Source organism: Gilliamella sp. B3482, assembly GCF_026536805.1.
In the GTDB taxonomy this organism is placed as follows: Bacteria; Pseudomonadota; Gammaproteobacteria; order Enterobacterales; family Orbaceae; genus Gilliamella; species Gilliamella apicola_E.
The window spans coordinates 57672-114157 of the sequence record NZ_JAFNNL010000007.1; the positions used below are offsets into that span (position 1 = coordinate 57672).

The window sequence follows — 56486 nt, forward strand, 5'->3', positions numbered from 1 at the left end:
TATTGAGGCGCTCTATAAAATTATCATGTCAATTGCCATGACGATTATTAAATATATGCCTTATGCGGTGATTGCTTTACTTGCTCGTACAATTATTTCAAACGGTATCCCAGCAATTATTGATGTATCAAGCTTTGTATTAGCGATTTACCTTGCAACCATAATAATGCTTGTTGTGCATATTGTGATTGTCATGCTTCATGGAATTTCACCTATCGTATTTATCAAAAAAGCACTTGGCACATGGTTACTTGCTTTCACTAGCCGCTCATCTGTTGGTACATTACCGATGACTATCTCAACATTGACCGTCAGAATGGGCGTAAATACAGGTACAGCGAATCTAGTTGGCTCACTCGGAAGTACAATGGGAATGAATGGCTGCGCTGGCTTTTTCCCAGCCTTACTTGCGGTTATGGTTGCTCATATGGTGGGTATTAATACTGATATTCAATTCTATATAATGCTAGTCATTGTGGTAGTTATCGGATCAATTGGTATCGCTGGTATTCCAGGCACTGCAACAGTTGCAGCGACTGTCGTACTTTCAGGCATGGGTATGGCTGAATACTTCCCATTAATTGGTATGGTGTTAGCCGTCGATCCAATCATTGATATGGCCAGAACGTTAGCTAATGTATCTGGATCAATGACCGCTGCAATAGCAACCGATCATGAAGTTGGATTAATGAATATGGATATTTATAATGATCCTAATGTGACTTTGGATAATGAACAGTCTGAAGTTTAACAATAAAGATAATTTTCAGTTTAATTTAATTAACAAAAAGACGCCAATTGGCGTCTTTTTATATCAGCGGAAAAACAAAATTAAATGGTTTTTAACCATGCTTTAACATCATCACCCAAACTTTTGTGACGCATTGCGTATTGTACAAAAGTTTGTACATAACCCAATTTATTTCCACAGTCGTGGCTTCGGCCTTTAATACAGTATGCATCCACTCGATCTTCATCAAGTAACATCGCAATTGCATCAGTCAATTGAATTTCACCACCAGCACCTAAAGGCGTTTTAGCTAAAAGTGGCCAAATTTTTTCAGATAAAACGTAACGTCCAACAACTGATTGGTTAGATGGAGCTTCTTCTATTGACGGTTTTTCAACTACACTATACATTTGCGCTATATTACCAGCTGATAACTCTTCACCACGGCAGTCAACAATACCATAAGATGAAACAAGATCTTTTGGTACAGGTTCGACCATGATTTGGCTATGTTTAGTGTTATGATAATTATTAATCATCGCCGCTAAATTATCTTGAGCAAGATCACTATCATACTCATCAATAATCACATCCGGTAATACTACAGCAAAAGGCTCATCACCAACTAAAGGATAAGCACAAAGTACAGCATGACCAAGTCCTTTTGCTAATCCTTGGCGAACACTAGTAATCGTCACGTTTTTTGGCAGAATCCCTTGTACTTCTTGCAAAAGTTGACGTTTAACTCGGGCCTCAAGCATAGCTTCAAGCTCAAAACTGGTGTCAAAGTGATTTTCTATAGAATTTTTAGACGAGTGCGTTACAAAAATAATTTCAGTTATCCCTGCCGCAATACACTCTTTGACAACATACTGAATAAGTGGTTTATCAACCACAGGTAACATCTCTTTAGGAATCGCTTTGGTTGCAGGTAACATTCTTGTGCCAAGACCAGCAACAGGAATAACTGCTTTTTTAACTTTTCCTTTAGCAGATGATTCAAAATTTAATGGCATTTTAATTCCTTAAAATAATAAAATGATAAATTAATTAATTATATTGTTATGACTTTTACATTGTCCTTCAACAAAGGTATTTGCAACTCGCTCTGATCTTAATATATAAGCAGCCCAAATACCGCTCCAAATGAGTTGTTTTACTGTTTTAGCTATCTCTCTTGATTCGATCGGAAGTTTAGTATAATGATAACAAAGATATTGGTCCAAAAGAAGAAATGAACATGAAGTGACTAGATAACCTAGCATATAATAAGGAAATTTATAGTTTTTAGTAAAAAAAAGATAAAGCAAATAAATAGCAAAAAGAATTAAAATTGCGTTTAGACCTATTTCTACAGATAAAATCCAACTAATATTAGGAATATATTGGTCAGAAACTTGATTAATAAAACCACTCCCATGGAACTTCAAAGTCATTACAATAAAGCCAATAGTGAATAGATTTAGTACAAGCGTAAATACGATGAATATTGCAACAACTATAAGCCAGCCACCTAATCCTTTAAGTTTTGGATTATCCGTCATATAAAGATCCTTAATTAATAATAGATAAATCATTAAATTTAATTAATGACGAATTATCACTGTCTTTAGCTAAAGAATCAATGGAAATATAAACAATTTGACACGTTTCTAACACAGCTTCTTTAACAACAAACTTTGCTTTACGATCGCGTTCTTCTTTCTGTTTGGCGCTAATGTAAAGATCATCATAACCATCATCATACATTGATGCTCTTTCAAATATATTAGTACTACGCCAAAAAGTCTCTTTTGGATAATCTCGCTCAAAAGTTTGACCTGTTAATTTGCCTTTTAAGCCAGCATAACTCATGGGTAAGTGTCGACTAGCTCGACTTTGTGAAAGATAAATATGGGGATATTGTGTAAGATTGGATTCAAGTTGGTTTAACTTAAATTCAACACCAGAACGATTTTGATACTGGCAATTATCCATGATTAAAGGTGCAGTTCGAAAGTTCAACGAACCACACCCTACAAGTAAAAATGCTAAAATAAATAGTCGATACATATGGTTTTGTTTGCTTTTAAGAAGCTATAAGCAAACCCATTTATTATTTACAATTTTTCACTAACATCTTCGGCAGTATTGGTAATAGCTTTACCGCCTGATTGCACGTCTTTACCTACACCTTTAACCGTGTTACAACCTACTACAAGTGTTGTCATCGCGATACTTACCAATAAAATAAATACTTTACGTAACATGTGATTCTCCTCTAGTTAGTCACATTATGATTTGATTGTGGCAAATGCTTCTGCTACACGATGTATATTATGGTGATTTAAACCCGCCACACACATTCTCCCGCTGCCCACCAAATAAACAGCGAAATCATCTTTTAGTTGTGCGACTTGCTCTTTAGAAAAACCGGTGTAACTAAACATACCTCTTTGTTTAAGTAGGTAGTCAAAATTCTGTTTAGGTGCTGCTGTTTTTAATAAATCGACTAATGTTGAGCGCATGATAACAATACGATTACGCATTGATTCGACTTCTTTAAACCATAAAGCTTTAAGTTCAGCATTATTTAATACGTATGATACAAGTTGTGCACCGTAAGCGGCAGGACTAGAATAATTTCGACGAACCGTTGCTTGTAATTGACCAAACACTCGATTAGCCACTTGGTTATTATCACATAAAACGGATAAACCGCCCACTCGCTCACCATAAAGTGAAAAAGTTTTAGAAAACGAATTGCTGATAAACCCACACAATCCTCGCTCAGCCACTTTTTTTATTGCATAACTATCACTTTCGATACTTTCGCCAAAACCTTGGTAAGCGATATCCATAAATGGAATGAGATCTCGGTTTTGTAAAACATCAATCACTTTGTCCCATTGTTGGTTTGTTAATTCTGCACCAGTTGGGTTATGGCAGCAAGGATGCAATAACACAATACTTTTAGCGGGTAAAGTATTAAGTGTTTCAAGCATCGCATCAAAATTCACGCCACAAGTCTGAGGATCAAAATAAGGGTATTTATTTACCTTAAATCCTGCGCCATTAAAAATGGCAATATGATTCTCCCAAGTTGGATCACTAACCCAAACTTGAGAATCAGGAAAATAACGATATAAAAAGTCAGCACCGACTTTCAGCGCACCTGATCCCCCTAATGTTTGAACAGTGGCTATCCGCTTTGTTTGAAAAGCAGGATTATCTTCACCAAAAAGCAATGATTGGATTGCCTGACAATAACTCGGTAAGCCACTCATCGGCAAATAAAGTTGTGCGCCTTGTTGATGATGATAAATATAGTCACAAGCCGTTTTAATACACGATAATTGAGGAACCACACTATTTTCATCATAATAATAACCAATACTCAAATTGGTCTTGTTTTCGCGCTTATCATTATTGAATTCAGCGACTAATGATAATATTGGATCCCCTGCGTACGACTCTACTTTTTCAAACATTTTCCCAACCTAATTAAATCAGTAAATATCAATAGATAATTGTAGATTATTGCACCAACTTAATTGGCAATCAATCACTAAATAATAGTTTAAATATAAATAATTTTAGGATACTAAAATAGACCGTTTAAAAGACTGATTTGGATATAAAACGTTAGAATAGATGGTCAAAAAAGAGATTTTAAATAAAAAAAACCTCAAAAACCCCGTTCCTCAACTTTTTTTACTTCATTAGCACCTTTCGGTGCTAACAATTATAAGTCGATTATTTAACCGCAATAACTTCTATTTCAACTTTCGCATCTTTAGGAATGCGAGCAACTTGCACACAAGAACGAGCAGGGAATGTTGCCTGATTCTCTGTAAAAAATGCCTCATAGACACTATTCACATCCGCAAAATCATTCATATCGGCTAAAAAAATCGTCGTTTTAACGATATTTTTAACTTGATATCCTGCCTCAGTAACAATTGCTTTTACATTCGCTAAACTTTGTTTAGCTTGCTCTTTGACACAACTTGGCATCTCACCTGTAGCTGGATTAATTGGAATTTGACCTGATGCAAATAACATGTTGCCCAAATCAACACCTTGAACATAAGGACCTATTGCTGCTGGTGCTTTGTTGGTATTAACAACTTTTACCATATATGATTTCTCCTTTCATCTTGTTATGCATCTCATTTCAACAGGAACCAAATTTGGTGTCAAGTCATGGTAAATTTATGATCATGGGACTTCTGCCAATTTTCTGATATGATAGTTGAAAATTTTTTCATTTGTTGAGAGTTAGCATGTTTGAGAATTTAACTGACCGTTTATCACAGACATTTCGCAATATTAGTGGGCGTGGACGCTTATCTGAAGATAATATCAAAGATGCCCTACGTGATGTCCGTATGGCATTACTTGAGGCTGATGTTGCCCTACCTGTGGTACGAGAATTTATTAACCAAGTTAAACAAAAAGCTGTTGGTTTAGATGTTAATAAAAGCCTAACACCAGGCCAAGAATTCATCAAAATCGTTCAAGCAGAACTTACTATAGCTATGGGTGAAGTTAATAGTTCACTTAACTTAGCCACCCAGCCTCCAGCCGTCATTCTCATGGCAGGTTTGCAAGGTGCGGGTAAAACTACCAGCGTCGCAAAACTAGCAAAATTTTTAAAAGAAAAACAGAAAAAGAAAGTGTTAGTTGTCTCTGCCGACGTTTATCGCCCTGCGGCAATAAAACAGTTAGAAACACTAGCTAAAGCTATTGATGTGGAGTTCTTCCCGTCAGATATCAATCAAAAACCTATTGATATTGTTAACAAAGCAATTTCACATGCTAAATTACAATTTTTTGATGTCCTTATTGTCGATACCGCTGGTCGATTACATGTCGATAGCGAGATGATGGATGAAATCAAAGCACTGCATGATGCAATCAATCCAATTGAAACGTTATTTGTGGTCGATGCCATGACCGGGCAAGATGCTGCTAATACGGCAAAAGCATTTAATGACGCATTACCTTTGACCGGGGTTATTTTAACTAAGGTGGATGGTGATGCTCGTGGCGGTGCGGCGTTATCGATTCGTCATATCACCGGTAAACCAATCAAATTCTTAGGGATGGGTGAAAAGACGGATGCATTAGAACCTTTTTATCCTGACCGTATCGCTTCACGTATTTTAGGGATGGGTGATGTACTCTCTTTAATTGAAGAGTTACAGAGTAATGTTGATCGTGAAAAGGCAGAGAAAATCGCCAAAAAACTCAAAAAAGGTGATAAGTTTGATTTTAATGACTTCCAAGATCAACTTCGACAAATGCGTAATATGGGTGGAATGGGCGCTATGCTGGCTAAACTACCTGGCGTTGGTCAACTTCCTGATCATATCAAAGCACAGATGGATGATAAAATCACCATCAAGATGGAAGCCATAATTGGTTCGATGACATTAAAAGAACGAGCCAATCCCGAAATCATCAAAGGCTCACGCAAACGCCGTATTGCTAATGGTTCTGGAACCCAAGTGCAAGATGTTAACAAGCTGCTTAAGCAGTTTGAAGATATGCAAAAAATGATGAAAAAGATGAAAGGTGGTGGCATGATGAAGATGATGCGCCAAATGAAAGGTCTAATGGGTGGAGGCATGGGCTTCCCACCTAGATAACATTTTACTTCGCTTTTCTTTCAATAAAATACTATCGTGCAAAGTTACACGATAGTATTTCAATAAACTCAATTTTCTCGATTTAGCGCTTTAATTTTAGTTGGACGCTGCATAGTTAATACAGTACCAATCGATGAAACTATAATAAATAGAATAGCAATCCATTGATAATGAGTTAACTGTTCGTGTAAAACAATTAATCCAGAAAACGCAGCAAATACAGGTGACAAGCTCATCAAAGTACTAAAAGTTTGTGCGGGTAATCGTGGCAAAGCGATCATATCCAGGCCATATGGAATAGCAGACGCCAATAATGAAACGACAAAAACGAGAGGCAACAGATCCATCGAAAACATGGTGCTACCACTGTGCCATACACCAATAGGAAAGAGTAATATTGAGGCAATAATCGAACCTACCGCAACACTTGAGGCACCATAAATTTCACCCGCTTTTCGCCCAAAAACAATATAACCAGCCCAACAGCTTCCTGCACATAAAGCTAGTAATATACCAATAGGATCCAAATCGTTAGAAGCCTGATGAATAGGAAGCAACATCACCAATCCAATGATCGCAATAGCTAACCAAACAAAATCAGTTAATCGGCGTCCAGAAAACATCGCAACCATAATTGGTCCAGTTAACTCTATTGCCACAGCAATTCCTATTGGGATTCGAGATATGGCATTATAAAAAGCCAAATTCATACATCCCATAGCGACACCATACAGAATAATATATTTAATGGCTGACTTAGTAATAGTTTTACGCCAAGGTTTAAAGATTATTACCAATAAAATCGCTGAGAAAAACAACCGCCATGCTGTCATCGCCTCAGGCCCTAGTACAGGAAACAAGTATTTAGCAAATGAAGCACTTGCTTGCACAGATATCATCGAAATAAAAATTAAAAAAACAGGCCAAGATCTTTTGAGCATAATGACTACCTAGATTAAAGTAATTGCATATTAAGGGAAGCAATTTGTTTACAAAGCAACGTAAAATCAATTTAAGATTATTACGATATTTCGCTAAAAGCTTTATTATTAAACGAATCGTATAAATAATATTTTTTCAATATCACATCACGTTTAGTTATCCCTTTTTACTGATAGTAAAGCCAGATCTTGTAGCGCTTTTTTATAAGGGGAATCAGGTAAGATTGAAATAACATTGTATGCTTTATTGGCCTCTTGTTGAGCCGTTTTTAAAGTAAATTCAAGAGATCCACACGACTGCATAACTTTTAAAATATGATCTAATAAATGCCTGCCATTACCTTGCTCGATAGCTTGACGGATTAACGTCGCATCTTCTGAATTAGCATGATGCATTGCATGCAATAATGGTAAGGTTGGTTTACCTTCATTGAGATCATCACCCAAATTTTTACCTAATTTTTGATTACTATCCGCACTATAATCTAATAAGTCATCAATAATTTGAAAGGCGGTACCCAAGTATTTTCCATACTCTTGCAGTGCAAATTCTTGCTCTGGTGTTGCTCCTGCTAATACTGCTGCTGAATGCGATGTTGCTTCAAACAGTCTTGCTGTTTTGCGATAAATAACTTGTAGGTATTGCTCTTTAGTAATATCAGGATCATTGCAATTTATCAGCTGTTGAACTTCACCTTCAGCAATAATATTTGTTGCTTCTGACATTATCTTCAATACTTTGAATGATTCTGTGCGTACCATCATTTGGAAAGATCTTGTGTAAATATAATCGCCAACTAAGACACTTGCCGCATTACCAAATAGCGCATTAGCGGTTGATTTACCTCGCCGTAAATCAGATTCATCAACAACATCATCATGCAATAAAGTTGCAGTGTGAATAAATTCGATAAAAGCTGCGGTAATAATATGTTTATCACCCTGATAATTAAGCGCTTTAGCTATTAACAAGGCAATAACTGGGCGAATCCATTTTCCACCACTACTAATGATGTAATTCCCTAATTGATTAATTAGTACAACATCAGAACTAAGTTCTGCTTGTATTGCTTCATTAACTTTAACTAAATCATCTTGCACTAGATCGAGTATTTGTTTTATCGATGGATTATTCATCAGTCTAACCACTACAAATGGGAGATATTTATTTACTATTATCTGATAAATATTTTTAAGCAACAAGTATTGCTAAATCATATTTAAAAAAATACTACAAATGATAAGCATTTTCATTTAGAATACACACCTTAAATGAACATTAATTACTGTTATGAAGATCAACTTTGATATAGATATCAACAACGAAAAAGAGCCGCAATCACCTGCTTCTAATAAGCAAAAGGATGCCTATATATATACATCGATCTCTGTAATATCACATTTATTTTTATTTGGATTATTGTTCAGCTCTGCACTGTTTGCAAATAATATCGTTGTTGATGAAGGTGATAATTCAATTAAAGCTGTTATGATTGACCTTACTCAGTTAGCAGCTCCGGAACAATCATTGGTTGAAGAAACACCTGAAATCAAAGGTGCTGAAAACAGTGAAATCATTGACAATAAACCAATTGAAGAACCAGTCGTAGAGCCAGAAGTCGTTGAAGAAAAGATTCCGGAACCTACACCTGAAATAGAACAAAAAAAACCAGCAACAGAGCCAGATAAACCAGTTATTGTTAAACCTAAACCAAATAAGAAAAAACCACCGACACAAAAATCATCTCGTCAACAAGTTAGACAAGATGTGGTAAGTGATAATATAGCAAATACTTCAGTAGCTCCTAAAGTATCTGATAATCGACAATATTCTGGTAATCCCTCTCCAATTAGTCGTAATCGACCAGAATATCCTCGAAGAGCACTAGATATGCGCTTAGAAGGTTATGTTGTTGCTATGTTTGATGTAACTAGTGAAGGTCGCGTTGAAAATATTAGGATTATTGAAGCCCAACCTAATAATATTTTTAATCGCTCGGTTATCTCTGCAATGAAAATGTGGAAATATAAGCCGATTGCTGGAAAAGATCTCAAAATAAAAATTGTTTTCAATCGTGATAGTTCAATTAGCTTAGGAAGCAATTAATCACTCATTCCTCAATCAATAACTATTATTAAATAAAAAACTGTAAAAGCACTAATTTTATAATTCAATTAGTGCTTAGTTGATAAATAGTTTATCTATTCTTTTGCATTAAAAGTTCAATTTCCTGCGGTTGTTTAGGTACCGTTGAGGTTAAAATTTCGTTGCCAGCTTCGGTAACCAAAATATTATCTTCGATACGAATCCCAATACCTTTATAACATTCTGGCACATCAGCATCTTTATTAATATAAAGTCCAGGCTCAACGGTTAAGACCATACCCGGAGCGAGTATGCGATCACGATCACTGCCAACATCATGCACATCAATACCTAACCAGTGACCTAATCCATGCATATAGAATGCTAAATAAGCTTTGTTTGTAATCAATGTTTCAACATCACCTTGCATAATTCCAAGCTTAACTAATCCTTCAACCATAATCCGAATAATTTTTTGATTAACTAATGATATTGAGGTGCCTGGTTTCAATAATTTGATAGCTGTACATTGCGCAGTTAACACAATGTTATATATTTCGAGTTGTGCTTGACTAAATTTACCATTAATCGGAAATGTTCGAGTAATATCACCTGCATAATAATGATATTCACAACCTGCATCAATTAAGACTAAATCGCCATCTTTGAGCGTGTCGCTATTATTTTCATAATGCAATATACAACCATTATTACCTCCGCCAACAATAGTATTATATGACGGCCATCGAGCGCCATGCCATGCAAACTCATGTAATATTTCAGCTTCTAATTGATATTCATACCAATTAGCCTGGCATTTTTGCATTGCCCGAATATGTGCTTGAGCACTGATTTCGCACGCTTTACGTAAAAGAGCCATTTCATATTCAGACTTAAACATTCGCATTTCATGAACAATTGGTCGCCAATCAATAACTGTACTCGGCGCAGAAAGTTTGAATCGAGCACCTTGCCGTAATGTATTGATTGCTTTCTTAATTATCTCGTCAGCATAATCATATAGTTGGTCTGCATAATAAATTGCTTTTTTTCCATTTATTAAATTTGGTAAAACACTCTCTATATCATCGAAAAGATAAGCCTCATCGACTAAAATCTTTGTTAATGCCTCTTGCTGGCCTAAGCGGTAGCCAGTCCATGTTTCGGCTAAAGGATCTTTCTTGCGATTAAATAAAATATATCGTCCTTGACCGTCTTGTTGTTTAATTATTGCCAAAAGCGCTTCTGGCTCTGCAAAAAAAGTAAAATACCAAAAGTCACTATCTTGTCTATAAGGGTAGTGGGTATCATTACTTCGTTTAACTTCTGGCGAAGCAAAAAATAAGGCAATGCTATTTGGCTCCATCTGAGCCAATAATTTATTTCGCCGATCTAGCAGTTCTGTCTTGGTCTGAATATCTATCATAGCGTTTACCTTGATAATCAGTAATATTGAATATTAGTGAATTGTTGGTGTGATATCGGGTTCATTAAATTCATCAAAACATAACATCGCCGTAATGCGAACGTATTCTTTGATCTCTTCAAATGCAAAGCCCAGTTCTTGCTGATCTTCATCTTCATCATAACCGAGTTTAGCTATTTGTCTTAGATCATATATTGCTTCACCCACATCACCTTTAACTCGATTAAGTTTTGGTTGAACTAAACCAATACCCAATAAAAAATGATTTACCCATCCCACTAAATCGTCAATTTGCGTAAACAAATCTTGCTCACCAAGTAGAAGTTGGAACTCAAAATCTTCATCAATAAATTGTTGTTTAGTTATATGATATAATTCTTCCACTTCCTTATTTAAAGGTTCAGCTATTTTTTGCCCATCATTCAACATGTCTTGAACTAACACTCTCCAACTTTCGTCATGATTTCCTCCAGCTAATAAGCCAGATAAGAATCCATGTAATTCAGCTGCAGTTATGCCAACTTTATTTTGGATAAGTTGACGATTAAGCTCGTCATAAATCTTGGTATTAGTCATTAACTCCACCTTATTAGTTTATAATAATAGTGAAAATACATCCCTCTGCACTTTCACTCATTATTAGTATATAATTTGTGCCTAGCTGTAAATAATAAACAGGTTATTGTGCTTTATAAAGGAATTATTTTGAACATTTTTAGATTAATTTTAACATCACTATATATAGTTATATCGTTAACTGCTTGTAGTTCATGGCTGAAAAATAAAGGTGTGATTGTTCTTGATGTACAGAATAATACCTATATAACCAGCCAAGACTTACCTAAAGATTATCAGTTAGGCAATGGAGAACAAGAACTTGATAAGTTTGAAGCTTTCTGCCGAGACGAGATCCGTGCCTCACAACTAGATGGTAGCGAAGAGATGGTATTTGAAAATATCAAACGAGGAATTCACGGTCAGGTTGAATTTAAAAAATGTAGTGATAGAGTCACTCGAATTTACCGATATTAATAAATATTTCAGCTTACTTTGTAAAGTATCGCTAATAAGATTGACTAATTGTCACATATCCGTGAAATCTTACTAGCCTTTCAAGCTGTTTTTATTTATATTGTCGCATGAACAAATATATTTTTGGGAGTAAAATAATTATGTACAAGCAAGATGTAACCATTACTGCATCGAACGGTCTTCATACCCGCCCTGCTGCACAATTTGTAAAGGAAGCTAAAAACTTCAATTCTGAAATTACTGTCACATCAAATGGAAAAAGTGCAAGTGCTAAAAGCTTATTTAAATTACAAACATTAGGCTTAACTCAAGGTACAACTATTACTATTTCAGCCGAAGGTGAAGATGAAAAAGAAGCAGTAACTCATTTAGTAAAATTAATTCCTGAATTGGAATAATACTCCCATGTTAGCGTTGAACGGTTTTAATATTAGATAAGGATTAAATGTTATGGTATCAGGTATACTTGTTTCCCCAGGTATCGCTTTTGCAAAAGCGCTATTATTAAAAGAAGAACCTATTGTTATTAATAATAGGCAAATTCTTGATAACAAAATTGACGCTGAAATTGATCGGTTTAAAGAAGCACGTGAAAAATCAAGCGAACAATTACATGCGATCATGGAACGAGCTAAAACCACTTTAGGTGAAGATAAAGCTGCTATTTTTGAAGGTCATATCATGCTTCTTGAAGATGAAGATCTTGAACAAGAAGTTATTTCACGCATCAAAAGTAAACACTCAAGTGCTGATGCAGCTGTCCAATCTGTATTTGAAACCCAAGCAAAAGAGTTAGAAAATTTAGATGATGAATATCTAAAAGAACGTGCTGCCGATATCCGTGATATTGGTAAACGATTGCTAAAAAATATTTTAGGCATCGAAATTGTTGATCTAAGTGCTATTAGCCAACCTTGTATTTTAGTTGCAACTGATTTAACACCATCTGAAACTGCTCAATTAAATTTAGATATGGTGTTAGGTTTCATCACTGATGCGGGTGGTCGTACTTCACATACTTCAATCATGGCTCGTTCATTAGAAATTCCAGCAATCGTAGGAACATCTAATGCAACACAAGAAATCAAACAAGGTGATTTTGTTATTTTAGATGCAATCAACAATGCTATCTATATTAATCCAGATCACGCAACTCAAGAAAAACTAAAACAAGTACAAACAAAATATCTTGCTGATAAAGAAGAGTTAGCAAAATTAAAAGATCTACCAGCTGTTACACTTGATGGTCATCAAGTAGAAATTTGTGCAAATATTGGTACTGTTCGTGATATTGCTGGAGCAGATCGTAATGGTTATGAAGGTGTTGGGCTTTATCGTACAGAATTCTTATTCATGGATCGTGAAGCTTATCCTAATGAAGATGAACAATTCAAAGCATATAAAGAAGTTGCTGAATCAACTAATGGCCTATCAGTTATTGTTCGTACAATGGATATCGGTGGTGACAAAGATGTACCATATATGCATTTACCAAAAGAAGAAAATCCATTCTTAGGTTGGCGAGCAATTCGTATCTGTTTAGATCGTAAAGAAATACTACATACACAGTTACGAGCAATCTTACGTGCTTCTGCATTTGGTAAATTGCGTATTATGTTCCCAATGATTATTTCGGTAGAAGAAATTCGTATTCTAAAATCTGAAATTAATATCCTTAAAGAACAATTAACATCTGAAGGTAAAGCATTTGATAAAAGCATTGAAATTGGTGTGATGATCGAAACACCAGCCGCTGCGGTTATTGCTAGACATTTAGCTAAAGAAGTTGATTTCTTTAGTATTGGAACTAACGACTTAACCCAATATACACTTGCTGTTGACCGTGGTAATGAGCTTATTTCACATCTTTATAATCCACTTTCACCATCAGTATTAACATTGATTAAAAATGTAATCGATGCTTCTCACAAAGAAGGTAAATGGACAGGAATGTGTGGAGAGCTTGCTGGTGATGAAAGAGCAACAATTTTATTACTAGGTATGGGACTTGATGAGTTCAGTATGAGTGCGGTATCAATTCCTAAAATCAAAAAATTAATTCGTAATACTAATTATGAAGAAGCGAAGAAATTTGCTGATACTGTTCTTGAAAAAGCAACAGCCAAAGAAATAACCGATTTAATTGAAAAATATACTGCTGAAAAGCAAATTTGTTAGGAGGCAATGATGGGTTTATTCGATAAAATAAAGCAATTTGTATCTGATGATAACAAAAATAGCATCGAAATTATTGCACCTCTTAGTGGTGAAATCGTTAAGATCGAAGATGTGCCAGATGTAGTTTTTGCAGAAAAAATCGTTGGTGATGGTGTTGCTATAAAACCTTCTGGTAATAAAATTGTAGCACCATTAAATGGTAAAATTGGTAAAATTTTTGAAACCAATCATGCATTTGCTATTGAATCAGATGAAGGTATCGAACTTTTTGTTCATTTCGGTATAGATACGGTGGAATTAAAAGGTGAAGGTTTTACACGAGTTGCCGAAGAAGGACAACAAGTTAAAATTGGAGATACTATCATCGAAATCGATCTGCCTTTACTTGAAAGTAAAGCCAAATCAGTGTTAACACCAGTTGTAATATCTAATATGGAAACTGTTGTTGAATTAACTAAGTTATCCGGCTCAGTTGAGGCAGGTAAAACACCAATTATGCGTGTTAAAAAATAACATCGCGCAAAGTTACTACTCATAAAAAAACCTTCAGTTTTCACTGAAGGTTTTTTATTGAGAATAATCAAACATAGAGTTCAAATAATTCGTTTAACGCCATTTTTTGTATTGATTAATCAAGCTGTTGGTTGATTCATCATGCGAGCTGACTGGTTTATCATCAGCAAGTTCAGGTAAAATGCGACCAGCTAACTGTTTACCCAATTCAACCCCCCACTGATCGAAGCTAAAGATATTTAAAATAACGCCTTGCGTGAAGATTTTGTGCTCATACATCGCCACCAATGCGCCTAAAGTGTACGGTGTGATTTTTTTCACTAAAATAGAGTTAGTCGGTTTATTGCCTTCAAAAACTTTAAATGGAACAATAGATTTAACTTCATCAAGCTTTTTACCAGCAGCAAGAAACTCTTGTTCTACTTGTTGTGCAGTCTTACCAAAGGCTAAAGCTTCTGTTTGAGCAAAAAAGTTAGAAAGCAATTTAGGATGATGATCGCCAACTGGATTATGACTAATTGCCGGTGCAATAAAATCACAAGGAATAAGTTTAGTACCTTGGTGAATTAATTGATAAAACGCATGTTGACCATTTGTCCCTGGTTCACCCCAAATAATAGGACCTGTTGTATAAGTAGTTTTATTGCCATTACGATCAACACTTTTACCATTTGATTCCATATTTCCTTGCTGAAAATAAGCAGCAAAGCGATGCATATATTGATCATAAGGTAAAATTGCCTCGGTTTCTGCACCATAGAAGTTATTGTACCAAATCCCAATTAAAGCAAGTAATGTTGGGATATTTTTTTCAATTGGTGTGCTTTGGAAATGTTTATCCATCGCATGTCCACCAGCTAAAAACTGTTTAAAGTTTTCAAAACCAATTGAAAGTACAATTGATAAACCGATTGCAGACCAAGAAGAATAACGACCACCAACCCAATCCCAAAACTCAAACATATTGGCAGTATCAATACCAAATTTTTCTACTTCTTTGGCATTGGTTGATAAAGCTACAAAGTGAAGCGCAACAGCTTTATCATCTTTTGCAGCATCAAGTAACCATTGACGAGCGGTTTGTGCATTAGTCATGGTTTCTTGAGTTGTAAAGGTCTTTGATGCAACTAAAAATAGTGTTGTTTCTGGATTTAAACCTTTTAAAGCTTCAACAATGTGAGTACCATCGACATTAGAAACAAAATGCATAGTTAGATGGTTTTTATAAGGCCGTAATGCTTCGGTAATCATCACTGGTCCTAAATCTGAACCTCCAATTCCGATATTAACTACATCGGTAATCGCTTTACCAGTATAGCCTTTCCATTCACCACTAATAATTTTTTTACTAAAGGATTCCATCTTAGCCAGCACAGCATTGACGTCATCCATAACATTTTTACCATCAACATAAATTGGTGAATTTGATACATTACGAAGCGCAATATGTAAAACGGCTCTATTTTCGGTACGATTAATTTTTTCACCGCTATACATTGCCTTAATAGCACCATTCAAATCACATTCATCGGCAAGTTTATAAAGTACTTCTAATGTTTCTTGCGTTAAACGATTTTTTGAAAGATCAACCAAAAAGTCATCTTCAAAATGAATACTTAACTTTTCAACTCTGTTAGGCTCATCTTTTAGAATTTGAGCAATCGTTTTATTATGATGCTTTTGATAACTAGCTTGAAGGGCCTTCCAAGCGGAAGTGGTAGTTGGATCAATTGACTTTAACATAACTTATTCCTTAATTAATATAGCACTATTAACCATGATATAACTATGGATAACATGATGCAAGATAAGGATTTATTCTTTCAAATTAAGTTAGTTGAAAAATTCTATCTACTGGTAATTAAGCAAACTTTCTTACCAGTAGGTATCTAGTTTATAAATTTATTCACTTTCCCATTTAATCAATTGTCAAATTGCGAGTTGTTAAATCAAATGGTGTTAATTGATAAACATAATAATTGAGCCAGTTACTAAATAATAAATATGCATGGCTTCGCCATGTGGCTTTTGGCGTTAAATTTGGGTTATTTTCAGGGAAATAGTTGTAAGGAATTTCCGGATTTATTCCTGCTTTCAAATCTCGATTATATTCATTAGCTAAGGTGAAGGAGTCATATTCTGGATGCCCTGTTACAAAAGCCATACGTTTATCCGCAGTTGCCATCAAATATGGACCGGTTAAATCTGATTCAGCTAAAATCGTCAAATCAGTATAACTTTTAATTTTATCTATTGGAAAATCAGCATTACGTGAATGTGGCGCTAAAAAAGTATCGTCAAAACCTCGAGTTAAAAGTGCATTAGGTTGTATGATTTGATGTTGATAGACGCCTGACAATTTTTGTGAGCGAGTAAATTTTGGCATATCATAGAGTACATTTAATGCAGCTTGTACAGCCCAGCAAACAAACATTGTTGAAGTAACATGATCTTTAGCCCAAGTAATTATTTCAGCTAATTTTGGCCAATACACTACATCTGAAAATGCGACTTTACCTAATGGTGCGCCAGTTATGATAAGACCATCAAAATTCTGCTCACGAATATCTTCAAAATCACAATAAAAGCTATTTAAATGCTCTACAGGGGTATTTTTGGATTCACGTTGATCAATACGCAAGAGTTGAATATTGACTTGTAAAGATGAATTGGAAAGCAAACGTAAAAACTGATTTTCAGTTTCGATCTTTTTAGGCATTAAATTTAAGAAGAGAAGCTTTAGTGGACGAATTTCTTGAGTATTAGCACGAGTTGAAGTCATCACAAATACATTTTCATTACGTAACACATCTACTGCCGGTAATGAATCTGGAATACATATAGGCATATTAAAAGCTCCTATTAATTACTTTTTATAACATTTCAAATAGACGTCTAGAAATCCATATAGCTAAATATAGTGTTTTTTAGTAAGATTGTCGAGCGTTTTGTTAGAAAAAATAGATATAATATTTTAAACAAAATCAGAACAATAGCAGATTATATGAATTAACAAATAAGTGTGATGATAGTAATATAAATAGTAAAAATAAAATTTAAATGATTCGAGTATCGGTCCGCCAAGTATCTGCGGTTAAAGCCTCACCAAAATAGCTATTAATCAGTTTTTGTGTGATTTCGCTTAATGGCGAAGCTAAGACTTCAGCAGTATTACCATATTCAACTAAATCACCATTATGCATAACTAAAATTTGGTCACTGATATGTTTCATCATACCAATATCTTGTGTTACATAGACATAAGAAATATTCTGTTCTTCTTGTAAAGACAACATCAAATTAACAATCTGTGAACGCATTGAAATATCTAACGCAGCTAAAGCTTCATCGAGAATAATAACTTTGGGTTTCAGAATTAAGGCCCTAGCCAATGCGACGCGTTGTTTTTGCCCCGCAGCCATCACTGATGGATAATAAGAAGCATGTTCAGGCAGTAAGCCTACTTGTTTTAAAACATCACTAATCAATTTTTCTCGTTCAAGAGCGCTATAATTGCTATTGCGTTTAAGTGGAATTTCAAGTAATTGACCAATACGAAGTCTTGGGTCAAAAGAGCTTTCAACATGTTGAAATATCATTCTAATAAGTTGTGACCGATGGACAAAATCACCATATTCAACTTTATTACCGTCAATCCAAATATCCCCACTATCTGGTTTTATCATACCCACCAGCATTTTGGCTAGTGTCGATTTTCCTGAACCATTTTGTCCTATAATGGCGAGTGTTTTACCTTCGTTGAGCGAGAACGACAATGGTTTAACTGCATCAATTTGTAAATGACCAAAGAGCCCTTTAGGAATTTTAAATCGTTTTGATAAATTTCGGACTTTTAATATTGGGTTCATTAACTATTCCTATATTTACTCATCAGTATTTAATGGAAAATGGCAAGCCACAGAATGATCCTTTATCAGAGTAAGTTCAGGTGCTTGGATACATTTTTTTTGAGCATAAGGACAACGTGGCCCTAATCGACAACCAATAGGTAAATGCTCCAATGATGGGATAACCCCTGGTAACGTGTTCAATGGACTTTTATGTGGCATGGCTTTACCAAAATCAGGTATGGCATAAATTAATGCCTGAGTATAAGGATGATAAGGCGATTTTATTAAATCTTCACTATCCGCAACCTCAACGGTTTGTCCACAATAAAGGACATTGATACGATCTGTCCAGCGAGTAACCATTTGTAAATCATGACTAATAAGTAAAATAGTCGTCCCCATATTCTGATTCATACTCGCTAATAACCTGAAGATTTGCGCTTCAGTTGTTGCTTCCATAGCATTAGTTGGTTCATCTGCAATAAGTAATTTAGGTTGGTTTGCTAATGCAATTGCAATCATCACTTTTTGACATTCACCTTCCGTTAATTCAAAAGGATATGATTTAAGGATTTCTTTATGATCTTTAATTCCAACACGATGTAATAATTCAACAGCTCGATGTTTACGCCAAAATAGACGCTGCCACCAATGTCCTTTAAAGGTTCTTCGTGGGATAGCCTCGATTAACTGTTGCCCTATTTTCATTGAGGGATCCAAGCAGGACTGCGGTTCTTGGAAAATCATCGAAATATGGTCACTGATGACTTTTCGACGTTGTTTTGGTGTCAATTTAAGTAAATCGATATCATTAAAATGAAAACGATCAGCAGATATTTTCCAATTATGATTTGTCACACCTAATATAGCTTTAGCAATAAGGCTTTTACCAGAACCAGACTCGCCAACTAGACCTCGAATTTCGCCTTCAGACAGCTTCAAATTCACGCGATCAATTGCGCGTAAAAGGCCATCAGCAGTAATAAACTCAATAGTTAAATTACGAATGTCTAATAATGCCATAATTAATGTCCTACTCGCTGGCCAAATAATCCAAAATTGAATAAATAAACCAAAGTAATTGTAGTAGACACAGCAATACCCGGAGCTAAAAAAGCAAGCAAATTAACATCCATCATATCTTTCATCTTAAACATCATCATGCCTAAATCTGGCCGAGAAAAATCATTAGCAAAACCCAAAAAGGTAATTGTTGTTATCGCTAAAATAACTGAACCAAATAATGAAACAATTTCAGCCAAATAAACGGGTAAAATATTAGGGATAATATAATGATTTAAGATAGAAAATGAGGATAATCCATCGAGTCGATACGCAGTAATATAGGTTTTATTCCATTCCTTAATAACACGTTGATGGATATTATAAATGAAGCGCGGTGAATAGGATAAACCAATCACAATTAAAATATTGGTAATATCATCTTCCAATAACAAGCTAATAACAATTACACCAAGTAATGGCGGAACGACCATAAAAAATCTAAAAATAAATAAAATAAAAGGCCTAATAAATGAAACAAAAAACATTAAATAGTTAATCACTCCACCGATTATGATGACATAAAAAACCGCTTTTAAAGTCATTGAAATGGTTGACCGATAACCAATTAATAAGTAATCAAAAATATCTTGCCCTTGATCAGTTGTTCCTAATATGTGATTAATATCTCCATTAGGCCACCAAGCAGGAGGCAATGAAGTTGCATAGATAGGGTTCAAGTGAGCATGGAAAAGCCATTTGGTTGATAATGCAATAAAAGCAATTGCTAAAACCCCATAAAAACTTATGATCAGGTATAAATTGCTATGAAGTCTTTGGAAACATGAATTTATTCGCTTACCTAACAAAATTATCCTAGACATAATGTTCCTTATGACGTAATGGATAAATAGCGATAGCTGTTATCTCACCTAATAAAGTCAATAAACTAATTACTGTTCCACACGCAAGAATTGCTATCGCAATAATAAAATAATTATGGTTACGATAAGCCATCATCACCCATTGGCCTAAACCAACTCGATTGAATAAAATTTCAATAACCATAGTTAAAAATAATAAAGTCGTGGTGTTATATGTCAATTGTGGAATTGTTGCCGGAATTGAATTTGGTAATAAATGTCGACGTAACACTTTAAACGGTGAACGTTCCCGGATAATTGCCATTTTAATATAATTTTGTCTTGAAGTATTTTTGACATTTTCACTAACTAGTTGAATGGTCATAATACTTGGTTGAATAGCTAAAATAATTGTTGGCAAAAATAAATAGTGAAGCTGATCTAACAATGCAGTGAATTTATCTGGCCTTGATGAAATTAAAATATCTAGCAAAGAACTACCGGTTACTGATGGTGCGATATCAAAGTTCATTGAAATCGGCATTGTCGAGGAAAGATAAAACATTACAATTGTTGCGAGCATAACAATCGGGCAAGAATAAAAGATTAAACAGCCTAAACGAATGGTAGTATTCAACCAATTTATATTACTTAAACCTAGAAAAATACCCAAAGGTAATCCAATAAGTAAAGCTACAAGCAATGCTAAAATACAAAGTTCAAACGTTGTTAATAAGGTATCTAAAAACGGTAAAGTTTCACCTGATGCTAATCTAAATTGACCTTCTAGTAATTGTTTAAAAAAAGCATTATAGGCATCAACAAAAGTTAAATCACTAAAAATAGATTGAGGATCAAAATAGACCAGACAAAAGCTGATCTGAGCAAGTACGCAGATAATAAATGAAAACGTCACTATTTTTTTTAAAATATAGATAATCATTGTTTATCTTTATTATGAGTAAAAACAACAGTGATATCCATCACTGTTGTTTTAGTTATCTGCTATTCAGGTATGACCGGTTTACTTGCTGCGGCATAAGCATGATCTTGAGCACTTAATCCACCAGCATTACCTTTACCGTCATAACGATAATCCAACTCTTCTCGTGTTTTTATTCCACTATCAGATTCCACATAGTCCGGAGCTGGAGCCTTAGTCATTATTGATGATGAATAACCCGCTGCAGAATCAGCTGTAGATTCTGTTGTTACCTGAGTTGTAGGTGATTTTTCAATATTGGCTTGAGTTGTGATATTTGATTGAGATCCACTAGCAACTACGTTTTTTGTGATGTCTACATCATCTTTAATTACGATTGGTAATAAAAGTGAAGGGATCACTGGAACAGGACCACACGATTCATCATGACTAACTTGACTATAATCAACCGATACACGACCTAATGCAAGCTCTAATGACGCAGCAGCAAATTGCAATGGCATTGCAGACTGTTTTAGTTCGCTATTTTTACCGCGTCGTTTAGTCCGTGGTGTATTCATACGCAAATGACGAGATGCTCTTCGTTGACGCTTCGGTTGTGAATCGCTAGTTGCAGCATTATCGCCTGTTTCAGGAACAATAACCGGCAATAATAAAGTAGGAATACACACTTTTTCAGCTTGAGCAGGTACATCACTATTTTTAACACGAACACTCTTCGTTAATGCACGCTGTTGACGTCTTGGTTTCGCTTCTTTTTGTTTAGGTGGTTGTGCAACCTCATTATCGACTTTATCAGCTTTAATATTATTCGCGGCATTAGATGAATTATTATTTTGTTTTGTACGACGATTAGAACGTGTAGTCTCTTTAACTTCATCAGTTGCAACATTATTATTTGCAGCTGAATTGTTACGATTATTACGCTGACGTCGATTGTTTGAGCGTTGATTATCTCGTTTTTTATTTGATTGAGGCTTAACTTCCGGTTTAGGTTCTACCTTTTCGGAAACAAATAACTGACGGATTTTCTTAAATAAACCACCAAATAAGCCACTAGATTTTTCAACTTTTTTCGGTTCACTTTTCGCTTTAGATGCTTTACTCGCTTCTACTTTAGGACCAGATAATACAGCTTGCTCTACCACTAGTTCAGCGACTTGATCTTCTTCTTCCTCTTCAAGCTCACGGATTAGTTTAGGTAAATTGTAGCTTAATACATCTGTCTCTTCACCAGTACGTTTACGAATCACTTTATAAAGTGGTGTTTCCATTTCTTCATCGCCAGCAATGACGATTTTAACATCCGGATGCATTCTTTCGATATTATTAATCGCACGACGCTTTTCGTTAAGCAAATAACTAGCAATTGGTACTGGCACAATCACATCAATTTGAACAGTATTATCTTTCATCGCCTCTTCTTGAATTAAGCGAAGAATTGAAAGCGATAATGAATTATTATCACGAACTGTACCAGTTCCTTGACAACGAGGGCATATATGATGAGTTGCTTCACGTAGAGATGGGCTTAAACGTTGACGAGACATTTCAAGCAAACCAAAACGGGAAATACGGGTGGTTTGAATTCTTGCTCGATCTGTTTTCATCGCTTCTTTTAAGCGATTTTCCACTTCGCGTTGATTACGAATTGGCGTCATATCAATAAAGTCGATAACAATCAAGCCACCTAAATCACGTAATCGTAATTGGCGAGCAATCTCTTCTGCCGCTTCAAGATTAGTATTAAATGCAGTCTCTTCAATATCGCTACCACGAATAGATTTAGCAGAGTTAATATCGATCGCAGTTAATGCTTCTGTTGCATCAATAACAATCGAACCACCAGATGGTAAGCGAACTTCCCGTTGGAATGCCGATTCAATCTGACCTTCGATCTGGAAATGATTAAATAATGGTACATCACCTTCATAAAGTTTAAGACGACTAACATATTCAACTCGGCCTAAATCAGCTAATCGTTTTTTGGCAATTTCCAGTACTTTTGGATTATCAATAAGAATATCACCCACATCATCACGTAAATAATCACGAAATGCTCGAGTAATAATATCACTTTCTTTATGAATTAAGCTTGGTGCTGGATGATTTTTTGACTCATTTTGAATCGCTGTCCAATAATTAACTAACGCATTTAAATCCTGTTGTAACTCTTCTTGGCTTTTACCAACACCCGCTGTTCTAGCTATTACACCCATGCCCTTTGGTTTTTCTAGTGCATCGATAACTCTTTTTAGATCTGCACGCTCTTCTCCCTCAATACGGCGCGAAACCCCACCTGCTCTTGGGTCATTTGGCATTAATACTAAATAGCTACCGGCTAAACTGATATAAGTCGTTAAAGCAGCACCTTTTTTACCACGAATCTCTTTTTCAATTTGGATAAGGACTTCTTGGCCTTCTTGCAGATGTTTAATACTACGCCGACCAGAAATATTTGAAGGGAAATAGCTTTCTGCGATCTCTTTTAATGGTAAAAAACCATCTCGCTCACCACCATATGAAACAAAAGCGGCTTCTAAACTAGGGTTGATTTTAGTGATTTTGCCTTTATATATATTGGCTTTTTTTTGTTCGTGACCAAGGCTTTCGATATCTAAATCATACAAGCGTTGGCCATCAACAAGGGCAACTCGCAGCTCTTCTTGCTGGGTTGCATTGATTAGCATTCTTTTCATTATTCTACACTCTTCATTAATCTAAATTAACTGTAGGTAGAATCTTATTATTAATAAATGCTTATTTTAACAATGATAAACAATAGTACTTAACTTAATATTTTGTATACAGTATTTCATTATTTTATTTATGTTATTTTTGTTATTATTTTATGTGAAATCCGTATATACAACATCAATACATTTTTAGAGGTAATATTACATTCAAAACACTTATATACTTTTTGAACACCACTAAACATACAATTATTGATATTATTTCAATGATGAGTTTGCAAATTTCTACAATTTAACAAACCACTAAATCTTTATATGATTGTTTAAAATAAACATATTAATTAATTATAATAATTCTACTTACGCTATTTTATTTTGACAAACTGTAATGTCTAACGCCATTGCTGCATTACAAGGATAAATTATCCTTGTCTATTATTCACGTTTCAGCAGAGGATAGCAAGTAAATTAAAGTGATTATTTTATAAACAATTAAGTATTAATTTTAAACGCTCAATAAAATAGGCTAAAAGTATAATAAAATGCAGCATTAGTCGCTAGTTTTCTAAATTTGATTTTGTCTAAATTTTCTACATCATTACTGATAGTTTTATGACCTATTTTAGTAATTTACAAACCTAACATTAACACAGGTGCATATCCCAATTTTATCCGTATAATATAATTTAGATTTGCTTACAAAATGAACGAATATTTATCTATGGAATTACCTGAAAAAATTGCCTTAATTGATTTTACCCATCGTTGGATTGCTCAATTTGATGGTGCACCCAAAAGTGAAGAGTTACATTCATTACCTTCTCCTTGTATTACAAAAACCGAAAATCTTATTGTTTATTGGCAGCCTTATTTACTTATTCCACCAAGAAATTTAACCATCGTTGAACAAGTAATTAATATAAAAATACATCAAAGCACTCATATTTATTATGGCACACAATATGCGGCTAATATGGCTGCAAAGTTTGCCGATATTGATGTAATTTTACTTCAACCATGGAGTGATGACGACTTCTCTAATTTAGAGCAGAATTTAATTGCGCATTTATCACAGCAAAAAAAATTAAAACGCCATCCGACTCTTTTTATTGGCTCAACTAATAAGGACACTGAAATTATTGCAATAAATAATTTAACTGCTGAAATTGTTAAAGAAAATTTAATAACAGGACAATTAATCACATTGGCACCTGATTTAAAATCATTTCTTGAAAAACTTAAAATTGAAAGTTAACAATTTGTATTTGAAAACACCAATAGTGGTAAAATTATTGCTTCGAAGCCTGATTGTTAACGAAATTGTAACTTGCCAAACAATGTGTATATAATGCATTGAAGCTCAAAAAAAGAAATAGGTATATTATGTTTGAATATTTATTAGCAGCGCCTGCAGATCCCATTTTAGGTTTAGCGGATCTTTATAACAAGGACGAACGCACTAACAAAATCAATTTAAGTGTTGGTGTTTATAAAGACGAGACGACCAAAACACCTATTTTAGAAAGTGTAAAAAAAGCTGAGCATCTGATTTTAAATGATGAAATCACAAAAAGTTATTTACCAATTGATGGTCTTAACTCATTTAATGATGCTACCCAAATTCTACTATTTGGTACTGAAAATCAACGAGCTAGAACAGCTCAAGCACCTGGAGGCACTGGTGCATTACGAATTATGGCTGATTTTTTATCTCGACGTACCAAAGTAAAACGAGTATGGATAAGTAATCCATCTTGGCCTAATCATCGTAGCGTATTTCAAACCGCAGGCTTAGAAGTTCGTGAATATCGTTACTACAATCCATTAACGCGAGACCTAGATTTTGATGGTTTAATGACTGATTTAAGTCAAGTTGTCGCTGGTGATGCGGTACTATTTCATGGCTGCTGCCACAACCCAACTGGTATCGATCCAACGCCTGAACAATGGCAAGCTATTTCGGAATTAGCGTTAAAAAACGGTTGGTTACCACTATTCGACTTAGCTTATCAAGGATTTGGACAAGGAATAGAAGAAGATGTATATGGACTTAGACTATTTGCCAATAACCAACCAGAACTCCTAATTGCTAGTTCTTACTCAAAAAACTTTGGACTTTATAATGAACGTGTTGGGGCATTTACTTTAATTGCTGCTGATAGCGAAATTGCCGATCGAGCATTTAGTCAAGTAAAAACTATTATTAGAGCCAATTACTCTAATCCACCAGCACATGGCGCAAAAATTGTCTCTTATATTTTAAATAATGATGAGCTAAAAGAAGAGTGGATTGACGAATTAACCAGTATGCGACAACGCATTCATCGTATGCGACAGTTATTTGTAAAAACACTACAAGATAAAAGTGCTAACCAAGACTTCAGCTTTATTGCTAAACAAAATGGTATGTTCTCATTTAGTGGTTTAAGTGAAGAACAGGTAATAAAATTGCGTGATGAGTATGGTATCTATATGGTTAATTCAGGTCGCATCAATGTTGCGGGAATGACTATCGATAATATGTCTAGACTTTGTGAATCAATTGTCGAAGTATTATAAACCTCAAGTTTAATAAAATATTTCTAGTAATAGTCGAATACATTAGCAATTAATTTAAATTTTAATCACCAATGTATTCGATATATTAACAATAAGAATTTTTTTATAAGCTCTATCTAAATTATGTTTTGTCCTGAATTGATATCCCCATCAACCATTTGAATATTATTAAATAATTTATATTATCAATCTAAAAAAGCCTCTCCTCAAAATTTTTTGCTAAATAACACTCTTTTTAAACTCGATAAAGAGTCGTGTCATTCATTCCATTATTCCTTTTAGTTATATATTTAGGAAAACTAGCTATTAGACGTTAAATCAATAATTAATAATAATTGCTATCAATTTATTTAATTTTCATTGAGGACGGTTTTGTGGCATCACATATTTTAGATTTTTTAATTTTAGGCAATAATTTTGGCACTAGCGAAATGCGCCAAATATGGTCTGAACAAAATCGCTTAGAAAAGCAAGTAAAAGTAGAAGTAGCTTTAGCAAAAGCTCAAGGTGAATTAGGTGTAATTCCTGCTGACGTTGCTGATGCAATTATTGCCAAAGCTGATGCATCAAAATTATCACTTGAACAACTTGCTCAAGAAGCAGCCAAAGCGAAACATTCACTGATGTCAACAATCAACGCATTACAAAAACAAGTAGGTGATGCTGGTCAATACATTCATTATGGAGCAACCACCCAAGATATTGTCGATACCGCAACTGTTCTCCAGATACAACAGTCATTTGATATAATTGAACGGGATACCAAATTAATTGCGCATCAATTAAAACGGTTGGCTAAACAATATCAATATTTACCCATGGTAGGTCGCACCCATGGTATGCAAGCATTACCGACAACATTTGGTTTTAAATTAGCGGTTTGGTTAGACGAGTTTGTTCGTCATTTACAACGTTTATCTGAAATAAAACAAAGAGTTTTAGTCGGTAATATTAGCGGAGCTATTTGCACTTATGCATCAATGGGTGAATTAGGTCCACAAGTGGAAAATCGTGCATTAACTTCACTTGGACTAAATACACCCAATATTGGTTGGCAATCTGCACGAGATCGTTTTTCTGAATACGCATCAGTTATTGCTCTTATTAGCGGTTCGCTTGGCAAAATTGGTAACGAATTTTACAACCTTATGCGAACGGAAATTAATGAAGTGGAAGAGCCATTTTCTGATGGTAAAATTGGTTCGACTACCATGCCTCATAAGCGTAATCCAGCCGCCTTAGAAGGTTTAGCGAGTCTTACCGCGCCTTTATTAAAAAGTGTGGCACTTATTCATGAATCAATGAAAGTTGAACATGAACGTGATGCCATGAGCTGGCGGGCAGAATGGATTGCCCTGCCAGAAATTAATCTTTATATTTCAGCACAACTTCAAACCGCTTTAGCTGTTTTAAAAGGATTAAAAGTCAATGCTGATCAAATGTTAGCTAATTTAAAAAAACAAAATGGCTTACTGTTATCAGAAAAAATAATGTTCGAAATTGGCAAGCGATTAGGAAAACAAACTGCTCACCATTTAATTTATGAAAATGCTATGCAAGCATTTGAACAAAACCGACCATTTAAATCCCTCCTATTGGATGATCCACGTTTAAGTGAACAATTTACCGAGTCTGAACTTGATAATTGGTTAAATCCAATTAATTATCTGGGTTCTGCACCACAAAAAGTCGACCAAGTAATCAAATATGCGGAACAAAGCGGAGTATTATTATGAATTTTCGCTTAATCAGCTGTTCCGATATTCCAGCATATCAACAATTATTGCACCGAGCATATCAAGCTACGTCACAGTTAGGCATTCATTTTGCAGCAGCTACTGTCGAACCTGAAGAAATAATTCATCATATTGATTCGAATGCAGTTTATATAATAGAAAAGGACAATAAATTAATATCAACCTTAAGCATACGTTTTCCATGGGGAAATAACCCAGGACCTTATGGATTACCACATTTAGGCTGGTTTGCAACAGATCCAATTTATAAAGGACAAGGCTATGGTAATGCTTTATGGGATTGGGTTGAAAAAGAAGTTTTAATTAACCAACTTAAGGTTCCCGCCGTAACTTTAGGTACAGCAGCCAATCATCCATGGCTAGCCAATATATATCGCAAAAGAGGATATCAACAAATAGGGCAAGTAAATTTAACCAGTGATCACACTACCCTTTATTTTAAAAAAATATTAAATCACAAAAACTATTCCGAATGGAAAAAGAGGAGTCATCAATAATGAAAAAAATAATAACATGGTTTTCTGCTATTTTATTAATTACCCTGAGTGGTTGTGATAATCAATCAAACAATCAGGCGGCGGAACAAAACATTATAAAAGTAGGCTCAACCGGTCAAAGTTACCCGAATGGTTATAAACAAGATGGAAAGTTAGTTGGATTTGATGTCGAAGTCACAGAAGCAATTGCCAATGAGTTAGGTTTTAAAGTTGAATGGGTAATTGCTGAATTTGGTGGATTAATGGGCCAATTTGACTCAGGTCGTTTAGATACGGTAGCAAATGCGGTGGCAGTTACACCAACTCGTCAAGCTAAATATGATTTTTCTCAGCCGTATAGTTTTTATGGTAGTCAAATTGTTACACACAAAGATAATAACAATATTAATCAGTTAACTGATTTTAATGGTAAAACTATTGCAGGGGTACTTGGTTCAAACCATATTAATAATCTTAAAAAAGCATTTCCTAATAACGAAATTACGATCAAAACCTATGAAACTCGAGATGGTGCAATGCATGATACAGAATTTCAAAGAGTCGATGGTTATGTCAATTCAAAACCAATTTTATTGGCAGAAATTAAACGAAAAAATCTACCATTCAAATTAGTGGGCGAACCAATTACTATTGAACAAGTTGCCTTCCCATTTAGTAAGGATGAAAAAGGTAAAGCTTTACGAGAAAAATTTAACCAAGCCATCGAAAAATTACGTGTTAATGGAACATTAAAAAAACTTTCAATTAAATATTTTGGTGAAGATATTACCTCATGAATTTTAATATAAACTATTTCTTTAGTGTATTCCCGCAGATATTACCTTATCTACCAGTTACACTTTTTATTGCCATTATATCATTTGTGTTTGCCACTATATTAGGGCTTGCTATTGCTTTGATTAGAAACAATAAAATTATTGTAATTGATTCTTTTTTGGCGCTGTTTATTTCTTTATTTCGTGGAATTCCATCTGTCGTTTTACTGTTTATTATTTACTATGGCCTACCACAAATATTTCCAATTATGAAACAGGTAGGCGCAACCACGGCGGCTATTATCTGTTTTAGTTTAAAATATTCAGCTTATTTAGCCGAGATATTTCGTGCTGGCTTAACTTCGGTTGATCTTGGACAAAAAGAAGCAGGATTAACCTCAGGATTAAGTACAATTCAGGTTTATCGAGGAATTATATTACCTCAAGCGATGATTAATGCTTTACCGAATGCGGGGAATATGTTTATTTCACTACTCAAAGACTCTTCTGTAGCATTTTTTGTCGGGGTACAAGAATTATTAGCAGCAGGAAAAATGTTAACTGCTAATTCTTTTCTCTATTTTGAAACTTACTTAGCCGTCGGTATTGTTTACTGGCTAACTGTTGTCGCCTATTCATGGTTACAAAAGCAGTTAGAACGTAAACTAACTAAACCATATCATCGTTAAGGAGAGCATGATGATTAGTGTATCTCATTTATCAAAACGATTTGGAAATAATGAAGTTTTAAAAGAAATAAATCTTAATATCAAAGAAGGTGAAGTCGTTGCCATTATTGGACCATCCGGATCGGGAAAATCAACCTTATTGCGTTGTCTTAATTTACTTGAAAAACCCAATACAGGAACGATTCGTATTGATAAAGTAATACTCAATAGTGAACATTACAACCATAAGCAAGAGACCAATTTACGCAAACAATCAGCAATGGTTTTTCAACACTACAATTTATTTAGAAATAAAACAGCTTTAGAAAACATTACTTATCCATTAATTGTTGCACAGAAAATGAAGAAAAGTGAGGCACAACAGTACGGAATATCATTGTTAGAGCGAGTTGGAATGTTAGCTTATGCTGATCAATATCCTGTAACATTATCGGGAGGGCAACAACAACGTGTTGCAATTGCTAGGGCATTAGCTGTAAGACCAAAAGTATTATTATTTGATGAACCAACTTCTGCGTTAGATCCCGAGAGAGTTCATGAAGTTTTACAAGTGATGCTGAAACTAGCCAAAGAAAAGATAACTATGCTAATCGTAACCCATGAAATGGAGTTTGCAAAGTATGTGGCCGACCGCATCATCTTTATGGCTAATGGTATTATTGTTGAGGAAGGGCCAGCAAAATCATTAATTGATAACCCACAACACGAGTTAACTCAACGCTTTTTACGGCAACTCAATGATGATATTGATTTTGAAATTTAAGCTTATATTTATAAAATAATTAACTGTTTATAGTAGATATCAAAGCATTTTCCAATGCGATATGAGTAATTGTTTAATATCCATACCATTGGCTAGAGCATAGATATCAGACAATAATTGTTGTGCTTTAATTTCATTTTGCAATGCTCCAAATAACTTAGTGGCCAATTCTTGTTGGCTATAAGGATTTTTAGGTGATCCTTTAGGAATATCCACTCGTTGGCTAATTTTTTGTCCATCATTTAATACTATTTCAATAACGACATAGCGCTTATTATATGCATCAGGATGAGGGGTTAATTGTATATCATAACTACGCTGCATTTTTTGGATTAATTGTAGGATATTGTCAGCTATTGGCTTTGAAGCAAATTGTTCAAAATCGATAGGTATACCAAGTAAAATCAATGCCAAAATATATTCTGCTGAAAAACGTCCTTGCTCAGCTAATAATGGCTTTTTATAGATCAGTGCTGCATCACTATTAATTGGTGCAAAGAAAAGAGTGATATAATCAATATTATCTACATTAAACTTAGGATGCTTATAAATTAACTTACCCGCATCAGCAATATATGAAGCGGCAGAACAATATGAATAAGTCTTAAACCATAACCCTGGTTCAACAATCTTCCATGGCTTAGCCCAGATAGTTAAATCTAAATTATCATTGCCTTGACCATATATTGATAAAAAACCGAGGTTATCATCAAGAAAATCCTTATCTGCTGAAATCCCAGCTCTTAACCATTCAACCGATTGTATAGCATGTTGTGCAGCCAATCCCGCATGCAAAAATTTTATTGGTGTCCCCATCATTAATCGCAGACCTGACGCTTGCGTCGCAGCTAAAGTTAATGCTTGAGCAAGAAATGGTTCATCATATAAATAACAAATAGCAGCTGTTGCGGCAATACCACCTAAAGTGATTGTTGTATGCCAACCTTTTTCATAATGTTCAGGATTGACACATCGTCCCAATAAGGCCATAACTTCAATACCTATTACATAGGCAGTTAAAAAACGACGACCATCTAAACGCGTTAATGAATCATCTAAGCGGATACTAGAAAATAAGGCTGATAAGATAACCGCTGATGGATGACCACGTACATCAATATGCACATCATCATAATCTAAACAATGAGCTTGAAAAGCATTAAATAATGCTGCTTGCCGGCTGGTTGCTAACTTTTTTTGACCAATTAGCCAAGCTCGATTGTTGCCACCTTCATCATTTATCCAGGCCAGTAATTGCTGAACATTAGTTTCATTAGATGCCTGTAAGCTACTCGCAAAATAATCAATAACACCATTAATTGCACATTCAAGGACTGATTGTTGCTCAATAATTGGCGTATTTTTTATTAACAAACTCAATTGTTGACCTAGATGCATTATAAACTCTCATACAAATCTCAATAAATATTGAGCAAATAGTGGATGCTACATATGTGCGTTTAAAAGATTATATCGCTATATCTTAATAACTAGAAATAATCATTATTTAGCAATCTAGCTTGATAACACTTTATATGTGCTAAAATATCTCTACGCTTAAACATCACGAAAAAATACATCCAATTATGTCAATATGTTATATTGCCTTAGGCAGTAATCTTAACGATCCATTAGCTCAAGCTAATCAAGCTATTGCAGCCCTAAAACAATTACCCAATACCGTAGTTACTGACATTTCACCATTTTATCGCAGTAAACCGCTCGGTCCACAAGATCAAAATGATTACCTAAATGCAGTTATAAAGTTAACCACCTCACTTAAACCTATAGCTTTATTAGATGAACTACAAGCAATAGAAAAATCACAAGGTCGGGTACGCAAAGATAATCGATGGGGAGCAAGGACATTAGACTTAGATATATTATTATACGATGACTTAATAATAGACAACGATAGACTAACAATTCCTCATTATCATATGAAAAATAGAGAATTTGTACTCTATCCTTTATTTGATATTTCACCAGAACTCATCTTACCTGATAACGATAAGCTGTTTGATTTAATTAAAAAATGTCCTTTGAATAATTTAAAAAAATGGGATGAATAATTAATCTTATTAATAACATATAGTTGTAATATTCTGCACTTTTAGCACAAAAAAAATAGTAAAAAAAATTTGCCAAAGGCTAATTTATTGCTATAGTTTAGCGCTTGAAAATAATGTGTATTTAAGGGGATTGCTGTGAAAAAGGAACAAAAAGTAAATACATCTTCTCTTAGTCTGCTATCAATTGCTGGACTTGAGCCTTATAAAGAGGCGAAAGGTGAGGAGTACATGAATCCTAAGCAATTGAAACATTTTAAACTAATCTTAGAAGCATGGCTTTCACAATTACAAGGTGAAATGGGTAAAACTGTCTCTCATATGCAAGATGAGGCTGCTAATTTCCCAGATCCAGCTGACCGCGCAACTCAAGAAGAAGAGTTCAGTTTAGAACTAAGAGCGCGTGATAGAGAACGCAAACTTATCAAAAAAATTGAAAAAACATTAAAGAAAATTGAAACCGATGATTTTGGCTATTGTGAATCATGTGGTGTTGAAATTGGTATCCGTCGTTTAGAAGCAAGACCTACCGCTGATTTATGTATCGATTGTAAAACATTAGCTGAACTTCGTGAAAAACAAATGGGTATGTGATTCTCATTTAACTATTTTTTCTATCCTATACGCCCATGCAATATATTGGTCGTTTTGCTCCGTCACCTTCTGGACCATTACATTTTGGTTCGTTGGTGACAGCTCTCGGTAGCTACTTACAAGCCAAGGCCAGCAATGGTAAATGGCTTGTTCGTATTGAAGATATTGATCCCCCAAGGGAAGTCAAAGGCGCATCATCTTTAATATTAAAAACATTAGAAGCTTTTAATCTCTATTGGGATGATCAAGTTTTATATCAGTCTAACTGTAGTGAACGTTATCGATCAGTGTTAGCATCATTAATTTCTGAGCAAAAAGCTTACTATTGTGATTGTACCAGACAACGGATCCATAGCCTTAAAAACAATATTTATGATGGATTTTGTCGTGAGCGACATTTAGCATTAAATAACGTTGCTATTCGTTTAAAGCAAAATCATCCGATTTTCTCTTTTGATGATAAAATTAGAGGTCAACAAAGCATTGATCATATCAATGCACTAGAAGATTTTATTATTCATCGAAAAGATGGATTATTTGCTTATAATCTAGTTGTTGTATTAGATGATAATTATCAAGGAATAACCGAAATTGTTCGTGGTGCAGATCTATTACCTGTGACCGCTAAACAGATTTCACTTTATCAATTATTTAATTTTACAATCCCAAATTACTGCCACTTACCATTAGCTTTAGATAGTCATGGTCATAAACTCTCGAAGCAAAATCATGCCTCTCCAATTGATATAAAAAAAACCAAATTATTAACGGTGCAAGCATTACAATTTTTAGATCAACAAATACCCGAAAATTGGCAAGATGCCACACAGAAAGCGTTATTAGATTGGGCGATATCACACTGGGACATTAATCATATTCCCAAACAAGACTGTATGTTAACCACCAATATAAGATAAATTAGGTGTGATACCTAAATGGTGGGTATGTAATAAATGTTTTTCAGGTTTTATTAATAGTGAAGATAAAATTCTAGCTTTAAGTTGCGCTTTTTGCTCAGAGCTTTGTAGTAAATCCCGTAAATCAACCGCTGCATCACCAAACAAGCAATAATGTAATTTACCGATAGACGAGACACGTAATCGATTGCAACTTTTACAAAAATCCTTTGAATACGGCATAATCAGACCAATCTTACCTCGATAATCACTATGCGCGTAAACTTTAGCAGGTCCAGAGAACGCCTCTTTTGACTGTAATTGCCAACCTTGTTCAATAAGTTGTGATTCCATCACATGACCAGCTAAATGATAACGATTAAATAATTCACGGCTTTCTGTTGTTTCCATCAATTCTATAAAACGTAACTCAACTGAACGATCTTTAATCCAAGTTAAATAATCAGCCAGATGGTCGTTCATATTTTTCATCAAAACGGTATTAATTTTAACTTTCCTAATACCTACTTCTAATGATTTTTCAACGCCTTGAATCAGCTCACGTAATTTATCTTGGCCTGTTATTTGTTTAAAAATGTAAGGAGAAAAACTGTCAATACTAATATTAATAGCATTAAGTCCTGCTTGTTGCCAATAATGCACATTTTTTAATAACCGTGAACCATTGGTTGTGATAGCGAGTTGTTTGATGCTGGGATAAGCAGAAATTATTGACAAAATATCAATAAAGTCTCGACGCAAAGTCGGTTCACCGCCCGTTAGCCGAATTTTATGTACACCAAGTTCAGTAAACGTTGACACAACATTGTCAATTTCATTTAACGATAAAAATTGATGATCTTTATTAGGTCGATAACCATTAGGCAAACAGTATTGGCACTGAAAATTACACTGCTCGGTAATCGACAAGCGTAGATATTGAAATCGACGCTGATAATTATCCATTAATTGCATATCACAAACACCTTATCCAAATCGGGAAGCATAGCCATTTCTGCGCTATACCGCGGCTAGTCCACCATATGAATTCACTTAGGTGAAAAAGCTTCAGAGTTTGTTTAAGTCTAGCATAGACACTATTTATTGACTACGGACAATTATCACTATTCGATAATTGATTAGATGATTCAATTTCATCATTTTTCTTTTAAGTATAAATAACCGTGATGTAATTAAGTAAGTTGCCCTTCGACAAGATTAATAAAAGCGTTCGGTCGCCCTTTTCTCTCTTCTTTAACTTACTGACAACCCCTATAAACAAATAAATTCCTTTTTCATTGATAACTCACTAACCTGACAAACACCTTGAAGGTTGAATAATATTCTAATTTTTTTATTTTTTCTTATTATGAGGTATTTATTTCATAACTAGAAAAAATTTTTTAATTCACCCTATTGCCTCATATTTTTAGCTTATTTACAGCTTTGCTTAGTATTCATTATATTTCGGTATATAATGATTTCCTTGTCGATAAAACCGTCAAATGGAGGTTGTGATGATTACCCATATAAGTCCGTTAGGATCAATGGATTTACTTGCGCAGGCTGAAGTTGATATTTTAAAAAAATCAGCAAATAGCGAACTTTATCAATTGTTTAGAAATTGCTCATTAGCTACTCTTAATGCGGGTAGTAAAACGGATAACACTAAAGAATTACTAGATAGATTTAAATCGTTCGAAATTAACGTTATCAGTAAAGAGCGTGGAGTTAAATTAGAGCTTATTGATGCACCTGAAAGTGCTTTTGTCGACAAACGCATTATTCGCTCCATACAAGCTAATCTGTTTGCGGTTTTACGTGATATTCTTTTTTTAAATGGCCAAATTACGGCAATTAAACACTTGGTACCTAACGAGAAGCTTGAAAAAGAGCACTCCTATTACATCACCAATCTTGTTTTTTCTATTCTGCGTAATGCCAATGCCCTACACGTTGGCGAAGAGCCTAATCTAATTGTTTGTTGGGGTGGACACTCAATTAACGAAAGTGAATATTATTATGCTCGTCAAGTTGGTATGCAACTTGGATTACGAGAACTTAATATCTGTACAGGCTGCGGTCCGGGAATAATGGAAGCACCAATGAAAGGCGCCGCTGTTGGTCATGCACAACAACGTATAAAAGATAGTCGCTTTATTGGTATGACTGAGCCATCGATAATTGCAGCCGAACCACCAAATGCATTAGTTAATGAACTCATCATTATGCCAGATATCGAAAAACGACTTGAAGCGTTTGTTCGAATGGCGCATGGTATAGTTATCTTTCCTGGCGGACCTGGTACTGCTGAAGAACTACTTTATATTTTGGGGATTATGCTCAATCCTGCTAATAAAAATCAGACTTTACCAATTATTCTAACGGGTCCAAAAGAGTGTGAAGATTATTTTGACGCGATTGATCAATTTATTCGTAATACTTTAGGCGAAGAAGCGACTAAATTGTATGAAATTATCATTGATTCACCTGAACAAGTTGCACGCATAATGAAACATGGGGTAAAACAGGTTAAATCATCACGGTTAGCAACTGGTGATGCTTATGGGTTTAACTGGTTACTCAAAATTGATGAAGCATTACAGCACCCATTTGAACCAACCCATGCAAACATGGCATCACTTAATCTACATAAAGATCAGCCAGTTGAATTATTAGCTGCTGATTTACGCCGTGCTTTTTCTGGAATTGTTGCAGGTAATGTTAAAGAGTTTGGTATGAAGCAAATTGCTGAACATGGTCGCTATAAATTGCAAGGTGATCCTGAAATCATGAAGCAATTAGATAATTTACTGCTTAGCTATGTAAAACAAGATCGCATGAAGCTTCCTGGCGGTAGTGCCTATCAACCTTGTTATGAAATTTGTTATTAATTAACCTTAATATTAGCCAGTTATACTTCGCCGATACAAAAATCGGCGGAGTATTTAGCAATATTTGAACACTCTAAAGATCACTTAAAATATCTAACGCTTCCGACACTTTCTTAACAGCAAAGATCTGCATATTTTCTGGCTTTTTCTTTGGCATATTAGCTATAGGCACTATTGCCTTTTTGAAACCATGTTTAGCGGCTTCAGAAATACGCTCTTGACCACTTGGTACTGGTCGTATTTCTCCTCCCAGACCTATTTCACCAAAAATAACCACATCTTGTGGTAAAGGGCGATTTCGAAAACTGGATACCAATGCAGCAATCAATGCTAAATCGGCACTAGTTTCGGTCACTTTTACCCCGCCAACAACGTTAACAAAAATATCCTGATCAGCCATTTGTAAACCACCATGGCGATGCAAAACCGCGAGTAAAAGTGCCAGCCGATTTTGATCAAGCCCGACAGTCACTCGCCTTGGATTGCCATATACAGAATGATCAACTAACGCTTGAATTTCAACCAGCAATGGACGAGTACCTTCCCATAACACCATTACCGAACTGCCCGATAACATCTCTTCACCACGACTTAAAAAGATTGCAGATGGATTACTGACTTCTTTCAATCCTTGTTCAGTCATAGCAAACACACCTAACTCATTGACTGCGCCAAAACGATTTTTATGGCTACGTAAAGTTCGAAATCGAGAGTCAGCATCACCATCAAGTAAAATTGAGCAATCAATACAGTGTTCAAGTACTTTAGGGCCTGCTAGTGAGCCATCTTTAGTCACATGGCCAACCATAATAATAGCTATGCCTTTGGTTTTCGCAAAACGCGTTAAATAAGCTGCAGTTTCACGAACTTGAGCCACACTACCTGGCGAAGATTGAATATCAGCAAGATGCATAACTTGAATTGAGTCAATAACCATTAACTTTGGCTGTGACTGTTCAGCAAGTAAACAGATCTGCTCAATACTGGTTTCAGACAACATATTAATATTATCTGTCGGTAAACCTAAACGATGTGCACGCATCGCTACTTGTTGTAATGATTCCTCACCAGTTACATAAAGGGTATTCATTTGTGCTGACAGTTTACTCATGGTTTGCAGTAGCAAAGTACTTTTACCGGCACCGGGGTTACCACCAATTAAGATAGCACTACCTGGTACTACACCACCACCAAGTACACGGTCAAATTCAGAAAATCCAGTTGAAAATCTGGGTAAGGCTTCCAGACTAATTTCAGATAATTTTTGGATTTTAGTTTGCCCTGCACCACCGGCATAGCCGGTTAATCGGTCATTGCGTGATGAACTACTAGCTAACCTAACTTCAGTAATGGTATTCCATGCATGACAAGCGCTACATTGACCTTGCCAACGAGGATAGTCAGCACCACAATCATTACAGACATAAGCGCGCTTTACTGTTTTTGCCAAATTCTTCTCCTAGCCTTCACTTAATAAACTGGTAGATAAGATGCACCATAAACCGGTTAAATCAGCATAATTGATGCTGATTCTTGCTTTTTCAACGACTTTAGGCTTTCCATGATAAGCAACACCAAGCCCTGCAATTCTAATCATCATTAAATCATTTGCCCCATCACCAATCGCAACAGTTTGCTCAATAGGAATATCTAAAGAGGTGGCTAATTGTTGTAACATCCGCGCTTTATATTTAGCATCAACAATTTGCCCATTAACTTTACCTGTCAGCTTACCGTTTTTAATTTCTAATTCATTAGCGTGAGCGTCAATTAGTTTTAACTTCTGTTTTAAATGATTTGCAAAATAGGTAAATCCACCCGAAACAATGGCAACATGCCAATTTTTTTTATGCAACTCTTTAACTAAATAAGTTAATCCTGGTGTTAATGGTAGACTCTCTTTTACTTGTTCTAAAATATCTTGATGTGCGCCTTTTAATGTAGCAACTCGTTTACGTAAGCTGGTAGCAAAATCAAGTTCACCACGCATAGCAAGCTCAGTCACTGCAGCAACTTGTTCACCGACACCGTGTAATTTTGCTAGTTCATCAATACACTCAATACCAATTGCGGTCGAGTCCATATCCATGACTAATAAACCTGGAGAATGCAATGTGGGTAAATTATCAATTGGTGAAACATCAATACCTAATGTTAGCGAAATCGATTTGGCTTTTTTTGGCATTACGCCAGCAATACGTACTATTTGATAGGTTTTAATTTTCCAAGATGAAACTACAACCATTGGCATTGCAAGTTGTCTTTGAAATTTTGAAAGCAGTGTTTTATTTAACTTTTTCCCATAAATAATCCAACCCGTTTTACCCGCATTGTAATCCAATGGAACAACTTCACAACCATTTAAAGACAAAGGTAAACCTTGCCAGTATTGAATATTTTCTGGGAGATCATTATAGGTTAATGTATAAGCCATATATCGAAAGTCTTAAAAATGTAAAACAGATTCGGAATTTACCATATCTACTAAAGATTGTCCAAGTAAGGATTATAAGAAGTTATTTCTTAAATTTTACGGCTCAAAAACCCTGTTCCTCAACTTTTTTTGCAAGAAATTTCATTGTTAATCAATATTAATTAGCTTCAGTTTAGAAATGAAGAAAGAATACTAAACAGATAGTCCCCACATACAAAGCTGTTCAAGTGCTGGGCCAATTTTTTCACCCAAAGGGGGTAATTTGTATAACACTTTAAGTGGTGTTTTTTCACCATATACACTACGAGTGATAAGTTCATCTTCCTCCAACTTTTTAAGCTGGATGCTCAGCGTTAATACATTAATCATTTTTAAACAGAGCTGGCATTGTAAAAATGTATTAACTACTTTTTTTTAAAACAGCATAGAAAAAGCCATCGCCGCCGTGTATAGTTGGTAAAAATTGTTTCGTATCACCCACAAGTTGGGCATTGCTGTTTTCTTTTAAAAAACGCTCAATTTGCAATCTGTTTTCATCAGGTAGGATTGAACAGGTAGCATAGACTAAAGTGCCACCTGTTTTTAAATAAGACCAAATATTGGTTAAGATCCCATGTTGCAATTCAGTGAGTTGCGCAATATCACTATCTCGCCGTAACCACTTGATATCAGGATGGCGACGAATTACGCCTGTTGCCGAGCATGGTGCGTCAAGCAAAATTCGGTCAAATTGTTTACCCAAGCACCATTTTTCCGGTGTAAGACCATCACCCACTTTAACTTCTGCTACTTGTTTTAGGCGAGCCAGATTTTCTTCAATACGTTTAGCACGACCTGCATCAACATCTACCGCTAATAAATTTGCTTTAGGTGCAATTTCTAAGATATGGGTTGTTTTTCCACCTGGAGCGGCACACATATCCAAAATTTTCTCACCATTTTGGGGTTCTAACAAATATGCAGCATATTGAGCAGACAAATCCTGTACGGTAACGGCTCCTTCAGCAAAATAAGGTAATTTCGTTACATTTACAGGCGATAATACCCTAATAGCACAAGGCAAATCAGCAAAAGCTTCTGATTCAATTTGCCGTTCAGTTAACAATTGTTGATACTCACTAACTGAATAGTGATTAAGATTAACGCGTAACCACATTGGTGGTTTTTGGTTATTGGCAGAAATGATTGCTTGCCATTTCTCGGGATAAGCTTGCTTAAGACGATTAACTAACCAACTTGGATGCAAAGTTTGAGGTGTTTTATCATCCTGTACAAATTTTCGTTGTAATGATTCTTGTTGGCGTAAAAATTCACGCAATACGCCATTTACTAATCCTTTGAGCGCTGATTTTTTTAAATCATTTACTGCATTAACTGTTTCACCTACAGCTGCATGTTCAGGTATTCTGGTATATAAAATTTGGTAAATACCCACTAACAATAAATAGTGTAGAACTCGATTTTTCCCGGTAAGAACTTTATTCATCAAAGTATGAATATAAAAATTAAGTTCAGGTAAAACACGCATCACACCAAAACAGATTTCTTGCATTAGCGCGCGATCTTTTTCTGCTACTTTATGGCTAAATAACGTTAAGGCCGTACTAAGCGATTGCCCCTCTTCAAGTACATTAAAAATCGCTTTAGCACAAATAGCTCGAATATTTGAGTGTGACTTTTTATTCATAACCAATAATGACCTTAACTCATCAATCTAAATATTTATAAAATTAATGATCCCACCCAACCAGCTATAAACAATGGAATATTAAAATGGGTAAAGGTTGGAATAACACTATCTCTTATATGATCATGCTGACCATCACTGTTTAAACCAGCAGATGTTGCTAAAATAGTATCTGAAGGAGGTGAACCTGCATCGCCAATCGCTCCTGACGCACCAATTAAACAAACGGTTGCTATTGGTGAAAAGCCCAACTGAACACATAAAGGAACATAGATAGCTGCAATAATTGGTACAGTAGAGAAAGATGAACCAATACCAAGTGTAATGATCAAGCCAACTAACATCATCATAAAAGATGCAACTACTTTATTCCCCGCAAATAATGAGGCACTATTAACAACTAATGGTTCTATTTCATGAGTCTGTTTTAATACTTCAGCAAAGCCTTGAGCTGATATCATCACAAAGCCGATCATCGCCATCATTTTGATACCATCGGTAAAGATTCCGTCTGCCTCACCCCATTTAATTGAGCCTGAAGCAATAAAGCAGATAAAGCCAATTAAAGCACCCAAAATCATCGATCCAGTATAAAGTTGGACAGTAAAAGAGAGAATAATTGCTAATAATGAGACGACAAGTGAACGAGTACTTACATTACTAAACTCTTCGGCATGGCTTTCTTCATTAATCAGTTTATATTGTCTCGGTTTACGATAACTAACGAAAATAGCCCAAAGTAGACCAACAAACATACCAAAAGCCGGAATAGCCATAGCATGCATAACATTAACATGGCTAACATCCATCCCCGATGAAATAATATTTTTTAATAAGATTTGATTTAAGAAAATATTACCGAATCCGACAGGTAAAAACATATATGGTGTAATCAAACCAAATGTCATGATACAAGCAATCATTCGTCTATCTAGTTGCAATCTCGACATCACATATAAAAGTGGCGGAATTAACAACGGTATAAAGGCGATATGAATTGGGATGATATTTTGTGAGGAAATACTAACTAACCCGATTATGATAATTAACAACCATTTAATTCGAGTCTTAGCATCATTAGTCGTTAACTGCTTAATGGCTTTGTCAGCTAACAATTCTGGTAATCCTGATTTTGAAATTGCTACTGCAAAAGCACCAAGCATAGCATAAGAAAGCGCAATATTAGCGCCGTTGCTAATCCCAGTATTAAAAGCGTCAATTGTTTCTTTTAATGTTAAATGGCTACATAAACCACCGACAAAAGCACCAATGATTAAGCTAATAACCACATGAACACGGCAAAGCGAAAGGACTAACATTAAAATAACTGCAACAACCACTGCATTTACCGAGGAAAACAGCTCAAGAATAGTATTCATAAATAGATTCTTCGTAGCAAAATAAAGATAGTTATTCTAGGCGATAGATATATAAAGTGCAATTGTTAGTATACGCTTACTAGCGTAAATTATTTTTTAGGTAAGACTAAAGAAAACTTATAATAAATTTAATGCTAACATTGCAAATAAAGAATAACCGATTTGTATCCTTAATGAAAATTGTGTGAATAACTTGCTTTAATTAACGGTAATATTCAATTCATGCTGATATGGTGCTGATAGAAATAAACCTTTATAATACGTTGTCATTATCATAATGTAATCACTACAAGATTATGCAAATTTGCTATACTGTAACGCATATATACTTGGATTAATGTTTTTTATATTAGAGTATCATATCAATTTACAGCTTAAACATTCATTATTAGGTTGGTAAATAAATAACTTAAAATGATTTAAGTATATAGTTAGCAACAAAGTATGAGGTTTATTTTTATGTTTTCTTGGTGGACAAAAATTTATTTTTCACTAATTCAAATTCCTGTTAAACTTTTTGTTAAAAGTAAACCAATTCCTACCGATCCCATTACTGAACTGGACCTCGATATCCATCGTCCAATTTTGTATGTGCTTCCTTATAACTCTCAAATTGATTTAATGGTAGTTAGGTCGCTTTGTCTAAAATATCATTTACCAGATCCTTTATTAGGAATTGATATTAATGATAAAACTGTACCTGCTTATATTTATATCGATAAAGGGCCAGGAATTTTTGCTTCAAGTAAACAAAAAAATAAATCTATCGAAATTTTAAGGGAATACATTTCAGCGCATCAACAAAATGATGAACTTGATGTTCAAATGTTGCCTGTATCTGTAATGTTTGGTCGTAAACCAGATAAAGAAGGCAAAAAAATGCCTTCACTGCAAGTGTTAGGTGCTACCTATAAACTTTATAAAATCTTAATTTCTGGTCGTGACTGCTATACTCGATTTTCTCGAACCGTATCTTTTAAAGATATTAAAGTCGACGATAAACAAGATATTTCTGTTTTAGCTCATAAACTTGCGCGTGTAGCACGTATTCACTTTGCTAAACAAAGAGCGGCTTCTGTTGGTCCTAAATTGCCTGTTAGACAGGAAATGCTTAATAAATTATTAACTAACCCAGCTCTTGCTGAAGCAATACAAGAAGAAGCTAAAAGTAAACATATTGGGCTGGATAAAGCCAAGAAAAATGCTTTATCACTTCTAAATGAAATCGCGGCTAATTTTTCTTACCGCATGCTAAGAGTGACTGACTTTGTTCTTACTTGGGCTTGGAACAGACTTTATCAAGGTTTAAAAGTAACAAACGCTGATCCAGTTCGAGAGCTTGCTGAAAATGGACACGAAATCGTTTATGCACCATGTCATCGAAGTCATATGGACTATTTGTTATTGTCTTATGTACTTTATCGGCAAGGATTAGTTCCACCACATATTGCAGCTGGTATCAATTTAAATTTCTGGCCAGCAGGCCCTATCTTTAGGCGCTTAGGGGCATTTTTTATCCGCCGTTCATTTAAAGGTAACAAACTCTATACCGCCGTATTTAGAGAGTATTTAGCAGAGTTATTTATCCGCGGTTATGCCGTCGAATATTTCATTGAAGGTGGGCGCTCACGCACAGGAAGACTACTCGACCCTAAAACCGGAATGTTGTTGATGACAATCCAAACTTTATTACGAGGTGATACACGCCCAATCACAATTGTCCCGGTCTATATTGGTTATGAACATGTTTTAGAAGTTGCCACTTATGCTAACGAGCTGCGTGGCGCTAAAAAAGAAAAAGAAAGCTTGTGGAGCACAATTAAAGCCTTCTTCAAATTAAAAAAACTAGGCTTTGGCTACGTTAACTTTGGTAGCCCAATACCTTTAAATCAATTTTTAAATCAGCATATACCTGAATGGCGAGATGCTATTGATCCTACAGGAACACAGCGCCCTAATTGGTTAACACCAACAACTAATTTGCTTGCGAAACAAATTATGGAGCACATCAATTCTTCGGCTGCGATTAATGCTATGAATTTATGTTGTTCAATATTATTAGCCGCTGATCAATGCACATTAACAAAAGTAAAATTATTAGAGCATTTAGATTATCTTTTAAAATTATTAAAAAACATTCCTTACTCTGATTTGATTACCATTCCCGATCAAACTGCCGAAGAGATGTTTGAACATGCCAAAGAAATGGGTAAATTTGTCATTACTACTGATGAAGTTGGTGAAATGGTGGGGTTAACTACCGAACAAGCAGTATTGATGACCTATTATCGCAATAATATTCAGCATTTACTGATTATACCGGCAATTGTGGCTAGAATTTTACTTAAACATAATCGCATTTCAATTGATGAAGTACTTATGCAGATTAAATTGCTCTTCCCTTTAATAAAATCAGAGCTATTTTTATATCATAATGAAGATCAATTAACTGAATACGTTAATAAAATTATTGCAACTTATGCTGATTTGAATCTAATAAGTTATTCACCTGATAAATTAACATTGAATTACTTAAAAATGTCAGGATTACAGTTGTTAGCGTCATCATCAAGAGATACATTACAACGCTATGTCATTGCATTTTCATTGTTGCAAAAAGATCCAACAATTAGTCGTGCAACCTTAGAAAAAGAAGGACGTTTAATTGCAGAACGGCTTTCAATATTACATGGTATAAATGCTCCTGAATTTTTTGATAAAGGTGTTTTTTCAACACTAGTTGCTTCGCTTCGGGAACAAGGTTATTTAGATGATAAAGGTGATGCAAATTTACCGAAAATCGAAACTATGAATAATATACTTAAACCATTAATTACTAACCGTGTAATGCAAACAATTGATGAAATCAATCCTTAAAAATTAAATTATCTTGGGCTTACTTGATTATTTTGGGTAAGCCGAATAAACTTCAATCATTAAATAAAGTATCTTTTTTTATGCTTTATCACTGTTTTCTAAATAATTTTATTCTTTATAATCTTCATTAACTAATTTAATAAATAGCACCATTGTTTTTTTGACATATGTCAAACTTTTGTGAAAGTATACCTTTATTTCCATTCAATTAAATATTATCATTACAATTAGTAAGGATGTTTATAACATCGAAAAAATTAGATAATAAAATGTAATGTCAGCTTTTTAAGGAGTTCATATGCTATTTAACCGTAGACAGTTCTTTAAGATCTGTGCTGGTGGCATGGCAGGAACAACTGTCGCTACTTTAGGATTAATGCCGAATGTAGCGCTTGCACAAACTCGCCAATATAAATTGTTAAAATCAAAAGAAACGCGAAATAATTGTACTTACTGTTCTGTTGGATGTGGAATGCTCCTTTATAGCCGAGGAGATGGCGCTAAGAATGCCGAATCGTCTATTTTTCATATCGAAGGCGATCCTGACCATCCTGTTAGTCGTGGTTCACTTTGTCCGAAAGGTGCTGGCGTACTCGACTATATTAAAAGCGAACAACGAGTTAAATACCCTGAGTATCGTGCGCCAGGTTCTGACAAATGGCAACGAATCAGCTGGGATGAAGCAATTGACCGCATAGCTCGCTTAATGAAAGCTGACCGTGATAAAAATTTTCAAGAAAAAAATGAACAAGGAACGACGGTTAACCGCTGGACAACTACTGGCTGGCTAGTGACTTCTGCTGCGAGTAATGAAACGGGTTGGTTAGCATTTAAAGTTGCCCGTTCTTTAGGAATGCTAAGCCTTGAAACTCAAGCTAGAGTTTGCCATGGGCCCTCAGTATCTAGTTTAGGTGCGACCTTTGGTCGAGGCGCCATGACCAATAACTGGAACGATATTAAAAATGCTAATGTGGTTATTGTTATGGGGGGTAACGCAGCTGAAGCCCATCCAGTTGGTTTTAAATGGGCAATTGAAGCCAAAATTACTAACGGTGCAGAACTCATAGCGATTGATCCACGCTTTCATCGAACCGCTTCGGTAGCTGATCATTATGTACCTATTCGTGCAGGTTCAGATATCGCTTTTCTACTTGGTATCATTAATTACCTTATCACTAATAACGAAGTCAACTTTGAATATCTTATAACACACTCTAATGCTAGCTTAATTGTGCGTGACGATTTCAACTTTGATAATAATAGTGGATTGTTTAGTGGTTACGATGCAGAAAACCGTCAATACGATCAAACCAGTTGGGCATATCAAAAAGATGAAAATGGTTTTGCATTAAGAGATAAAACATTAAGTCATCCGCGCTGTGTTTGGAATTTACTAAAACAACATGTTAGTCGCTATACGCCAGAAATTGTAAATAAAATAACGGGTAGTCCTGTAGATGGCTTTTTACATGTTTGTCGTTCACTCGCCAGTACTAAAACCAATGATCGTGCGGCAACTTTCCTATATGCATTAGGTTGGACTCAACATACTTATGGTACACAAATCATCCGCACTGCAGCAATGATTCAACTGATTCTTGGTAATATTGGTGTCATGGGTGGTGGTATAAATGCTTTGCGTGGTCACTCAAATATTCAAGGATTAACTGATGTAGGTTTACTGTCTAATCGATTACCTGCTTATCTTGATCTACCAAAAGATTCTCAAACATCGCTTGAACAATACTTAGCAGAAAAAACACCAAAACCTCTTGGTCCAAATGAGGTTAATTTTTGGGGTAATTACCCTAAATTCTTTATTAGTTTTATGAAAGCAATGTATGGTGATAAGGCAACTGGGGATAATAATTGGGGATTTGATTGGTTACCAAAATGGGATAAAACCTATGATATTTTACGTTTTAGTAAAATGATGCGTGACGGACAAGCTAATGGTTTTATTTGCCAAGGGTTTAACCCACTGGCTGCCTTACCTGATAAAAATAGTATTCGTGAGGGATTATCCAAACTCAAATTCTTGGTAAATATCGATCCATTGCCAACTGAAACAGCCGAGTTTTGGAAAAATCATGGTGAATCAAATGATGTTGATCCAAGTAAAATACAAACAGAAGTCTTTAGACTTCCGGCCAACTGTTTTGCAGAGGAAAATGGGACAATTGTTAACTCATCACGTTTATTACAATGGCATTGGGCAGCAGCTAGACCACCTTATGAATCACTTTACGACCCAGAGATTATTGCGCGAATCTATTTAAGAATTAAAGAGCTTTATGAAGAAGAAGGCGGCGTTTATCACGAACCAATTAATAATTTAACTTGGGATTATCAAGATCCTGAAGGTCCGGCAGCCGAAGAGTTAGCAAAAGAGTGTAATGGTCGAGCATTGGCTGACATAACGGACACTAATGGCAACATCATCCTTAAAAAAGGCCAACTATTAAGTGGTTTTTCTCAATTAAAAGCCGACGGAACGACCTCATCTGGAATTTGGATATTTTGTGGTTCTTGGACTGAACAAGGTAACCAAATGGCTCGCCGAGATCCTAGTGACCCATCAGGTAAGGGTATTCATGCTGGCTGGGCTTGGGCTTGGCCGATGAATCGACGTGTACTCTATAATCGTGCTTCTACTGATGAAAATGGAAAACCATGGGATCCAAATCGGATGTTAATCAAATGGAACGGAACAAGTTGGGTCGGCAATGACGTACCAGATTTTACTGCCACATTATCACCAGATTCTGGAGCGGGAGCCTTCATCATGAACAATGATGGATTAGGTGGGCTGTTCTGTTTGAATCGTTTAGTTGATGGACCATTTCCTGAACATTATGAACCATTTGAAACACCAATTTCAAATAACCCAATGCACCCTAAACAAATAAATAGTCCAGTAGCTCGAGCATTTAAAGAAGATTTAGCTCGCTTAGGTAAAGCAGATGATTTTCCTTATGTTGGTACAACATACAGTATTACTGAGCACTTCCACTTTTGGACGCAGCATGCAAGATTAGCTTCAATAACACAACCAGAACAATTTATTGAGCTCAGTGAAAATCTTGCGAATAAAAAAGGCATAAAATTGGGCGATACAGTAAAAGTAACTTCATATCGAGGTTATATCAAAGCCAAAGCAGTTGTGACAAAACGTTTACCTACTTTGACAGTTGATGGTAAAGAGATCGAAACCATAGGAATTCCAATTGTTTGGGGATTCACAGGTCAAACTAAAAAAGGCTTTTTGGTTAATGAATTAACACCGCATTTAGGTGATGCTAATTCACAAACCCCAGAATACAAGTCCTTCTTAGTCAACATCGAAAAAGTTACCACAGCGGCATAAGAAGGAGGATAGATTATGTCATTACAAACTCAAGATATTATTCGCCGCTCAGCAACTAATGCCCTAACACCTGCACCTAGGGCAAGAGATTATCAGCAGGAAGTAGCTAAATTAATTGACGTGACCACCTGTATCGGTTGTAAAGCTTGTCAGGTAGCTTGTAGCGAATGGAATGATCTGCGAGCAGAAGTAGGAAATACCGTCGGCGTTTATGATAATCCAGCTGACTTAGAACCAAAAGCATGGACCGTAATGCGTTATTCAGAAGTTGAAATCAATGGCAAATTCGAATGGCTTATACGTAAAGATGGTTGTATGCATTGTGCAGATCCTGGTTGCTTAAAAGCGTGCCCATCTGAAGGAGCAATCATTCAATATGCTAATGGGATTGTCGATTTCCAATCAGAACACTGTATTGGATGTGGTTATTGCGTCGCAGGATGTCCATTTAATATTCCACGTGTTAGCAAAGAAGATAACCACTCTTATAAATGCACATTATGTGTTGATCGAGTTGCTGTTGGTCAAGAACCTGCTTGCGTAAAAACCTGCCCTACTGGAGCAATTCATTTTGGCACCAAACAAGATATGATTCGCCATGCCGAACACCGAATTGTTGATTTAAAAAAACGTGGATTTGAAAACGCAGGACTCTACAATCCAGAAGGTGTCGGCGGTACTCATGTTATGTATGTACTACATCATGCTGATCAACCTGAACTTTACCATGGATTACCTAAAGATCCTCAAATTAGCGAAATCGTTAAATTCTGGAAAGGCGCATGGAAACCACTATCAGCTGCTGCTTTTGTTGCAACTTTTGGCGGATTACTCTTCCACTACATGGGGGTAGGTGCAGTTGAAGTCGATGACGAAGATATTGAACACGAAAAAGAAGCGGACAAACAAGCAAGAAAACGTTTAGGATTACCTATTTTAGGTCGAAAAAATAGTCCTAATTCAACACAATCGGAGGCTCGTCATGAATAAGAAAGGAATGATATTAAGAACACCACTTATTGTACGCTTCTGTCATTGGTGTATGGTCTGTTTGTTTATATTAACCGCGTTATCAGGTTTATCTTTATTTTTTCCATCAATCAAGTTATTTGGATTATTTCTTGGCACACCACAATTGGTGAGAGCTTTACATCCTATAATTGGTTGTGTGGTATTCATTTTATTAATGTTCATGTTTATCAAATTAGCTCATCACAATATTCCAAATAAAAATGACCTTTTATGGATTAAAAACTTTAAAAACGTGATTATGGGAAAAGAAGAAGGTATCCCAATTGGTAAATATAATGTTGGCCAAAAGTTTTTATTCTGGTGCATTATGAGCTTAATCTTTGTACTATTCGTTACGGGCTTGATAATGTGGCGCCGATATGTATCTGATTATTTTCCTATTCAAATAGTCCGAATCGCAATATTTTTCCACTCTTTTGCTGCTATTTGTCTTATTTTACTGGCTATTGGTCATGCTTATATGGCAATTTGGGTTAAAGGGTCTATAAAAGGGATGATAACTGGATATGTATCACGAGCGTGGGCATTTAAAAACCACTCCTCATGGTACGAAGAAGAAATGAAAAAAGTCTATCAGCAAGAACTTAAAGACAATCAAAAGAACGATATTGAGCCATCATCTCAAACAGAACAAAAACCTGCTTTATAAGAATAATTAATCTCCGCTGATATAAATCAGCGGAATTCTTAGCCTATTAGATTAATGATGGAAAAAATAACAAAATTGGTAATCAAGAATGAGTATAAAAATCATCCCACGAGAGCAGCTTGAACAACAAAACACCGTAATTAGACAGATTCCCTTACTCTTTTATCCATCACCGAAAACACTTTATATTCATCGCGCCGAGCGTTTAAAAACGCTAGCACGAAACAATTCTTTAAGTGATTATTTAAATTTCTGCGCTAAGATTGTCGAGCAACAGGCTATTTTAATCAAAAAACCTATTGATATCTCTCCATCACTTAATAATGATTTTCCGCCATTAAGTTTGGAAAACTTACCATTAAATGATATTTGGCAAGATTATTTATTAACATTATTAAATTCATTTTCAAATACAACCTATCAAATTCAATCTGTTATTGAACAATTAAAACAAAACGATTCCAATCAACTTCAAGAGAAAGCACGCAACTTACTCAATGGTAAATTTACTTTGGTTGACGGTAATGAATCCATATTTATTTGGTCAGCTTTATCAGTCTATTATTGCCAACTAGCTAGTCAAATTAAAGGCAAAGCCGTCGCTGAAAATACCAATGAAAGCTGGCTATGCCCAGTGTGTAATAGTATGCCAGCTGCGAGTATTATTCAGCTTGGTGCAAATAATGGATTAAGATACCTTCATTGTAGCTTATGTGAAAGCGAATGGTATGTACCACGAGTGAAATGTACTTGTTGTGATAATATGCAAGATATTCAATACTTCTCTTTGGATAAAGAATTAGCTGCAATAAAAACCGAGTGCTGTGATGCTTGCCATAGCTATTTGAAAATCTTAGACCAAGATAAAGATCCTCATATCGAAATCATTGCTGATGATATTGCCTCATTAATATTGGATATCAAGACTGAAGAAGAAGGATTTGCAAAAAGTGGGTTAAATCCTTTTGTCTTTGCCCAATAAGAAATTACAAAAGTTAAAAATATTACTTAACATTTTGTAATATTAAGATTAGAATCATATCACTGTACTAGTTTACGAGTTCTTTATGATGAAACGCGCTATAATTTTAATATTGATGTTAGTAATTACGCCATTTTTCTGTTTGGCTAATGCGGTAAAAAATGTTGCGATAACAGCAATTGTTGAACACCCTTCATTAGACCAAATCCGTGATGGAGTAAAAGATGAGTTAACAGCAAATGGATTTAAGTTAAACGATAATTTAAATGTCCAATATCGAAGTGCCCAAGGTAGTAGTGCAACAGCCGCACAAATTGCCAGACAGTTCGTTGCAGCTAAACCAGACGTCATCGTTGCAATTGCAACACCAAGTGCTCAAGCAACAGTTGCCGCAACTAAACAAATACCCGTTGTTTTTGCAGGAATCACTGATCCAATTGCAGCAAAATTAATTAAAAATTGGAATCCCTCTCATAACAATGTCACTGGCGTTTCAGACTATCAAGAAATAGGCCCTCAAATTGAATTTATGAAAAAAGTTGTGCCTAATGTAAAATCTGTTGGTTATATTTATAGTCCTAGCGAAATTAATTCAACTGTAGTGTTAAAAAATCTTCAAAATGAACTTAGCCAACAAAATATTTCATTGGTGGCGGTGCCTGCCCAACGTACAGCGGATATTTCAACAGCAGCCAATACATTGAAAGGAAAAGTTGATCTGATCTACACCACAACAGATAACAACGTTGTTTCAGCTTATGAATCATTAGTTAAATTTGCCAATGAAAATAAAATCCCACTGTTAGCATCGTTTCCTGATGCCATTGAGCGAGGAGCTGTTGCTGCTTATGGAATGAGCTATTACGATGTAGGTCGTCAATCAGGTAAGCTGGTGGCAAGAGTTTTAAATGGAGAAGATCCTGGCAATATTAAACCCGAAATCGGACAAACATTACGCCTTGTCGTCAATACTGATGCAGCCAAAAAACAAGGAATCTCTTTACCTCCTGACGTTATCGGGTCTGCCTATAAAGTTATTGGTCAAAAATAAAATCATATATCTAAATAAAATCAATTCTTTGCCCATTTTAATGGGCAAAGAATGTTCAAAAACCCCGTTCCTCACCGCAAAATTTTTTAAAGTATTATTGATAAGTCTATTCTATTCATAATTCCTTGCAATAAAGTGTATTAAAATATTTACACATATACTTTTTATTAAATCTAGAAAATTATCTGTTTTTGCTTTATAGTAAACGTATAATTAGGTTGGTTGTAAAATAAATATTACAGGAGCACCACATGCGAAATTTAATCATCAAGCTTTTTATGTTACTTAGTTTGTCTGTAGTAACATTTTTTTCATTAGCAGATAATAAATCTGAGCAAAAATATGTCGCGATAACAGCAATTGTAGAACATCCTGCATTAGATAATGTTCGCAAAGGTGTTGAAGATGAATTAAAAGATAATGGCTATATTGTTGGTCAAAATTTAAAATTACAGTTTGCTAGTGCTCAAGGTAGTAGCGCTAATGCAGCCCAAATAGCAAAACAATTTGTTGCTAATAAGCCCAATGTTATCGTTGGTATTGCAACACCTAGCACCCAAGCTCTAGTGGCGACAACCAAAACGATTCCTATCGTATTCACTGCTGTCACTGATCCCGTTGCTGCTAAATTAACACCTAGTTGGGAAGCTTCTAAAACCAATGTAACTGGTGTATCAGATGCATTATCTTTAGAATCACAAATCGATATGATGTTAAAAATTAAACCTGATGCAAAAAATATTGGTTATGTTTATAGCCCAAGTGAAGTAAATTCCACAATTGTGCTTAAAGAATTACAAGTTGCACTTGGAAAACGCGGCATGAAAATTATTGCTGCACCAGCACAACGAACATCTGATATTTCAACCGCCGCAATAAGTTTAAAAGGAAAAGTTGATCTGATCTACACAACAACCGATAATAACGTCGTTTCAGCTTATGAAGCATTAGCGAAGGTTGCCAATGAAAACAAAATTCCTCTTCTTGCATCAGATCCTGATTCAGCTGAACGAGGTGCAATTGCTGCTTTGGGAATGAGTTATTATGACCTTGGTCGCCAAGCAGGTAAAATTGTTATTCGAATTCTTAATGGTGAAAAACCAGGTGATATTCCACCACAGGTTGGTATCATCACACAATTAACTATTAATAAAAAGGCTGCTGAACGCCAAGGTGTCACTCTATCTGAAGAGGTTTTAAAATCAGCAGCAAAAATTGTTGAAAAATAATTTATTAAACCGTTTTAATAACTAAACCGCCTACTTTGGCGGTTACTTTTTTTAGTGGATATTTTCATGTCATTTGAATTTTTATTAGGCTCAGTTGGAATAGGACTTATTTACGCATTAGTTAGCTTAGGCGTGTTTATATCGTTTCGACTACTTGACTTCCCCGATCTAACCGCTGATGCGAGTTTCCCACTTGGTGGGGCAGTATGTGGTTTGTGTATGTATGTCGGTATTGATCCATGGATTGCAACTTTTCTAGGTATGTTTGCAGGTTGTATTGCCGGTGCAATGACTGGACTGTTATATGTTAAACTTAACATATTACAATTACTATCAAGTATTATCGTGATGATAGGCCTTTATTCAATTAATCTAAGAATTTTAGGATTAGGACCTTATCTCATGGATGAAACACCAAGAATGGCTGGTTCGCCTAATCTATCTTTACTCGATGCAAAAACTATTTTCTCTCCATTTATTAATGAAGATTATAGTAATCAATATTTAGTACAACCACTTATGGTTTTAGCTTTTGTTGTTGTATTTTGGTTGCTACTTAACCTATTTTTAAATACCCAAATCGGATTGGCTTTAAGAGCGACTGGTACTAACCAACGAATGGCTAAATCCCAAGGAATTCCAACAGGTGGTATCACTATTTTAGGTATGGCAATTTCAAACGGATTAATCGCACTTGGTGGTTCATTATTTGTTCAAACTCAAGGCGGTGCTGACATTACTATTGGGGTGGGGACTATTGTTATCGGCCTTGCATCAATCATTATAGGTGAAAGTATTTTCCCAACAAAACGCATTTGGGCGGTTATGATTGCTGTTATTTTCGGCGCTATCTTATACCGTTTATTTATTGCCTTTGCACTTAGCAATGAATTTTTACAAGAGATTGGTGTCGGTACAGAGGATTTAAATCTTATCACGGCAATATTGGTTGTTTTAGCTTTAGTCTTACCAAAACAACTGAAAAAATACTCAAAAAGAAGAGGGAAGTAAGCATGATCAATGTTGGGCAACTGCAATTGACGTTTAATCAAGGAACACCAATTGAAAATCATGTATTACGAGGTTTAAATCTCAATATCAGTGAAGGTGAGTTTGTTACTATAATCGGTAGTAATGGCGCAGGAAAGAGTTCTTTACTTAATGTGATTAGTGGTGATTTGATTGCTGATTCGGGACATGTGATTATTAATAATAAAGATGTGACTCGTTGGCCTGCTTGGAAAAGAGCCGGTATGGTTGCACGAGTATTCCAAGATCCTATGGTAGGGACATGTGAAAATCTTACTATCGAAGAAAACTTAGCGATTGCTTATAACCGAGGTAATAGTTTCACTTTACTACCAGCATTAAATCGCAAGCTGAGGGCCTTATTTAAAGAAAAACTAGCAACACTCAATTTAGGTCTTGAGAATCGCTTATCAGATATGATGGGATTATTATCAGGAGGACAAAGACAAGCAGTAAGTCTATTAATGTCGACATTACAACCATCTAAGATTTTATTACTTGATGAACACACTGCTGCACTTGATCCCAAAACAGCACAATTCGTTTTGGATCTCACTAATGAAATTGTTTTAAAAAATAAGTTAACCACAATGATGGTTACCCATTCAATGAAACAAGCTTTAGAATACGGCACAAGAACAGTCATGCTTCATCAAGGACAAGTGGTGCTTGATGTTTCAGGGGAAAAGCGAGATAAATTAACCGTCAATGATTTATTAGAGATGTTCGAAAAAACTCGCGGTGAAAAAGTAACAGATGATGCCCTACTTTTAGGCTAATAATAAAAATTTAAAGCAATATTTATTTAATGAATATTGCTTTTTTCAATCTATTGTTCATTTATTCAATCTCCATTAACACAGAATCTAACACGCTTTTATCCCTCACTATTAATGGTTATTGATTTTGTGAGTATTCTCAAAATCCATATTTTATCTACCAAATTAACTTTGGTTTCATTTAAGCGTTATTCATCCAATCATCCAATCATGAAGTCATTAAACCCTTTAATTTTTAATTTAATAATTTTGTTAATTTAGATGTATTTAGTATTTTAGAAAAGATTACTTTTTCCCCAAATTATCTTGTTACTAAAGATAATATGAAAGAAATTATGATGTTTTTAAGTTATAGGTAAGTAGCATTTAACGCATTAATTATTTAAAGGAAGTGTTTTGTTCTATTCTTTGATTTTCGTCGATTATTAAGCTGCTAAAAATATCAGAGAGATATAGGAATTTATTTGCTCAATAGTATTAAAAATACTGATCCCTAAATGCAAAAAAGCCCAGCATTGCTGCTGGGCTTTCGCTCTAATTTAAAAGTCTGGCGGCACCCTACTCTCACATGGGTAATACCCACACTACCATCGGCACTACGGCGTTTCACTTCTGAGTTCGGCA

General features: G+C 35.2%; 51 protein-coding genes and 1 riboswitch (1 of these 52 only partly in view). Of the genes, 27 read left to right on the forward strand and 24 right to left on the reverse strand.

Annotated features, from left to right (window positions below; translation table 11 throughout):
• A protein-coding gene (locus J3U18_RS10675) for a cation:dicarboxylate symporter family transporter (protein ID WP_267337653.1) crosses the window boundary here: on the forward strand, window positions 1–751 show its 3' portion. The gene continues 671 nt to the left of window position 1, outside the view; only the last 751 of its 1422 coding nucleotides appear in the window; its start codon lies off the left edge, out of view; its stop codon occupies window positions 749–751.
• 80 nt (window positions 752–831) lie between these two features.
• Here the strand turns inward: J3U18_RS10675 and galU are convergent, their stop codons facing one another.
• The 6 genes from galU to J3U18_RS10705 form a co-directional block, all read right to left on the reverse strand.
• On the reverse strand, window positions 832–1746 hold the full coding sequence (gene galU, locus J3U18_RS10680; RefSeq protein WP_267354023.1) for a UTP--glucose-1-phosphate uridylyltransferase GalU: 915 nt from the start codon (window positions 1744–1746) through the stop codon (window positions 832–834).
• Window positions 1747–1776: 30 nt separating this feature from the next.
• Window positions 1777–2274, reverse strand: coding sequence for a DUF2569 domain-containing protein (locus J3U18_RS10685; RefSeq protein ID WP_267354024.1), 498 nt, complete (start codon window positions 2272–2274; stop codon window positions 1777–1779).
• Window positions 2275–2284: 10 nt separating this feature from the next.
• Entirely contained in the window at window positions 2285–2734 is a 450-nt protein-coding gene (locus J3U18_RS10690) for a hypothetical protein (RefSeq protein ID WP_267339171.1), read from the reverse strand.
• A 95-nt stretch (window positions 2735–2829) separates the two neighbouring features.
• The gene (locus J3U18_RS10695) at window positions 2830–2940 is read right to left on the reverse strand and encodes an entericidin A/B family lipoprotein (RefSeq protein ID WP_370632592.1); all 111 of its coding nucleotides are present in this window, start codon (window positions 2938–2940) and stop codon (window positions 2830–2832) included.
• Between the two features lie 63 nt (window positions 2941–3003).
• Window positions 3004–4200 (reverse strand): aromatic amino acid transaminase, encoded by a 1197-nt coding sequence (locus J3U18_RS10700; RefSeq protein WP_267354026.1) that lies wholly within the window; start codon window positions 4198–4200, stop codon window positions 3004–3006.
• A 265-nt stretch (window positions 4201–4465) separates the two neighbouring features.
• Window positions 4466–4849, reverse strand: a complete 384-nt coding sequence (locus tag J3U18_RS10705; protein ID WP_065735223.1) for a RidA family protein — start codon at window positions 4847–4849, stop codon at window positions 4466–4468.
• 146 nt (window positions 4850–4995) lie between these two features.
• Here J3U18_RS10705 and ffh point away from each other — a divergent pair, with 146 nt between their 5' ends.
• Window positions 4996–6363: a signal recognition particle protein gene (gene ffh, locus J3U18_RS10710; RefSeq protein ID WP_267337659.1), complete on the forward strand. Its 1368-nt coding sequence runs from the start codon at window positions 4996–4998 to the stop codon at window positions 6361–6363.
• Window positions 6364–6431: 68 nt separating this feature from the next.
• Here the strand turns inward: ffh and J3U18_RS10715 are convergent, their stop codons facing one another.
• Both J3U18_RS10715 and ispB read right to left on the reverse strand, forming a co-directional pair.
• The gene (locus J3U18_RS10715; RefSeq protein ID WP_065735224.1) at window positions 6432–7304 is read right to left on the reverse strand and encodes an EamA family transporter; all 873 of its coding nucleotides are present in this window, start codon (window positions 7302–7304) and stop codon (window positions 6432–6434) included.
• Between the two features lie 153 nt (window positions 7305–7457).
• Window positions 7458–8441, reverse strand: a complete 984-nt coding sequence (ispB, locus tag J3U18_RS10720; protein ID WP_267354028.1) for an octaprenyl diphosphate synthase — start codon at window positions 8439–8441, stop codon at window positions 7458–7460.
• A 154-nt stretch (window positions 8442–8595) separates the two neighbouring features.
• Here ispB and J3U18_RS10725 point away from each other — a divergent pair, with 154 nt between their 5' ends.
• Complete coding sequence (locus J3U18_RS10725; RefSeq protein ID WP_267337661.1) at window positions 8596–9411, forward strand: TonB family protein; 816 nt, start codon at window positions 8596–8598, stop codon at window positions 9409–9411.
• A gap of 91 nt (window positions 9412–9502) precedes the next feature.
• Here J3U18_RS10725 and pepP read toward each other — a convergent pair whose 3' ends face one another.
• Window positions 9503–10816: a Xaa-Pro aminopeptidase gene (gene pepP / locus J3U18_RS10730; protein ID WP_065735226.1), complete on the reverse strand. Its 1314-nt coding sequence runs from the start codon at window positions 10814–10816 to the stop codon at window positions 9503–9505.
• 33 nt (window positions 10817–10849) lie between these two features.
• The gene (locus J3U18_RS10735; protein ID WP_267354029.1) at window positions 10850–11392 is read right to left on the reverse strand and encodes a YecA family protein; all 543 of its coding nucleotides are present in this window, start codon (window positions 11390–11392) and stop codon (window positions 10850–10852) included.
• A gap of 129 nt (window positions 11393–11521) precedes the next feature.
• On the opposite strand from J3U18_RS10735, the gene J3U18_RS10740 reads away from it, so the two are divergent.
• The 4 genes from J3U18_RS10740 (at window position 11522) to crr (ending at window position 14539) form a co-directional block, all read left to right on the forward strand.
• Window positions 11522–11848 carry a hypothetical protein gene (locus tag J3U18_RS10740; RefSeq protein ID WP_065561788.1) on the forward strand — a complete coding sequence of 109 codons (327 nt, stop codon included), beginning with the start codon at window positions 11522–11524 and terminating at the stop codon, window positions 11846–11848.
• Window positions 11849–11988: 140 nt separating this feature from the next.
• Window positions 11989–12246: a phosphocarrier protein Hpr gene (gene ptsH, locus J3U18_RS10745; protein ID WP_065561787.1), complete on the forward strand. Its 258-nt coding sequence runs from the start codon at window positions 11989–11991 to the stop codon at window positions 12244–12246.
• Window positions 12247–12298: 52 nt separating this feature from the next.
• Window positions 12299–14026, forward strand: a complete 1728-nt coding sequence (gene ptsI / locus J3U18_RS10750; protein WP_065561786.1) for a phosphoenolpyruvate-protein phosphotransferase PtsI — start codon at window positions 12299–12301, stop codon at window positions 14024–14026.
• A 9-nt stretch (window positions 14027–14035) separates the two neighbouring features.
• Window positions 14036–14539 (forward strand): PTS glucose transporter subunit IIA, encoded by a 504-nt coding sequence (gene crr / locus J3U18_RS10755; RefSeq protein WP_065561785.1) that lies wholly within the window; start codon window positions 14036–14038, stop codon window positions 14537–14539.
• Window positions 14540–14632: 93 nt separating this feature from the next.
• On the opposite strand, the gene pgi is transcribed toward crr, so the two are convergent.
• The 7 genes from pgi to rne form a co-directional block, all read right to left on the reverse strand.
• A complete protein-coding gene (gene pgi / locus J3U18_RS10760; protein ID WP_267354031.1) occupies window positions 14633–16282 on the reverse strand; it encodes a glucose-6-phosphate isomerase in 1650 nt (549 codons plus the stop codon).
• Between the two features lie 175 nt (window positions 16283–16457).
• Entirely contained in the window at window positions 16458–17387 is a 930-nt protein-coding gene (metA, locus tag J3U18_RS10765) for a homoserine O-acetyltransferase MetA (RefSeq protein WP_065561783.1), read from the reverse strand.
• Window positions 17388–17595: 208 nt separating this feature from the next.
• Complete coding sequence (locus J3U18_RS10770; RefSeq protein ID WP_065561782.1) at window positions 17596–18408, reverse strand: ATP-binding cassette domain-containing protein; 813 nt, start codon at window positions 18406–18408, stop codon at window positions 17596–17598.
• A gap of 15 nt (window positions 18409–18423) precedes the next feature.
• Window positions 18424–19413 carry a putrescine export ABC transporter ATP-binding protein SapD gene (gene sapD, locus J3U18_RS10775; protein WP_220225517.1) on the reverse strand — a complete coding sequence of 330 codons (990 nt, stop codon included), beginning with the start codon at window positions 19411–19413 and terminating at the stop codon, window positions 18424–18426.
• Window positions 19414–19415: 2 nt separating this feature from the next.
• Window positions 19416–20276 (reverse strand): ABC transporter permease subunit, encoded by an 861-nt coding sequence (locus J3U18_RS10780; RefSeq protein WP_065735240.1) that lies wholly within the window; start codon window positions 20274–20276, stop codon window positions 19416–19418.
• Entirely contained in the window at window positions 20269–21198 is a 930-nt protein-coding gene (locus J3U18_RS10785; RefSeq protein WP_267354033.1) for an ABC transporter permease subunit, read from the reverse strand. Before J3U18_RS10785 ends, J3U18_RS10780 begins: the two co-directional genes overlap by 8 nt.
• Before the next feature lie 62 nt (window positions 21199–21260).
• Complete coding sequence (rne, locus tag J3U18_RS10790) at window positions 21261–23897, reverse strand: ribonuclease E (protein ID WP_267354035.1); 2637 nt, start codon at window positions 23895–23897, stop codon at window positions 21261–21263.
• A 700-nt stretch (window positions 23898–24597) separates the two neighbouring features.
• Here rne and syd point away from each other — a divergent pair.
• From syd to J3U18_RS10825, 7 genes are all read left to right on the forward strand, one after another.
• Window positions 24598–25149, forward strand: a complete 552-nt coding sequence (gene syd / locus J3U18_RS10795; protein WP_267354037.1) for a SecY-interacting protein — start codon at window positions 24598–24600, stop codon at window positions 25147–25149.
• 128 nt (window positions 25150–25277) lie between these two features.
• The gene (locus J3U18_RS10800; RefSeq protein ID WP_267354039.1) at window positions 25278–26453 is read left to right on the forward strand and encodes an aromatic amino acid transaminase; all 1176 of its coding nucleotides are present in this window, start codon (window positions 25278–25280) and stop codon (window positions 26451–26453) included.
• 374 nt (window positions 26454–26827) lie between these two features.
• A complete protein-coding gene (purB, locus tag J3U18_RS10805) occupies window positions 26828–28189 on the forward strand; it encodes an adenylosuccinate lyase (RefSeq protein WP_065561775.1) in 1362 nt (453 codons plus the stop codon).
• On the forward strand, window positions 28186–28707 hold the full coding sequence (locus J3U18_RS10810; protein ID WP_267354042.1) for a GNAT family N-acetyltransferase: 522 nt from the start codon (window positions 28186–28188) through the stop codon (window positions 28705–28707). Before purB ends, J3U18_RS10810 begins: the two co-directional genes overlap by 4 nt.
• Window positions 28707–29483, forward strand: a complete 777-nt coding sequence (locus J3U18_RS10815; protein WP_267354044.1) for an amino acid ABC transporter substrate-binding protein — start codon at window positions 28707–28709, stop codon at window positions 29481–29483. The genes J3U18_RS10810 and J3U18_RS10815 overlap by 1 nt, the downstream gene beginning before the upstream one ends.
• Window positions 29480–30151 (forward strand): amino acid ABC transporter permease, encoded by a 672-nt coding sequence (locus J3U18_RS10820; protein ID WP_065735246.1) that lies wholly within the window; start codon window positions 29480–29482, stop codon window positions 30149–30151. The genes J3U18_RS10815 and J3U18_RS10820 overlap by 4 nt, the downstream gene beginning before the upstream one ends.
• Before the next feature lie 10 nt (window positions 30152–30161).
• Entirely contained in the window at window positions 30162–30914 is a 753-nt protein-coding gene (locus J3U18_RS10825; RefSeq protein ID WP_065735247.1) for an amino acid ABC transporter ATP-binding protein, read from the forward strand.
• A gap of 39 nt (window positions 30915–30953) precedes the next feature.
• Here J3U18_RS10825 and J3U18_RS10830 read toward each other — a convergent pair whose 3' ends face one another.
• Window positions 30954–32312, reverse strand: coding sequence for an MmgE/PrpD family protein (locus J3U18_RS10830; protein WP_267354046.1), 1359 nt, complete (start codon window positions 32310–32312; stop codon window positions 30954–30956).
• Window positions 32313–32500: 188 nt separating this feature from the next.
• On the opposite strand from J3U18_RS10830, the gene folK reads away from it, so the two are divergent.
• From folK to gluQRS, 3 genes are all read left to right on the forward strand, one after another.
• Window positions 32501–32986, forward strand: a complete 486-nt coding sequence (gene folK / locus J3U18_RS10835) for a 2-amino-4-hydroxy-6-hydroxymethyldihydropteridine diphosphokinase (protein ID WP_065561770.1) — start codon at window positions 32501–32503, stop codon at window positions 32984–32986.
• 135 nt (window positions 32987–33121) lie between these two features.
• Window positions 33122–33577 (forward strand): RNA polymerase-binding protein DksA, encoded by a 456-nt coding sequence (gene dksA / locus J3U18_RS10840; RefSeq protein WP_065561769.1) that lies wholly within the window; start codon window positions 33122–33124, stop codon window positions 33575–33577.
• Between the two features lie 35 nt (window positions 33578–33612).
• Window positions 33613–34494, forward strand: coding sequence for a tRNA glutamyl-Q(34) synthetase GluQRS (gene gluQRS / locus J3U18_RS10845; RefSeq protein WP_267354048.1), 882 nt, complete (start codon window positions 33613–33615; stop codon window positions 34492–34494).
• Here the strand turns inward: gluQRS and moaA are convergent.
• Complete coding sequence (gene moaA, locus J3U18_RS10850) at window positions 34474–35448, reverse strand: GTP 3',8-cyclase MoaA (RefSeq protein ID WP_267354050.1); 975 nt, start codon at window positions 35446–35448, stop codon at window positions 34474–34476. The genes gluQRS and moaA overlap by 21 nt on opposite strands.
• Window positions 35441–35559: riboswitch (molybdenum cofactor riboswitch) on the reverse strand. Its footprint overlaps the gene before it by 8 nt.
• A gap of 431 nt (window positions 35560–35990) precedes the next feature.
• Between moaA and ppnN the strand changes: the two genes are divergently transcribed.
• A complete protein-coding gene (gene ppnN, locus J3U18_RS10855; protein WP_267354052.1) occupies window positions 35991–37367 on the forward strand; it encodes a nucleotide 5'-monophosphate nucleosidase PpnN in 1377 nt (458 codons plus the stop codon).
• 73 nt (window positions 37368–37440) lie between these two features.
• Here the strand turns inward: ppnN and radA are convergent, their stop codons facing one another.
• The 5 genes from radA to J3U18_RS10880 all read right to left on the reverse strand — a co-directional run bounded on the left by radA (window position 37441) and on the right by J3U18_RS10880 (window position 42867).
• Window positions 37441–38817, reverse strand: coding sequence for a DNA repair protein RadA (radA, locus tag J3U18_RS10860; RefSeq protein ID WP_065561765.1), 1377 nt, complete (start codon window positions 38815–38817; stop codon window positions 37441–37443).
• Window positions 38818–38826: 9 nt separating this feature from the next.
• Window positions 38827–39801, reverse strand: coding sequence for a phosphoserine phosphatase (serB, locus tag J3U18_RS10865; RefSeq protein ID WP_267354054.1), 975 nt, complete (start codon window positions 39799–39801; stop codon window positions 38827–38829).
• 192 nt (window positions 39802–39993) lie between these two features.
• Complete coding sequence (locus J3U18_RS10870; RefSeq protein WP_220225504.1) at window positions 39994–40170, reverse strand: winged helix-turn-helix transcriptional regulator; 177 nt, start codon at window positions 40168–40170, stop codon at window positions 39994–39996.
• Between the two features lie 31 nt (window positions 40171–40201).
• Window positions 40202–41488, reverse strand: coding sequence for a 16S rRNA (cytosine(967)-C(5))-methyltransferase RsmB (gene rsmB, locus J3U18_RS10875; RefSeq protein ID WP_220225503.1), 1287 nt, complete (start codon window positions 41486–41488; stop codon window positions 40202–40204).
• A gap of 35 nt (window positions 41489–41523) precedes the next feature.
• Window positions 41524–42867, reverse strand: a complete 1344-nt coding sequence (locus J3U18_RS10880) for a Na+/H+ antiporter family protein (protein WP_267354059.1) — start codon at window positions 42865–42867, stop codon at window positions 41524–41526.
• A 444-nt stretch (window positions 42868–43311) separates the two neighbouring features.
• On the opposite strand from J3U18_RS10880, the gene plsB reads away from it, so the two are divergent.
• The 9 genes from plsB to J3U18_RS10925 all read left to right on the forward strand — a co-directional run bounded on the left by plsB (window position 43312) and on the right by J3U18_RS10925 (window position 55862).
• Window positions 43312–45744 carry a glycerol-3-phosphate 1-O-acyltransferase PlsB gene (plsB, locus tag J3U18_RS10885; RefSeq protein ID WP_218060069.1) on the forward strand — a complete coding sequence of 811 codons (2433 nt, stop codon included), beginning with the start codon at window positions 43312–43314 and terminating at the stop codon, window positions 45742–45744.
• A gap of 298 nt (window positions 45745–46042) precedes the next feature.
• Window positions 46043–49111 carry a formate dehydrogenase-N subunit alpha gene (gene fdnG / locus J3U18_RS10890; protein ID WP_267354061.1) on the forward strand — a complete coding sequence of 1023 codons (3069 nt, stop codon included), beginning with the start codon at window positions 46043–46045 and terminating at the stop codon, window positions 49109–49111.
• Between the two features lie 15 nt (window positions 49112–49126).
• Window positions 49127–50101 (forward strand): formate dehydrogenase subunit beta, encoded by a 975-nt coding sequence (fdxH, locus tag J3U18_RS10895; RefSeq protein ID WP_081303434.1) that lies wholly within the window; start codon window positions 49127–49129, stop codon window positions 50099–50101.
• Window positions 50094–50792, forward strand: coding sequence for a formate dehydrogenase subunit gamma (locus J3U18_RS10900; protein WP_065561760.1), 699 nt, complete (start codon window positions 50094–50096; stop codon window positions 50790–50792). The genes fdxH and J3U18_RS10900 overlap by 8 nt, the downstream gene beginning before the upstream one ends.
• Before the next feature lie 88 nt (window positions 50793–50880).
• The gene (gene fdhE, locus J3U18_RS10905) at window positions 50881–51774 is read left to right on the forward strand and encodes a formate dehydrogenase accessory protein FdhE (protein WP_267354062.1); all 894 of its coding nucleotides are present in this window, start codon (window positions 50881–50883) and stop codon (window positions 51772–51774) included.
• Between the two features lie 85 nt (window positions 51775–51859).
• Entirely contained in the window at window positions 51860–52825 is a 966-nt protein-coding gene (locus tag J3U18_RS10910; protein ID WP_267354063.1) for an ABC transporter substrate-binding protein, read from the forward strand.
• 251 nt (window positions 52826–53076) lie between these two features.
• Window positions 53077–54054, forward strand: coding sequence for an ABC transporter substrate-binding protein (locus tag J3U18_RS10915; protein WP_267354065.1), 978 nt, complete (start codon window positions 53077–53079; stop codon window positions 54052–54054).
• Between the two features lie 66 nt (window positions 54055–54120).
• Window positions 54121–55065, forward strand: a complete 945-nt coding sequence (locus tag J3U18_RS10920; protein WP_065561756.1) for an ABC transporter permease — start codon at window positions 54121–54123, stop codon at window positions 55063–55065.
• Between the two features lie 2 nt (window positions 55066–55067).
• The gene (locus J3U18_RS10925) at window positions 55068–55862 is read left to right on the forward strand and encodes an ABC transporter ATP-binding protein (RefSeq protein ID WP_065561755.1); all 795 of its coding nucleotides are present in this window, start codon (window positions 55068–55070) and stop codon (window positions 55860–55862) included.
• Window positions 55863–56486 lie beyond the last annotated feature (624 nt).

What these genes read in the sequence shown, in the direction of transcription:
- pepP (WP_065735226.1), bottom strand. Translation starts at nt 10,816, where the DNA reads ATGATAGATATTCAGACCAAGACAGAACTGCTAGATCGGCGAAATAAA.
- crr (WP_065561785.1), top strand. Translation starts at nt 14,036, where the DNA reads ATGGGTTTATTCGATAAAATAAAGCAATTTGTATCTGATGATAACAAA.
- J3U18_RS10785 (WP_267354033.1), bottom strand. Translation starts at nt 21,198, where the DNA reads ATGATTATCTATATTTTAAAAAAAATAGTGACGTTTTCATTTATTATC.
- J3U18_RS10780 (WP_065735240.1), bottom strand. Translation starts at nt 20,276, where the DNA reads ATGTCTAGGATAATTTTGTTAGGTAAGCGAATAAATTCATGTTTCCAA.
- fdxH (WP_081303434.1), top strand. Translation starts at nt 49,127, where the DNA reads ATGTCATTACAAACTCAAGATATTATTCGCCGCTCAGCAACTAATGCC.
- J3U18_RS10870 (WP_220225504.1), bottom strand. Translation starts at nt 40,170, where the DNA reads ATGATTAATGTATTAACGCTGAGCATCCAGCTTAAAAAGTTGGAGGAA.
- syd (WP_267354037.1), top strand. Translation starts at nt 24,598, where the DNA reads ATGAACGAATATTTATCTATGGAATTACCTGAAAAAATTGCCTTAATT.
- ispB (WP_267354028.1), bottom strand. Translation starts at nt 8,441, where the DNA reads ATGAATAATCCATCGATAAAACAAATACTCGATCTAGTGCAAGATGAT.
- J3U18_RS10685 (WP_267354024.1), bottom strand. Translation starts at nt 2,274, where the DNA reads ATGACGGATAATCCAAAACTTAAAGGATTAGGTGGCTGGCTTATAGTT.
- J3U18_RS10925 (WP_065561755.1), top strand. Translation starts at nt 55,068, where the DNA reads ATGATCAATGTTGGGCAACTGCAATTGACGTTTAATCAAGGAACACCA.
- J3U18_RS10695 (WP_370632592.1), bottom strand. Translation starts at nt 2,940, where the DNA reads ATGACAACACTTGTAGTAGGTTGTAACACGGTTAAAGGTGTAGGTAAA.
- fdnG (WP_267354061.1), top strand. Translation starts at nt 46,043, where the DNA reads ATGCTATTTAACCGTAGACAGTTCTTTAAGATCTGTGCTGGTGGCATG.
- ptsI (WP_065561786.1), top strand. Translation starts at nt 12,299, where the DNA reads ATGGTATCAGGTATACTTGTTTCCCCAGGTATCGCTTTTGCAAAAGCG.
- J3U18_RS10815 (WP_267354044.1), top strand. Translation starts at nt 28,707, where the DNA reads ATGAAAAAAATAATAACATGGTTTTCTGCTATTTTATTAATTACCCTG.
- ptsH (WP_065561787.1), top strand. Translation starts at nt 11,989, where the DNA reads ATGTACAAGCAAGATGTAACCATTACTGCATCGAACGGTCTTCATACC.
- J3U18_RS10820 (WP_065735246.1), top strand. Translation starts at nt 29,480, where the DNA reads ATGAATTTTAATATAAACTATTTCTTTAGTGTATTCCCGCAGATATTA.
- folK (WP_065561770.1), top strand. Translation starts at nt 32,501, where the DNA reads ATGTCAATATGTTATATTGCCTTAGGCAGTAATCTTAACGATCCATTA.
- J3U18_RS10830 (WP_267354046.1), bottom strand. Translation starts at nt 32,312, where the DNA reads ATGCATCTAGGTCAACAATTGAGTTTGTTAATAAAAAATACGCCAATT.
- J3U18_RS10920 (WP_065561756.1), top strand. Translation starts at nt 54,121, where the DNA reads ATGTCATTTGAATTTTTATTAGGCTCAGTTGGAATAGGACTTATTTAC.
- J3U18_RS10770 (WP_065561782.1), bottom strand. Translation starts at nt 18,408, where the DNA reads ATGAACCCAATATTAAAAGTCCGAAATTTATCAAAACGATTTAAAATT.
- rsmB (WP_220225503.1), bottom strand. Translation starts at nt 41,488, where the DNA reads ATGAATAAAAAGTCACACTCAAATATTCGAGCTATTTGTGCTAAAGCG.
- serB (WP_267354054.1), bottom strand. Translation starts at nt 39,801, where the DNA reads ATGGCTTATACATTAACCTATAATGATCTCCCAGAAAATATTCAATAC.
- J3U18_RS10810 (WP_267354042.1), top strand. Translation starts at nt 28,186, where the DNA reads ATGAATTTTCGCTTAATCAGCTGTTCCGATATTCCAGCATATCAACAA.
- rne (WP_267354035.1), bottom strand. Translation starts at nt 23,897, where the DNA reads ATGAAAAGAATGCTAATCAATGCAACCCAGCAAGAAGAGCTGCGAGTT.
- J3U18_RS10910 (WP_267354063.1), top strand. Translation starts at nt 51,860, where the DNA reads ATGATGAAACGCGCTATAATTTTAATATTGATGTTAGTAATTACGCCA.
- J3U18_RS10735 (WP_267354029.1), bottom strand. Translation starts at nt 11,392, where the DNA reads ATGACTAATACCAAGATTTATGACGAGCTTAATCGTCAACTTATCCAA.
- J3U18_RS10825 (WP_065735247.1), top strand. Translation starts at nt 30,162, where the DNA reads ATGATTAGTGTATCTCATTTATCAAAACGATTTGGAAATAATGAAGTT.
- J3U18_RS10800 (WP_267354039.1), top strand. Translation starts at nt 25,278, where the DNA reads ATGTTTGAATATTTATTAGCAGCGCCTGCAGATCCCATTTTAGGTTTA.
- plsB (WP_218060069.1), top strand. Translation starts at nt 43,312, where the DNA reads ATGAGGTTTATTTTTATGTTTTCTTGGTGGACAAAAATTTATTTTTCA.
- J3U18_RS10900 (WP_065561760.1), top strand. Translation starts at nt 50,094, where the DNA reads ATGAATAAGAAAGGAATGATATTAAGAACACCACTTATTGTACGCTTC.
- J3U18_RS10700 (WP_267354026.1), bottom strand. Translation starts at nt 4,200, where the DNA reads ATGTTTGAAAAAGTAGAGTCGTACGCAGGGGATCCAATATTATCATTA.
- sapD (WP_220225517.1), bottom strand. Translation starts at nt 19,413, where the DNA reads ATGGCATTATTAGACATTCGTAATTTAACTATTGAGTTTATTACTGCT.
- J3U18_RS10880 (WP_267354059.1), bottom strand. Translation starts at nt 42,867, where the DNA reads ATGAATACTATTCTTGAGCTGTTTTCCTCGGTAAATGCAGTGGTTGTT.
- fdhE (WP_267354062.1), top strand. Translation starts at nt 50,881, where the DNA reads ATGAGTATAAAAATCATCCCACGAGAGCAGCTTGAACAACAAAACACC.
- moaA (WP_267354050.1), bottom strand. Translation starts at nt 35,448, where the DNA reads ATGCAATTAATGGATAATTATCAGCGTCGATTTCAATATCTACGCTTG.
- pgi (WP_267354031.1), bottom strand. Translation starts at nt 16,282, where the DNA reads ATGTTAAAGTCAATTGATCCAACTACCACTTCCGCTTGGAAGGCCCTT.
- J3U18_RS10715 (WP_065735224.1), bottom strand. Translation starts at nt 7,304, where the DNA reads ATGCTCAAAAGATCTTGGCCTGTTTTTTTAATTTTTATTTCGATGATA.
- metA (WP_065561783.1), bottom strand. Translation starts at nt 17,387, where the DNA reads ATGCCTATATGTATTCCAGATTCATTACCGGCAGTAGATGTGTTACGT.
- ppnN (WP_267354052.1), top strand. Translation starts at nt 35,991, where the DNA reads ATGATTACCCATATAAGTCCGTTAGGATCAATGGATTTACTTGCGCAG.
- J3U18_RS10705 (WP_065735223.1), bottom strand. Translation starts at nt 4,849, where the DNA reads ATGGTAAAAGTTGTTAATACCAACAAAGCACCAGCAGCAATAGGTCCT.
- gluQRS (WP_267354048.1), top strand. Translation starts at nt 33,613, where the DNA reads ATGCAATATATTGGTCGTTTTGCTCCGTCACCTTCTGGACCATTACAT.
- J3U18_RS10725 (WP_267337661.1), top strand. Translation starts at nt 8,596, where the DNA reads ATGAAGATCAACTTTGATATAGATATCAACAACGAAAAAGAGCCGCAA.
- galU (WP_267354023.1), bottom strand. Translation starts at nt 1,746, where the DNA reads ATGCCATTAAATTTTGAATCATCTGCTAAAGGAAAAGTTAAAAAAGCA.
- ffh (WP_267337659.1), top strand. Translation starts at nt 4,996, where the DNA reads ATGTTTGAGAATTTAACTGACCGTTTATCACAGACATTTCGCAATATT.
- J3U18_RS10915 (WP_267354065.1), top strand. Translation starts at nt 53,077, where the DNA reads ATGCGAAATTTAATCATCAAGCTTTTTATGTTACTTAGTTTGTCTGTA.